The 52,322-nt window shown below is 70.9% G+C and carries 61 protein-coding genes (1 of these 61 only partly in view); 28 read left to right on the top strand and 33 right to left on the bottom strand.

The window, feature by feature from the left end; genetic code table 11:
- Both HCN51_RS32190 and HCN51_RS32195 read right to left on the bottom strand, forming a co-directional pair.
- Positions 1-188, bottom strand: the 5' portion of a protein-coding gene (locus tag HCN51_RS32190) for a rhomboid family intramembrane serine protease (protein ID WP_168014614.1). The gene continues 679 nt to the left of window position 1, outside the view; 188 of the gene's 867 nt are visible here — the first part of the coding sequence; its start codon is at positions 186-188; its stop codon lies off the left edge, out of view.
- A 128-nt stretch (positions 189-316) separates the two neighbouring features.
- The gene (locus HCN51_RS32195) at positions 317-853 is read right to left on the bottom strand and encodes a peptidylprolyl isomerase (protein ID WP_168014616.1); all 537 of its coding nucleotides are present in this window, start codon (positions 851-853) and stop codon (positions 317-319) included.
- Between the two features lie 186 nt (positions 854-1,039).
- Between HCN51_RS32195 and HCN51_RS32200 the strand changes: the two genes are divergently transcribed.
- Positions 1,040-1,513 carry a YtxH domain-containing protein gene (locus HCN51_RS32200; protein WP_080044015.1) on the top strand — a complete coding sequence of 158 codons (474 nt, stop codon included), beginning with the start codon at positions 1,040-1,042 and terminating at the stop codon, positions 1,511-1,513.
- 226 nt (positions 1,514-1,739) lie between these two features.
- The gene (locus HCN51_RS32205; protein WP_168014618.1) at positions 1,740-2,816 is read left to right on the top strand and encodes an Rv3169 family protein; all 1,077 of its coding nucleotides are present in this window, start codon (positions 1,740-1,742) and stop codon (positions 2,814-2,816) included.
- Positions 2,817-2,820: 4 nt separating this feature from the next.
- Here the strand turns inward: HCN51_RS32205 and HCN51_RS32210 are convergent, their stop codons facing one another.
- Positions 2,821-3,315 carry a hypothetical protein gene (locus HCN51_RS32210; protein WP_168014620.1) on the bottom strand — a complete coding sequence of 165 codons (495 nt, stop codon included), beginning with the start codon at positions 3,313-3,315 and terminating at the stop codon, positions 2,821-2,823.
- Positions 3,316-3,439: 124 nt separating this feature from the next.
- Here HCN51_RS32210 and HCN51_RS32215 point away from each other — a divergent pair, with 124 nt between their 5' ends.
- Together HCN51_RS32215 and HCN51_RS32220 are read left to right on the top strand one after the other, a co-directional pair.
- A complete protein-coding gene (locus tag HCN51_RS32215) occupies positions 3,440-4,111 on the top strand; it encodes a response regulator transcription factor (protein ID WP_080047364.1) in 672 nt (223 codons plus the stop codon).
- On the top strand, positions 4,108-5,511 hold the full coding sequence (locus HCN51_RS32220) for a sensor histidine kinase (protein WP_346433871.1): 1,404 nt from the start codon (positions 4,108-4,110) through the stop codon (positions 5,509-5,511). Before HCN51_RS32215 ends, HCN51_RS32220 begins: the two co-directional genes overlap by 4 nt.
- Here the strand turns inward: HCN51_RS32220 and HCN51_RS32225 are convergent.
- Positions 5,451-6,245, bottom strand: coding sequence for an MBL fold metallo-hydrolase (locus HCN51_RS32225; protein ID WP_080044018.1), 795 nt, complete (start codon positions 6,243-6,245; stop codon positions 5,451-5,453). The two genes, HCN51_RS32220 and HCN51_RS32225, sit on opposite strands and share 61 nt — an antisense overlap.
- A 43-nt stretch (positions 6,246-6,288) precedes the next feature.
- Between HCN51_RS32225 and HCN51_RS32230 the strand changes: the two genes are divergently transcribed.
- Positions 6,289-6,720, top strand: coding sequence for a VOC family protein (locus HCN51_RS32230; RefSeq protein WP_080044019.1), 432 nt, complete (start codon positions 6,289-6,291; stop codon positions 6,718-6,720).
- Positions 6,721-6,723: 3 nt separating this feature from the next.
- On the opposite strand, the gene HCN51_RS32235 is transcribed toward HCN51_RS32230, so the two are convergent.
- From HCN51_RS32235 to HCN51_RS32255, 5 genes are all read right to left on the bottom strand, one after another.
- Positions 6,724-7,365 carry a response regulator gene (locus HCN51_RS32235; RefSeq protein WP_168014622.1) on the bottom strand — a complete coding sequence of 214 codons (642 nt, stop codon included), beginning with the start codon at positions 7,363-7,365 and terminating at the stop codon, positions 6,724-6,726.
- Between the two features lie 16 nt (positions 7,366-7,381).
- Positions 7,382-8,545, bottom strand: coding sequence for a histidine kinase (locus HCN51_RS32240; RefSeq protein ID WP_168014624.1), 1,164 nt, complete (start codon positions 8,543-8,545; stop codon positions 7,382-7,384).
- A 23-nt stretch (positions 8,546-8,568) separates the two neighbouring features.
- Positions 8,569-9,024 (bottom strand): hypothetical protein, encoded by a 456-nt coding sequence (locus tag HCN51_RS32245; protein ID WP_168014626.1) that lies wholly within the window; start codon positions 9,022-9,024, stop codon positions 8,569-8,571.
- A gap of 76 nt (positions 9,025-9,100) precedes the next feature.
- Positions 9,101-9,544, bottom strand: coding sequence for a hypothetical protein (locus HCN51_RS32250; protein WP_080044023.1), 444 nt, complete (start codon positions 9,542-9,544; stop codon positions 9,101-9,103).
- Positions 9,545-9,559: 15 nt separating this feature from the next.
- Positions 9,560-11,362, bottom strand: coding sequence for a flavin-containing monooxygenase (locus tag HCN51_RS32255; protein ID WP_168014627.1), 1,803 nt, complete (start codon positions 11,360-11,362; stop codon positions 9,560-9,562).
- A gap of 148 nt (positions 11,363-11,510) precedes the next feature.
- Here HCN51_RS32255 and HCN51_RS32260 point away from each other — a divergent pair, with 148 nt between their 5' ends.
- Genes HCN51_RS32260 through HCN51_RS32270 form a run of 3 tightly spaced genes read left to right on the top strand, consistent with a single transcriptional unit; the run spans position 11,511 to position 13,489 of the window.
- Positions 11,511-12,839, top strand: coding sequence for a hypothetical protein (locus HCN51_RS32260; RefSeq protein ID WP_168014629.1), 1,329 nt, complete (start codon positions 11,511-11,513; stop codon positions 12,837-12,839).
- 48 nt (positions 12,840-12,887) lie between these two features.
- Positions 12,888-13,223 (top strand): ArsR/SmtB family transcription factor, encoded by a 336-nt coding sequence (locus HCN51_RS32265; RefSeq protein ID WP_080044026.1) that lies wholly within the window; start codon positions 12,888-12,890, stop codon positions 13,221-13,223.
- On the top strand, positions 13,223-13,489 hold the full coding sequence (locus HCN51_RS32270) for a hypothetical protein (protein WP_168014631.1): 267 nt from the start codon (positions 13,223-13,225) through the stop codon (positions 13,487-13,489). The genes HCN51_RS32265 and HCN51_RS32270 overlap by 1 nt, the downstream gene beginning before the upstream one ends.
- Positions 13,490-13,549: 60 nt before the next feature.
- Here the strand turns inward: HCN51_RS32270 and HCN51_RS32275 are convergent, their stop codons facing one another.
- On the bottom strand, positions 13,550-13,987 hold the full coding sequence (locus HCN51_RS32275; RefSeq protein ID WP_168014633.1) for a protein-tyrosine phosphatase family protein: 438 nt from the start codon (positions 13,985-13,987) through the stop codon (positions 13,550-13,552).
- An 86-nt stretch (positions 13,988-14,073) separates the two neighbouring features.
- Positions 14,074-14,862, bottom strand: coding sequence for an SGNH/GDSL hydrolase family protein (locus HCN51_RS32280; protein WP_168014635.1), 789 nt, complete (start codon positions 14,860-14,862; stop codon positions 14,074-14,076).
- A 94-nt stretch (positions 14,863-14,956) separates the two neighbouring features.
- Here HCN51_RS32280 and HCN51_RS32285 point away from each other — a divergent pair, with 94 nt between their 5' ends.
- The gene (locus HCN51_RS32285) at positions 14,957-15,562 is read left to right on the top strand and encodes a TetR/AcrR family transcriptional regulator (protein WP_168014637.1); all 606 of its coding nucleotides are present in this window, start codon (positions 14,957-14,959) and stop codon (positions 15,560-15,562) included.
- On the opposite strand, the gene HCN51_RS32290 is transcribed toward HCN51_RS32285, so the two are convergent.
- The 3 genes from HCN51_RS32290 to HCN51_RS32300 all read right to left on the bottom strand — a co-directional run bounded on the left by HCN51_RS32290 (position 15,522) and on the right by HCN51_RS32300 (position 16,737).
- Positions 15,522-15,974, bottom strand: coding sequence for a DUF5946 family protein (locus tag HCN51_RS32290; protein WP_168014639.1), 453 nt, complete (start codon positions 15,972-15,974; stop codon positions 15,522-15,524). The genes HCN51_RS32285 and HCN51_RS32290 overlap by 41 nt on opposite strands.
- A 32-nt stretch (positions 15,975-16,006) precedes the next feature.
- Positions 16,007-16,210 (bottom strand): hypothetical protein, encoded by a 204-nt coding sequence (locus HCN51_RS32295; protein ID WP_168014641.1) that lies wholly within the window; start codon positions 16,208-16,210, stop codon positions 16,007-16,009.
- Between the two features lie 74 nt (positions 16,211-16,284).
- Positions 16,285-16,737 carry an Lrp/AsnC family transcriptional regulator gene (locus HCN51_RS32300; RefSeq protein ID WP_080044033.1) on the bottom strand — a complete coding sequence of 151 codons (453 nt, stop codon included), beginning with the start codon at positions 16,735-16,737 and terminating at the stop codon, positions 16,285-16,287.
- A 63-nt stretch (positions 16,738-16,800) separates the two neighbouring features.
- Here HCN51_RS32300 and HCN51_RS32305 point away from each other — a divergent pair, with 63 nt between their 5' ends.
- From HCN51_RS32305 to HCN51_RS32325, 5 genes are all read left to right on the top strand, one after another.
- Positions 16,801-17,535 carry an AzlC family ABC transporter permease gene (locus HCN51_RS32305; protein ID WP_168014643.1) on the top strand — a complete coding sequence of 245 codons (735 nt, stop codon included), beginning with the start codon at positions 16,801-16,803 and terminating at the stop codon, positions 17,533-17,535.
- A gap of 6 nt (positions 17,536-17,541) precedes the next feature.
- On the top strand, positions 17,542-17,874 hold the full coding sequence (locus HCN51_RS32310; RefSeq protein WP_168014645.1) for an AzlD domain-containing protein: 333 nt from the start codon (positions 17,542-17,544) through the stop codon (positions 17,872-17,874).
- Between the two features lie 145 nt (positions 17,875-18,019).
- Entirely contained in the window at positions 18,020-18,457 is a 438-nt protein-coding gene (locus HCN51_RS32315; protein ID WP_080044035.1) for a Fur family transcriptional regulator, read from the top strand.
- A 33-nt stretch (positions 18,458-18,490) separates the two neighbouring features.
- A complete protein-coding gene (katG, locus tag HCN51_RS32320) occupies positions 18,491-20,725 on the top strand; it encodes a catalase/peroxidase HPI (RefSeq protein ID WP_168014647.1) in 2,235 nt (744 codons plus the stop codon).
- Between the two features lie 130 nt (positions 20,726-20,855).
- Positions 20,856-21,977, top strand: coding sequence for an AAA family ATPase (locus HCN51_RS32325; RefSeq protein WP_168014649.1), 1,122 nt, complete (start codon positions 20,856-20,858; stop codon positions 21,975-21,977).
- 7 nt (positions 21,978-21,984) lie between these two features.
- On the opposite strand, the gene HCN51_RS32330 is transcribed toward HCN51_RS32325, so the two are convergent.
- From HCN51_RS32330 to HCN51_RS32350, 5 genes are read right to left on the bottom strand one after another with little or no spacing between them, the layout of a single operon-like run.
- Positions 21,985-22,401, bottom strand: coding sequence for a PIN domain-containing protein (locus tag HCN51_RS32330; RefSeq protein WP_168014651.1), 417 nt, complete (start codon positions 22,399-22,401; stop codon positions 21,985-21,987).
- Complete coding sequence (locus HCN51_RS32335) at positions 22,377-22,688, bottom strand: hypothetical protein (RefSeq protein WP_206068132.1); 312 nt, start codon at positions 22,686-22,688, stop codon at positions 22,377-22,379. Before HCN51_RS32335 ends, HCN51_RS32330 begins: the two co-directional genes overlap by 25 nt.
- A 45-nt stretch (positions 22,689-22,733) precedes the next feature.
- On the bottom strand, positions 22,734-24,239 hold the full coding sequence (locus HCN51_RS32340) for a tripartite tricarboxylate transporter permease (protein WP_168014653.1): 1,506 nt from the start codon (positions 24,237-24,239) through the stop codon (positions 22,734-22,736).
- Between the two features lie 24 nt (positions 24,240-24,263).
- The gene (locus HCN51_RS32345; RefSeq protein WP_168014655.1) at positions 24,264-24,725 is read right to left on the bottom strand and encodes a tripartite tricarboxylate transporter TctB family protein; all 462 of its coding nucleotides are present in this window, start codon (positions 24,723-24,725) and stop codon (positions 24,264-24,266) included.
- Positions 24,722-25,747: a tripartite tricarboxylate transporter substrate-binding protein gene (locus HCN51_RS32350; RefSeq protein ID WP_168014657.1), complete on the bottom strand. Its 1,026-nt coding sequence runs from the start codon at positions 25,745-25,747 to the stop codon at positions 24,722-24,724. Before HCN51_RS32350 ends, HCN51_RS32345 begins: the two co-directional genes overlap by 4 nt.
- 179 nt (positions 25,748-25,926) lie before the next feature.
- On the opposite strand from HCN51_RS32350, the gene HCN51_RS32355 reads away from it, so the two are divergent.
- Both HCN51_RS32355 and HCN51_RS32360 read left to right on the top strand, forming a co-directional pair.
- The gene (locus HCN51_RS32355) at positions 25,927-26,649 is read left to right on the top strand and encodes a response regulator transcription factor (RefSeq protein ID WP_168014659.1); all 723 of its coding nucleotides are present in this window, start codon (positions 25,927-25,929) and stop codon (positions 26,647-26,649) included.
- A gap of 7 nt (positions 26,650-26,656) precedes the next feature.
- Complete coding sequence (locus tag HCN51_RS32360; RefSeq protein ID WP_168014661.1) at positions 26,657-28,057, top strand: ATP-binding protein; 1,401 nt, start codon at positions 26,657-26,659, stop codon at positions 28,055-28,057.
- 44 nt (positions 28,058-28,101) lie between these two features.
- Here HCN51_RS32360 and HCN51_RS32365 read toward each other — a convergent pair whose 3' ends face one another.
- Positions 28,102-29,082, bottom strand: a complete 981-nt coding sequence (locus tag HCN51_RS32365; RefSeq protein ID WP_168014663.1) for a TAXI family TRAP transporter solute-binding subunit — start codon at positions 29,080-29,082, stop codon at positions 28,102-28,104.
- A 152-nt stretch (positions 29,083-29,234) separates the two neighbouring features.
- Positions 29,235-29,843, bottom strand: coding sequence for an NAD(P)H:quinone oxidoreductase (gene wrbA, locus HCN51_RS32370; protein WP_206068133.1), 609 nt, complete (start codon positions 29,841-29,843; stop codon positions 29,235-29,237).
- Between the two features lie 144 nt (positions 29,844-29,987).
- Here wrbA and sigJ point away from each other — a divergent pair, with 144 nt between their 5' ends.
- Positions 29,988-30,887: an RNA polymerase sigma factor SigJ gene (sigJ, locus tag HCN51_RS32375; protein WP_168014665.1), complete on the top strand. Its 900-nt coding sequence runs from the start codon at positions 29,988-29,990 to the stop codon at positions 30,885-30,887.
- Positions 30,888-30,916: 29 nt separating this feature from the next.
- Here the strand turns inward: sigJ and HCN51_RS32380 are convergent, their stop codons facing one another.
- Positions 30,917-31,321 carry a GNAT family N-acetyltransferase gene (locus HCN51_RS32380; protein ID WP_206068134.1) on the bottom strand — a complete coding sequence of 135 codons (405 nt, stop codon included), beginning with the start codon at positions 31,319-31,321 and terminating at the stop codon, positions 30,917-30,919.
- 119 nt (positions 31,322-31,440) lie between these two features.
- Positions 31,441-32,091 (bottom strand): hypothetical protein, encoded by a 651-nt coding sequence (locus HCN51_RS32385; protein WP_168014669.1) that lies wholly within the window; start codon positions 32,089-32,091, stop codon positions 31,441-31,443.
- A 183-nt stretch (positions 32,092-32,274) separates the two neighbouring features.
- On the opposite strand from HCN51_RS32385, the gene HCN51_RS32390 reads away from it, so the two are divergent.
- Positions 32,275-33,819: a type 1 periplasmic-binding domain-containing protein gene (locus HCN51_RS32390; RefSeq protein WP_168014671.1), complete on the top strand. Its 1,545-nt coding sequence runs from the start codon at positions 32,275-32,277 to the stop codon at positions 33,817-33,819.
- 31 nt (positions 33,820-33,850) lie between these two features.
- Here HCN51_RS32390 and HCN51_RS32395 read toward each other — a convergent pair whose 3' ends face one another.
- Genes HCN51_RS32395 through HCN51_RS32410 form a run of 4 tightly spaced genes read right to left on the bottom strand, consistent with a single transcriptional unit; the run spans position 33,851 to position 37,818 of the window.
- Entirely contained in the window at positions 33,851-35,047 is a 1,197-nt protein-coding gene (locus HCN51_RS32395) for an FHA domain-containing serine/threonine-protein kinase (RefSeq protein ID WP_168014673.1), read from the bottom strand.
- On the bottom strand, positions 35,048-36,118 hold the full coding sequence (locus HCN51_RS32400; protein ID WP_168014675.1) for a protein kinase family protein: 1,071 nt from the start codon (positions 36,116-36,118) through the stop codon (positions 35,048-35,050).
- Between the two features lie 21 nt (positions 36,119-36,139).
- Positions 36,140-37,120 (bottom strand): protein phosphatase 2C domain-containing protein, encoded by a 981-nt coding sequence (locus HCN51_RS32405; protein ID WP_168014676.1) that lies wholly within the window; start codon positions 37,118-37,120, stop codon positions 36,140-36,142.
- Positions 37,117-37,818 (bottom strand): vWA domain-containing protein, encoded by a 702-nt coding sequence (locus tag HCN51_RS32410; RefSeq protein WP_168014678.1) that lies wholly within the window; start codon positions 37,816-37,818, stop codon positions 37,117-37,119. The genes HCN51_RS32405 and HCN51_RS32410 overlap by 4 nt, the downstream gene beginning before the upstream one ends.
- Before the next feature lie 138 nt (positions 37,819-37,956).
- On the opposite strand from HCN51_RS32410, the gene HCN51_RS32415 reads away from it, so the two are divergent.
- Positions 37,957-38,769, top strand: a complete 813-nt coding sequence (locus tag HCN51_RS32415; RefSeq protein WP_168014680.1) for a hypothetical protein — start codon at positions 37,957-37,959, stop codon at positions 38,767-38,769.
- Here HCN51_RS32415 and HCN51_RS32420 read toward each other — a convergent pair.
- Positions 38,745-39,650, bottom strand: a complete 906-nt coding sequence (locus tag HCN51_RS32420; RefSeq protein WP_168014682.1) for a hypothetical protein — start codon at positions 39,648-39,650, stop codon at positions 38,745-38,747. The genes HCN51_RS32415 and HCN51_RS32420 overlap by 25 nt on opposite strands.
- A 203-nt stretch (positions 39,651-39,853) precedes the next feature.
- On the opposite strand from HCN51_RS32420, the gene HCN51_RS32425 reads away from it, so the two are divergent.
- Positions 39,854-40,264 (top strand): hypothetical protein, encoded by a 411-nt coding sequence (locus HCN51_RS32425; RefSeq protein WP_168014684.1) that lies wholly within the window; start codon positions 39,854-39,856, stop codon positions 40,262-40,264.
- Positions 40,265-40,379: 115 nt separating this feature from the next.
- Here HCN51_RS32425 and HCN51_RS32430 read toward each other — a convergent pair whose 3' ends face one another.
- A complete protein-coding gene (locus HCN51_RS32430) occupies positions 40,380-40,790 on the bottom strand; it encodes a hypothetical protein (RefSeq protein WP_168014686.1) in 411 nt (136 codons plus the stop codon).
- A 231-nt stretch (positions 40,791-41,021) separates the two neighbouring features.
- On the opposite strand from HCN51_RS32430, the gene HCN51_RS32435 reads away from it, so the two are divergent.
- Complete coding sequence (locus HCN51_RS32435) at positions 41,022-41,189, top strand: hypothetical protein (RefSeq protein ID WP_168014688.1); 168 nt, start codon at positions 41,022-41,024, stop codon at positions 41,187-41,189.
- Between the two features lie 113 nt (positions 41,190-41,302).
- Here the strand turns inward: HCN51_RS32435 and HCN51_RS32440 are convergent, their stop codons facing one another.
- Positions 41,303-41,716 carry a hypothetical protein gene (locus tag HCN51_RS32440; RefSeq protein ID WP_168014690.1) on the bottom strand — a complete coding sequence of 138 codons (414 nt, stop codon included), beginning with the start codon at positions 41,714-41,716 and terminating at the stop codon, positions 41,303-41,305.
- Positions 41,717-42,021: 305 nt separating this feature from the next.
- Here HCN51_RS32440 and HCN51_RS32445 point away from each other — a divergent pair, with 305 nt between their 5' ends.
- The gene (locus HCN51_RS32445; RefSeq protein WP_168014692.1) at positions 42,022-42,660 is read left to right on the top strand and encodes an HD domain-containing protein; all 639 of its coding nucleotides are present in this window, start codon (positions 42,022-42,024) and stop codon (positions 42,658-42,660) included.
- 33 nt (positions 42,661-42,693) lie between these two features.
- A complete protein-coding gene (locus HCN51_RS32450) occupies positions 42,694-43,614 on the top strand; it encodes an NADP-dependent oxidoreductase (protein WP_168014694.1) in 921 nt (306 codons plus the stop codon).
- A gap of 548 nt (positions 43,615-44,162) precedes the next feature.
- On the opposite strand, the gene HCN51_RS32455 is transcribed toward HCN51_RS32450, so the two are convergent.
- Positions 44,163-44,906 carry an SDR family oxidoreductase gene (locus tag HCN51_RS32455; protein WP_168014696.1) on the bottom strand — a complete coding sequence of 248 codons (744 nt, stop codon included), beginning with the start codon at positions 44,904-44,906 and terminating at the stop codon, positions 44,163-44,165.
- Between the two features lie 162 nt (positions 44,907-45,068).
- Between HCN51_RS32455 and HCN51_RS32460 the strand changes: the two genes are divergently transcribed.
- From HCN51_RS32460 to HCN51_RS32480, 5 genes are all read left to right on the top strand, one after another.
- Positions 45,069-46,109 (top strand): AraC family transcriptional regulator, encoded by a 1,041-nt coding sequence (locus tag HCN51_RS32460; protein ID WP_168014698.1) that lies wholly within the window; start codon positions 45,069-45,071, stop codon positions 46,107-46,109.
- Positions 46,110-46,344: 235 nt separating this feature from the next.
- Complete coding sequence (locus HCN51_RS32465; protein WP_168014700.1) at positions 46,345-46,815, top strand: hypothetical protein; 471 nt, start codon at positions 46,345-46,347, stop codon at positions 46,813-46,815.
- 475 nt (positions 46,816-47,290) lie between these two features.
- On the top strand, positions 47,291-48,310 hold the full coding sequence (locus HCN51_RS32470; RefSeq protein WP_168014702.1) for a hypothetical protein: 1,020 nt from the start codon (positions 47,291-47,293) through the stop codon (positions 48,308-48,310).
- A 258-nt stretch (positions 48,311-48,568) separates the two neighbouring features.
- Complete coding sequence (locus HCN51_RS32475) at positions 48,569-49,117, top strand: EF-hand domain-containing protein (RefSeq protein ID WP_168014704.1); 549 nt, start codon at positions 48,569-48,571, stop codon at positions 49,115-49,117.
- 282 nt (positions 49,118-49,399) lie between these two features.
- A complete protein-coding gene (locus HCN51_RS32480; protein ID WP_240973482.1) occupies positions 49,400-49,903 on the top strand; it encodes a Type 1 glutamine amidotransferase-like domain-containing protein in 504 nt (167 codons plus the stop codon).
- Positions 49,904-50,766: 863 nt separating this feature from the next.
- On the opposite strand, the gene HCN51_RS32485 is transcribed toward HCN51_RS32480, so the two are convergent.
- Positions 50,767-51,348, bottom strand: coding sequence for a hypothetical protein (locus HCN51_RS32485; RefSeq protein ID WP_168014706.1), 582 nt, complete (start codon positions 51,346-51,348; stop codon positions 50,767-50,769).
- A gap of 62 nt (positions 51,349-51,410) precedes the next feature.
- Positions 51,411-52,190, bottom strand: coding sequence for a NucA/NucB deoxyribonuclease domain-containing protein (locus HCN51_RS32490; protein ID WP_168014708.1), 780 nt, complete (start codon positions 52,188-52,190; stop codon positions 51,411-51,413).
- Between the last annotated feature and the right edge of the window lie 132 nt (positions 52,191-52,322).

The raw sequence follows: 52,322 nt of genomic DNA on the forward strand, positions 1-52,322 counted from the left end.
TTGCCCTCGGCGACGCACTCGGGGCACTGGAAGCCGACCGCCGCGTCACGCATGCAGTCGGGGCAGATGGGACGCTCGCACCGCTGGCAGCGTACCCAGGTCTCCTTGTCGGGGTGGCGGTAGCACGTGGGCACCGCCTCAGCGGGCTGCTCGGGCTGCGAGGGCGGGCTCGGCGGCTGGCTGGTCATGACCGAAGCCTAAGGCTTGCGCGAGCGTGCCGCGTCGGCGCAAAACGGGCAGCGCGGGAGGGGTGGGGCAGGCGGCACCCCGGCCGGCGCCCCCGGCGATGCGGGGGCGGGGCGGGGCGTGCGGGCCGTCAGTCCTTGATGTGGTCGATGGTGACCGACTCAAGGACGACGTCCTCCACCGGGCGGTCGCGGCGGTCGGTGCGGGTCTTGGCGATGGCGTCGACCACCTCCTGACCCTCGACGACCTCGCCGAAGATCGTGTGCTTGCCGTTGAGGTGCGGCGTCGGCACGACCGTGATGAAGAACTGCGAGCCGTTGGTGCCCTTGCCGAAGCGGATGCCGGCGTTGGCCATGGCGAGCAGGTAGGGGCGGTTGAAGTAGAGCTCGGGGTGGATCTCGTCGTCGAACTCGTAGCCGGGGCCGCCGATGCCCTGGCCGAGCGGGTCGCCGCCCTGGATCATGAAGCCGGAGATCACCCGGTGGAAGATGGTGCCGTCGTAGTAGCGGCCGGTGCTCTTCTCGCCGGTGCCCGGGTGCGTCCATTCGCGGGAGCCTTCGGCCAGCTCCACGAAGTTACGGACCGTTTTCGGGGCCTTGGTCGGGAAGAGTTCTACCTTGATATTGCCGCGGTTGGTCTGCAGGTTTGCGATCAGCTTCTCAGCCACGAGACAGCTGCCCCCCTCTATGCACAGGGTTGGTTTTGTGGTGTTTTGAGGATTATGGCCGTACGGCCTCCCGAGCCATCCTCCCATGGACGGCGATGATTGAGCCGCCTTGTCCGGGGCAGGTCAGGCTGCGGGGCCCCAACGACAGGGGAGGTTGTCGTGTCCCTGAGAATGAGAAGACGCCGCGTGGTCATGGAAGTGCCAGCCACGTGGATGGGCCGCATGAAGGCCCAGGCCATGCGAACCGGCCAGCGCATGCAGCCCATGGCGGACCAGGCCAAGGTGGCCGCCGCCCATCGCATCGAAGACGCCCGCCACTGGGCGGCGCCGCGGCTGGAATCGGCGGCGCACGGGTTCGAGGAGCAGATCGCGCCCAAGGTCAGCACCATGCTGACCAACGCGGCCCGGCGAATCGACCCGACACCGTCGCGCTCGCGGCGGTGGCCGATGCTCGTTCTGCTGACCGGTGTCGCGGTGGGAACGATCGGTTACATGTTCTACCGCCGCAACGCGCAGCAGTGGACCGAGCACATGAAGGACTCCGCCTCCGATGCCTCACGCTGGGTCAATGAGAAGGCTGAGAAGGCATCCGAGTCCGCGGACCGCATGGCCGCCAACGTGTCGAACAAGGCGGATGAGGCGTCACGCAAGATGTCGTGACCGCTGCGGCACGCAGGAGGCGCGCCCCCGTGACGAGCTCTGTCACGGGGGCGCGCCTGTGCCCGGGATGCCCCGTTGAAGCGCGACCGCCTGGGACGGCCCCGTTGAAGCGTGACCGCTTGAGGCGGCCCCGTTGAAGCGTGACCGCTTGAGGCGGCCCCGTTGAAGCGTGACCGCTTGAGGCGGCCGGTTGACGTCCGACCAAGCGCTTGTTAGAACACCGGGCATGGCGCTGTCACCGCTCGACGACTACCCCGTCCACCAGGCCGCCCAGGTCATGCGGCACGTGACCACCAGCGACCGCAACTTCTACGACCGCTACTACTTCAACTGCCACGCCGCCTCCGACGAGCTCATGCTGATCGTCGGCCTCGGCCAGTACCCCAACCTGGGCGTCACCGACGCGTTCGCCTGCGTGCGCACCCCCAGCCTGCACCGCGTCGTCCGCGCCTCGCGCGAGCTGGGCGCCGACCGGATGGACACCCGGGTCGGGCCGTTCCGCGTCGAGGTCGTGGAAGGGCTCAAGCGGCTCAGGGTGGTCCTGGAGCCGAACGAGCACGGCCTGTCGTTCGACCTCCTGTGGGAGGGCACGATCCCGGCCGTGCTGGAGCCCCGGCACTTCCTGCGGTGGCAGGAGCGGGTGGTGTTCGACTCGGTACGGATGGCGCAGACCGGGCAGTGGTCCGGCCACATCAGGCTCGGCGAGAGCGACCTGCCCGTCACGCCCGACCGCTGGATGGGCACCAGGGACCGGTCGTGGGGCATCAGGCCCGTCGGCGAGCCGGAGCCGCCCGGGATCATGGCCAAGAACTCCGGGACGTTCTACTGGCTCTACGCGCCGATGCGCTTCGACGACCACGCCATCCTGTGCATCGTCCAGGAGGACGAGCGGGGGCGGCGGCTGCTGGAGGAGGCCGTGCGCGTGTGGTGCGACGGCCGCGAGGAGGAGTACCTCGGCAGACCGGAGTACCGCCCGGTCTACGCCCCCGGCACCCGCGACGTCGTCGAGGCCACCATCGCGTTCGCGCCGCCCGGCGGCAAGCCGTTCGACGTGCGCTGCACGCCGCTCCTGCCGGTCCATCTCATGGTCGGCACCGGCTACGGGCTGGAGCAGGAGTGGCGCCACGGGATGTACCAGGGGGCGGGGCCGGTCGTGCAGGGCGTGACGTACCGGCTGCCCGACGACGCCGCCAGGATGTGGGGGCTGGTGGACGCCGTCGGGCGTTTCGAGTACGACGGGCTCGTGGGCCACGGGCTCTTCGAGTACTGGGCGCTGGGGCCGCACCCGTCGTTCCCCGGCTGAGCCGCTACTCGGGCTTCTTGCAGATGATCTTGACGGTCTTGGCCGGGCCGTCCTCGCCCGGAGCCGTGGCCACGACGGGCGCGCCGCCCTCAGCGGCGGGCTCGGCGGGCTTCGCCTTGACGATGTCACCGGCCGCGACCAGCTTCTCGATCTCCTCCGGCGAGAGCTTCTTCACCTTGGAGAACTTCTCGGCCTCCTCGGGCGAGAGCGGCTCGGCCCTCTTGACCGCCACGCCCCCGTCGGGAAGCTTCTCGACCTGCACGGTGTCGCTGTCGGCCAGGTGCGCCACCTTGCCGTCGGGCCCGACCACGACGCCCCCCTTGCCGCCCTCCTTGGCCGGCAGCGCCGGGGTCATCTCGATGGTCTTGCCGTCCTCGGTCGTGCAGGTCACCTTCGTGCCCGCGGTCGGGGACGGCTCGTCGGCCATGGCGGAGCCCGCCAGGCCGGTGATCGCGAGCACCGCGACCGCACCGAGCACCGCGAGACGACGCTTGAACATGGATTCTCCTCACTCGGGACTGACGTTCGCCCCCGAGGATGGCCGCCCGTACCTGAAGTGATCCTGAAGAGCACCGAAATGATCTTCAGGTTGGCTTTAGGTGCGCTACGGCACCCTGGAGCGCGTGCGAGTGTTACTGGTGGAGGACGAGGAGCGCCTGGCCGACCTGGTCAAGGGCGGCCTGGCGGGCGAGGGCTTCGCGGTGGACGTGGCCCACGACGGGCGCGACGGGCTGTGGATGGCCACCGAGAACACCTACGACGTGATCGTCCTGGACGTGATGCTGCCCCGGCTCAACGGGTACGCGGTCTGCGCCAAGCTGCGCGAGGCCGGCGACTGGACGCCGATCATGATGCTCACGGCCAAGGACGGCATCTACGACGAGGCCGAGGCCCTGGACAACGGGGCCGACGACTACCTGGCCAAGCCCTTCTCGTACGTGGTGCTGCTGGCCAGGCTGCGCGCGCTGGTGCGGCGCGGCGGGCGCGAGCGGCCCGTGTCGATCAGCGTCGGCGACCTCGTGATCGACCCGGCGGGGCTGCGCTGCCGCAGGGGCGAGGCGGACATCCAGCTCACGCCGAAGGAGTTCGCGGTGCTGCACGCGCTGGCCCGCCGGGCCGGCGAGGTGGTCTCCAAACAGGACCTGCTGGCGCAGGCGTGGGACTTCTCCTACGACGGCGATCCGAACATCGTCGAGGTCTACATCAGCGCGTTGCGCCGCAAGATCGACGTGCCGTTCGGCAGGACGACGCTCATGACGGTGCGCGGCGCCGGCTACCGGCTGGAGGCGGCGTGAGGCGCTGGGAGTGGCTGGTGGCCGGGGTGTCGTCGGTGCGGGTGCGGGCGACGGCGGCGGCGACGCTGGTGGTGGCGCTGGCCCTGGGGCTGGCGGCGCTGATCCTGGTGCTGGCGCTGCGCGGCTCCCTGGTGAGCAGCGCCGACGCCGAGGCGGCCAAGAAGGCCATGGCGGCGGCCCCGTACGCGCAGACGATCGAGATCAAGAAGGCCGACGACGAGGGGGTGCGGCCGGTGACGCCGGCCTCGCCGGCGCAGACCGCCCCGCTCGTCTCCGGCAAGGACGGCGAGATCTACACCAGCGACGGCAGGGTGGTGCGGCTGGCCGACCCCGACCTCCTGGTCACCAAGAAGAAGGCCGTGGAGACGCAGGCGTGGGCGGCCCCCGGCGAGTACGCGGTCGCCGGCGTCGAGGTGGCCACCGCGAACGGCCCCGCCACGCTGCTGGCCAGGGTCTCCCTGGACAGCGTGCAGCAGGCGTTGCAGACGCTGTACCAGACGCTGCTGCCCGGCGTGCCGGCGCTGCTGGTCGTGGTGGCCGCGATGACGTGGCTCTCCGTGGGCCGCGCGCTCGGCCCCGTGGCGGCGATCAGGGCCAAGGTGGCCGACATCACCGCCCGCGACCTGAACCAGCGGGTGCCCGTCCCGCGCTCCAGGGACGAGATCGCCGCGCTCGCGACGACCGTGAACGGCACCCTCGACCGGCTGGAGACGGCCGTGGAGCGGCACAAGCGGTTCGTCGCCGACGCCGCGCACGAGCTGCGCAGCCCCATCGCGACGCTGCGGGCCCGGCTGGAGCTGGCCGAGCCGAGCGAGCTGACCAAGGAGGCGCTGGCCGACGTGGAGCGGCTGCAGTCGCTGGCGGCCGACCTGCTCATGCTGGCCAAGCTGGACGCCGGCGAGCCGCTGCGCGCGACCGAGCTGGACCTGGGCCAGGTGGCCGCCGAGGCGGCGCTGCGGGCCAGGCGGCGGCCGGAGGTGCGGGTGGAGCTGGACGTCGAGCCCGACGTGGTGATGCGCGGGTCGAGCGCGCACCTCGACCGCCTGGTGACGAACCTGGCCGACAACGCCGTCCGGCACGCCGCCGCCACCGTACGGGTACGCGTGGCCGCCGAGGACGGGCAGGCGGTGCTGGAGGTGTCGGACGACGGGCCGGGCATCCCGCCCGAGAAGCGGGAGGCGGTGTTCGGCCGGTTCACCCGGCTCGACGAGGCGCGGGCCAGGGACGCGGGTGGCGCCGGGCTGGGGCTGCCGATCGCGCGGGACATCGCGCACCTGCACGGGGGCTCGCTGGTGTACGGCGACTCGGGGTTCGTCGCCCGCTTCCCCCTCGGCGCGACTCAGGCGTCGAGCTGCAGGAAGGCGCGGGCGATCGCCTGCCGGGAGACGTCCTCCGGGTAGGGGAAGGAGGTGATCACGTCGCGCAGCCCCTCCACGTGGGCCCGCTTGGCCAGGTCGGCGACCAGGGCCAGCTCGTCGTGCTGCCGGGCCACGTACGACCGGTCGACCACGGCGCCGTGCCCCGGCACGATCACCTGCTCGGGCATCTCGGCGAGCATCGCGGCCAGCGTGCCCGGCCAGTCGAGCGGATAGGAGTCGCCGAACGCGGGCGGCGCCCCCTCCTCCACCAGGTCACCGGCGAACACCACGCCCGCGTCGGGCACCTGCGCCACCACGTCGTTGCTGCTGTGCCCGAGCCCGAAGTGCCGCAGGTTGACGATGCGCCCGCCGATGTCGAGCCCGGCCGCCACGGTGAAGGTGTGGTCGGGCGGCACGATCGCCACCTCCTCCATCTCCTGGCGCCGCTCGGGGCGGTACTCGATGATGCCGGCGCGGTGCTGCTCGCCGTACTGCTCGATCTCCTCGGCGCACCTGGCGTGGCCCCAGATCTCGGCGCCGCCGAAGAGCGCGTTGCCGAAGTAGTGGTCGAAGTGGGAGTGGGTGTTGACGACCGTCCAGGGGAAGGCGGTGATCGTCCTGATGGCCTCGATCAGGTCGGCGGCCTCCTGGTGCGAGCCGCGGGTGTCCAGCACCAGGCAGTGCCCGTCGCCCACGATGAGCCCGGTGTTCACGCCGAACGACCGATGACGCCGGACGTACACCCGGTCGCCTACCTCCTGCCACTGCTCGTTCATGGCACCCGACTCTAACTTTTGCTCCTACTTTTAGGATCGTCGCATGGCATATGACTTCCAGGTCGTCATCGACTCGGGCGACCCGCACCCCCTTGCCGACTGGTGGGCCGACGCGCTCGGCTGGCAGGTCGAGGCGCAGGACGAGGCGTTCATCAGGGAGTTGATCGACAAGGGGCACGCCTCCGCCGACGACACGACCACGCACAACGGCGCGCTGGTGTGGAAGGCCGGCGCGGCCATCAGGCATCCCGACGGCCTCGAACGCGCGCCGCGCGTGCTGTTCCAGCTCGTGCCCGAGCCGAAGACGGTCAAGAACCGCGCGCACCTCGACATCCGGGTCGGAGCGGGCAACATCGAGGCGGAGGTCGCCCGGCTCACCGCCAAGGGCGCCAAGGAGCTGCACCGGGGCCGCCAGGGGCCCAACTGGTGGGTCACGCTCGCCGACCCCGAGGGCAACGAGTTCTGCGTGTCCTGAGGGTCAGCTCCGCAGGTACGCCAGCACCGCCAGCACCCTGCGGTGCCCGTCGGCGGTGGGCGGCAGGTCGAGCTTGGCGAAGATGTTGGCGATGTGCTTGGCGACGGCCGCCTCGGTGACGTGCAGGTGCCTGGCGATCGAGGCGTTGGCGCGGCCCTCGGCGATCAGGCCCAGCACCTCCAGCTCGCGGGGGGTGAGCCTGGCCAGGGGGTCGCGGCGCCGGCTGAGGAGCTGGCGCACCACCTCGGGGTCCACGACCGTGCCGCCGGCGGCCACGCGGCCGAGGGCGTCGACGAACTCGCGTACGTCACCGATGCGGTCCTTCAGCAGGTAGCCGACGCCGGCGCCGCCGCCCGACTCCAGCAGCTCGGCCGCGTAGGTCTGCTCGACGTACTGGCTGAGCACCAGCACGGCCAGCTCCGGGTGGCGGGCGCGCAGCTCCAGCGCGGCGCGCAGGCCCTCGTCGGAGTAGCCGGGCGGCATGCGCACGTCGGTCACCACCGCGTGGGGGCGGTGCTCGGTGACGGCCTCGACCAGGGCGGGCGCGTCGCCGACGGCGGCGGCGACCGTGTGGCCGAAGCGTTCGAGCAGGCCGGCCAGGCCCTCGCGGAGCAGGACGGCGTCCTCGGCGATCACCACACGCACGACGTCCCCCTGGTTGTCAGCACGGGATCTCCGCCCGCAGGCGGGTCGGGCCGCCGGGCGGGCTCGACAGGGACAGTCTGCCCTCCACCACGGCCAGCCGGTCCGCCAGGCCCGTCAGCCCCGTCCCCCTGGCCGGGTCGGCCCCTCCCTTGCCGTCGTCGCGCACCTCGACGACGAGCGTGCCGCGCTCGACCAGCCCGGTGACGGTCGCCCGGGTGGCGCCGCCGTGCTTGGCGAGGTTCGCCAGGGCCTCGCTGACCACGTAGTACGCGGTCACCTCGACCGGCGCGGGCAGCCGTCCCGGCAGGTCGACGCGCACGTCCACGGGCACGGGCGAGCGCCCCGCGACGTCGTGGACGGCGGCGGCCAGCCCCCGGTCGGTGAGCACCTGGGAGTGCACGCCCCTGATCAGCTCGCGCAGCTCGGCCAGGGCCCGCTTGGCCTCGTCGTGGGCCAGCGCGACCAGGCGGGCCGGCTCGGAGCCCTCGGGCAGGTCCAGGCCGGCCAGGCCGAGCGCCATGGACAGGGAGACGAGCCGCTGCTGGGCGCCGTCGTGCAGGTCCCGCTCGATCCTGCGGCGTTCCAGCTCGAACGCGTCCACCAGCCGCGCCCGCGACCTCAGCACCTCTTCGAGCTGCGAGCCCGCCGGCGCGAGGATCGCGCGCACCATCGCGCCGCGCGCGCCGGCCCAGGCCGTGATCGTGTACGCGGCGACGGGCAGCAGCAGGAGGCCTGCGACGGCGGCCAGGGCGCCGGTGAGCGGCGTCAGCTCCTCCTGCAGCACCGGCGACAGGGCCAGGACCACCGGGCCGCCGATCGTGAACGCCAGCATGACCAGGTCGATCCACCACAGCGCGAGCAACGTCATGATCACCAGCCCGGCCTCGCGCCCGCGCCGGTGGGGCGCCCCTGGCACGGGGACGGGGTCCACGAGACGCAGGCGCAGCCGCTCGAAAGGGGCGATCACCACGACGCTCAGTGCCAGCGCGGCCAGGCCGGCGACGACGGCCAGGGCCGGGCCGAGCAGCGCGCCGCTCGCCGCGGCCGCCACGACGAGCCCGGCGGCCACGCCCGGCACCGCGCCGGCCGCCAGGTACGCCGCGCTGCGCCACGGCCAGGAGGAGCCGAGGAACGGCAGCGGGCGCCTGGTGAGAGCTTCGAGCGCGGTCCGGTCGATCACGCTTGTGACCGTATCGGCCGAGCTCAGGGCCGGTCAGTAGTGCTGGGGCTAGCTTTCCTCACCTGGGCAGGCCGCCGGACGTAGGGCAGCACCCCGATCTGGAACTCGTCCTCGTAGATGATCGTGCCGGGATCGGGCGAGCGCACGACGTCGTACGGGACGGCGTACCGGCGCAGCAGGTCCTCCAGCGGCGCCAGCGCGGCGATGAGGGCGGCCGCGCCGGGCTTGAACCAGGGGACGGCGCGGACGGTGTTGCCGTCCGCGTAGAAGGGCGGGTACGGCAGCCGCGCGATGAACCAGCCGTCCACCTCGGTGAACAACCGGTCGTCGGCCGGGGTGAGCCGGCCGGCGCGGCGAAGGTGGTGACAGGCGGCGAAGATGCCCACGGGCACGCCGAGCCGTCCGTAATAGCGGACCTGGAACCGTACGTAGGGGCCGCCGTCGCCTTCGCGCAGGGGTTTCCGGCTTCCATGAGTCACATTGCAGGGTTTACCCCGTCCGATCGCGGCGCCCACGAAAGACCCACCCCGCGGACACGCTTGTCGAACGCCGGGGTCAGGCGTTCGCGGTGCCCCGCCGGCCGAACTGGTCCGCCACCGCGTCGAACACCGGCACCGCCGCGGCCAGGTCCGCGACCTGCGCCTTCGGCAGGCCGAGCTGCGGGTCGAAGCACTCGAACCCGGACTCGCGCTCCACCACGGACGCCACCTCGTACAGCAGCCCGACGACCCGCCTGGCCTCCGCGCCGTGCGTCCAGTAGGGGACGCTCATCTCCCAGCCGCCCTCCCAGTGGTTCACGGAGATGCCGGTGCCCTCGTGGTCGAGCTCCCAGTTGGGCGGGTACTCGACGATGCGGACCTCGCCGAGCAGGTCGCGGGTGCCGGTCACGATGTTGCCCCAGGCCGTCAGGTCGGGCTGCCGCGTGACGGGGACCGCATCCAGCGCGTCGTCCCAGGACTGGCCGGGGTCGCGGCGATAGAAGTACAGGTCGTAGCTCATGGTGGACGAAGGCTACTACCGATCTTGGCTGCCGGGGCGGAAGTCGAGGCCGTCGAACGTCCCCGAGCGGCGCCAGCCGTCGATGACGGCGAAGTAGGCCATAGCCCCGTGCGGGTGGCCGACGCCGAGCCAGCTCTTCCTGCCCGGGTCCTGGCCCTCGTTGTTGTAGTAGCCGGGCGTGCAGTCCTGGGAGCCCAGCAGGCGGCCGGTGCCCGACAGGAGGAGGTCCACCCAGGCGTCCTCGGCCTCCTTCGTGGGCTCGACCTCCGCGTACCCGTGGTCGAGCGCGTGCCGGACGGTCACGGCGATGGTCCGGCCCGCCTCCGTCAGGTTGTGCGGGATGTTCGAGATGAGGTTGGCGCCCTGCGTCGGCTGGACGAGGAAGGCGTTGGGGAAGCCGTGCACGTGGACGCCGTGCAGCGTGCGCATGCCGTCGGCCCAGTGCTCCGACAGCCGCAGCCCGCCGCGGCCGGTCAGGTCGTAGCCGGCGCGGCGGGTCCAGTCGGTGCCGACCTCGAAGCCCGAGGCGTAGATGACGCAGTCCACCTCGTACTCCCTGCCCGCCACCACCACGCCCCGCTCCGTGATGCGCTCGACGCCCTTGCCGCCGGTGTCGACCAGGTGGGTGTTGGGGCGGTTGTACGCCTGGAGGTACTCGTCGTGGAAGCAGGGGCGCTTGCAGAGCTGGCGGTACCACGCCTTCAGGGCGCGCGCCGTCTCCGGGTCCTCGACGACGGCGTCCACGCGGGCGCGGATCTCCTCCATCTTCTCGAAGTCGGCGTCCTCGAAGGCGGCCAGCATGCTCTCCTGCGTCAGCTCCTCCGGCCGCAGCTGCTTGATCTTGGCGCGGAAGCGGCGGGAGATGTCCGTCCAGCCGTCCATGACCAGGTCCTCCTCGACCTCGGCGCCGGTCTGGTTGGCCGTGAAGTTCTCCAGCCAGCGCTGCTGCCAGCCGGGCGTCGCGATCGAGGCGAACCACTCGGGGTCGGTGGGCCGGTTGTCGCGCACGTCCACCGACGAAGGCGTGCGCTGGAAGACGTACAGCTCGCCGCAGGCCCTGGCCAGGTGCGGCACGCACTGCACGGCCGTCGCGCCGGTGCCGATCACGGCCACCCGTTTGTCGGCCAGCCGGTCCATGGGCGTGCCGGAGGGGTCGCCGCCCGTGTACGCGTAGTCCCAGCGGCTGGTGTGGAAGGCGTGCCCGCGGAAGTCGTCGATGCCCGGGATGCCGGGCAGCTTGGGCACGTGCAGCGGGCCGATGCCCATGGCGACGAACTGGGCGGTGAACGCGTCGCCGCGGTTCGTCCTGACCAGCCAGCGGGAGCGCGTTTCGTCCCAGGTGAGGTCGGTGACCTCGGTGTGGAAGAGGGCGTTGTCGTACAGGCCGTAGTGCTTGCCGATGCGGCGGCAGTGCTCCAGGATCTCGGGCGCGTGCGCGTACTTCTCGGTCGGCATGTGACCGGTCTCTTCCAGCAGCGGCAGGTAGATGTACGAGGCCGTGTCGCACTGCGCGCCCGGGTAGCGGTTCCAGTACCAGGTGCCGCCGAAGTCGCCGCCCTTCTCCACGATGCGCACGTCCTCGACCCCGGCCTCCTTCAGCCGGGCGCCGGTGACGAGCCCGGCGAAGCCGCCGCCGACGAACGCGACCGTCACGTGGTCGGTCCTCGGGGCGCGCTCGGTCAGCGGCGTGTACGGGTCGTCGAGGTAGTGGGCGAAGCGGCCGGTGAGGCGGAGGTACTGGTCGTTGCCGTCGGGGCGCAGCCGCTTGTCGCGTTCCTCGCGGTATCGGCGGCGCAGGGCTTCCTTGTCGATGGTCATGAAGGTCCTCCGCGAGCGGCGACGGCAGCAATTTCAGAATGTCATTCGGTAATGGCGCCGACAAGGGGACCCGCCCGCCGTCTCCCCGACCGCTGACCGGGATGTCCACTATTGTGGGGTGCCGGACACACGAGGAAGCGGATTTGCCTTGGCCCATCGCGCACTGGTCATCGCCATGTTGCCGGCGATCGGGCTGCGGGTGCTCGCGGTGCTCGGCTTCCCGCCCGCGATCCTCTTCTACGGCGACTCCTTCGCGTTCATGAAGGAGGAGCTGACCCCCGGCACCGCCCGCCCCTCCGGATACTCCCTGCTGCTCGCGCTCCTGCGGCCCGCCCACAGCCTCACGCTGGTCACGGTCCTGCAGCACCTGCTGGTGCTCGGGCTCGCCGTCGCCCTGTACGCGCTGCTGCGCCGCCGCGGCCTGCCCGGCTGGGGCGCCGCCCTGCTGGTCACGCCGCTGCTCTACGACGAGTTCATGATCCTGCTCGAGCACATGATCATGGCGGACGCCGTCTTCGTCGTGCTCGTCACCGCCGCCGTCGCCCTGATCGTCCGGCGCGTCACCCCCGCCACCGCCGCCGCCGGCGGGATGCTGCTCGGCCTGGCCGGCATCACCAGGACCGTCGGCCTGCCGCTGCTCATCCTGACCGCCGCCTACCTGCTCATCAGGCGCTACGGGTGGCGGCCCCTCGTGGCGCTGCTCGTCGCCGGGGCCATCCCGCTCGGCGCGTACGCGACCTGGATGAAGGTGGAGAAGGGCAAGTTCGGCCTCACCGAGGCCGACGGGAACTTCCTGTGGTCCAGGACCATGAGCTTCGCCGACTGCGCGATCATCAAGCCGCCGGAACGGCTGGCCGTGCTCTGCCCGACCATGCCCGTCGAGCAGCGGCCCTACCCGCCGCACTGGCTGTGGGAAAGCTTCTCGCCGCTGCTCAAGGTGCCCGGCACCGCCAACCGCAACCAGCTCGCCGGCGAGTTCGCCCGGCAGGCCATCCTCGCCCAGCCCGGCGCCTACCTGGGGGCGGTCGCGACCGACCTCAAACAGCTCCTGCGCTGGGAGCGCACGGCCGCCGACGAGAAGACGCCGTACAAGCTGCCCGCCGCCGAACGGCCCATCAGCGCGTCCGTACGCGGCGTGGCCGAGGCGTACGAGGGCGGCCCGGCGGCCACCAGGGTCGTCGAGCCGTTCGCCGGCTGGCTGCGCGCCTACCAGCGCTTCGGCTACGTGCCGTTCCCGCTGCTCACCCTCGCCCTCGTCGCGACCCTCGCGGCCGCCCTGCTCAGACGCCGCTGGGACGCCCTGCTGCCCGGCCTGGCCGCGCTCGCGCTGATCGCCTCCCCGCCCTTCCTCGCCGCCTTCGACGTCCGGTACGTCATCCCCGCGATCCCGCTGATCTGCCTGGCCGCCGGCCTCACCCTGACCCGTACCGACCGCACGGCGCCGGCCGAGCCACGGGAAGCGATCAAGGTGGCGTAGCGCTGTGTTACGGTGCCGCAAGGTAACGCATCCAGGTGACGGGAAACCATGACAGAGGCCGGGCAGCCGACCGGTGACGACCTGGTCGAAATGCTCGCCGCCCTGGCCAACCCGCTACGGCTGCGCATCATCGCCCAGCTCGCCACCGGGCGCGACTACGTCAGCCACCTGGCCCGCGTCATCGGCGTCAGCCGCCCCCTGCTGCACATGCACCTGCGCCGGCTGGAGGCCGCCGGGCTCATCGCCGGGAGCCTGGAGCTGTCGGACGACGGCAAGGCCATGAAGTACTACGAGGTCACGGACTTCAGCCTGCACCTCACCGCGTCGGCGCTCGCCGAGGCGGCCAAGACACTCACGAGGCCAGAACCCGAGGAGGGCTCCTGATGTCGTACACCTGGCCCGAGGTGATCTTCTTCCTCGGGGTGCTGATCCTGGTCACCTTCCTGATCAGCATCTTCACCGTGGGCATCTTCGAATCCCGCCGCTCCAAACGGCAGGCCGACGCCGCCGAGGAGCTGCGGGAGCTGGCCCGGCGGTACGAGGAGCTGGCCCGCAGCACGGCGGAGACCCAGGAACGCATGGCCGCCGACCTGGCGGAGCTGCGCAATCGTACGGCGTCGATCGAGCAGATCCTGCGGACGGTGGAGTAGCCGGTCTTATCGGGTTTCGGGGAAGCGGGCGGCTTGTGGAGCCGGCTGGAAGCCGGCGACTTACGGAGCCGCGGAGAAGCGGGCGACGAAACGCCGCTGCCACGGGGTCTCCACCGCACGCTTGTCGTAGTGCTCACGCACGTACGCCACCGCCTGCTCGGCGGGCACGCCGTCGAGCACGGCCAGGCACGCCAGCGCCGTCCCGGTGCGCCCCTTGCCGCCACCGCACGCGACCTCGACCCGCTCGGAGACGGCCCTCTCCCACGCCTCCCGCAACGCCTCGGCAGCGGCGGCGCGATCGGACGGCAGCCAGAAGTCGGGCCACCGCACCCAGAGATGCTCCCACTCGACCCGCGGCGGCTCCTTGCCCAGCAGGTAGAGCGCGAACGCGGGCCGCGCCCCGGCGGGCACCGGATAACGCAGACCCCGGCCACGAACGAGTCGGCCCGACGGCAGCCGCAGCACACCGGGCGCGGCAGGGTCCCAGGTCTCGGTCATGTAGCCGAGCGTAACCACCCCGACCAGGCCGGGCCCGATCTTCCGCTTTCGGCTGACCCCCTGCGCTCCTGGCGAAAGTTCCTCCGTCATGAGGCCATGATGCCCTTCAGCCAGTCGCCGGCCAGCTTCGCGACGAGGGCGCCGGCGCGGTCGGTCAGGTGGATGTGGTCCACGAGGAGTTCGCGGCCGCCCGAGCGGGCGATGTCGTCCCAGGTGCGGCGGAGCAGGTAGTGCTGGGCGGCGGCGGTGAAGGCGAGGGGGAAGCTGAAGGCGTACGAGGTGCGGGGGCCGTGGCGGAGGATGTCGGCCATGCGCTCGTGCACGGGCAGGTAGTCCGTCCCCATCTCGGTGGCGAGGCTCTTGATGGCGGCGTTGTAGCCGGTGAGGGTGCGGTTGACGGGGGTGTTCAGGTTCTCGCCGAGCGGGGGCAGGGACATGAGGGCGATGCGGGCGCCGGTGCCGGTCCTGACGCGTTCGACGATGGCGCGCAGGTTGGCGCGGTACTCGTCCAGGGGGACGCCGTTGCGGACGTCGTTGGTGCCGATCAGGAGCGTCACGGCGGCGGGGCGGCAGGCGAGGATGTCGGTGTCGACGCGCTGGAGCAGGTCGGCGGTGGTGTTGCCGTTGCTGCCGGCGTTGACCAGCTCGTACGCCGGATAGGCGGCCCGCAGCGCGGCGACCCAGTCGGCGCCGAGCGAGCCCTGGGTCATGCTGGCCCCGGCGGCGACGACGCGCGGGCGGGTGGGCGTGGTCGCGCAGGCGGCGGCGGGCGAGTGGTCGGCGGGGCGCAGGAACGTCAGGTAGGCGACGGTGCCGGCGGCGCAGAGCGCGGTGGCGAGTACGAGGCTGAGGGCGATGGTGATGGGTCGTTTCATGGTCGGTATCCTCGGTTGGTAAACGCTCACTAACCTACATTCGGGAGGCTAGTGAGTGTTTACTAACCATGTCAACGTGAGCGGAAGGGCACACATGGGCACCAGAGACGTGATCCTCGACGCGGCGGCCGAGGTCATGGCCGAGCAGGGCCTGGCCAACGTGACCACGCGGCAGATCGCGAAGGCCGCCGGGCTCACCGAGGCGGCGCTCTACAAGCACTTCGCGAGCAAGGCCGACCTCATGGTGGCGGTGATGCGGGAGCGTTCGCCCGGCTTCTCCCCCCTCGCCGAGGCGCTACGTGGCGGGAGTGACCTGGTGGGCGGCCTCACCGCCGTCGCCAGGGCGGCCATCGACCTTTACCGGGCCGGGTTCCCGATGTTCGCCTCCGTGTTCGCCGATCCGGCGACCCTGGCCGCGCACAAGGAGGAGCTGCGCCAGGAGGGCGCCGGGCCGCACAAAGCGAACGAGGCCCTGGCCGCCTACCTGCGCGCCGAGCAGGAGGCGGGCCGGGTGCGGGCGGGGGCGGACGTCCGGGCGGCGGCGGGGCTGCTGCTCGGGGCCTGCTTCCAGTACGCGTTCCTGGGTCACATGTCGCTGGCGGGCTTCGCGGACGACGAGGAGGCGGCGGCCTCGTTCGTACGGACACTGCTCGAAACCCTCACCCCCACGCCGCCACCGTGTCACGAGCCCAGCGCCTGACCCGCTCCTCGTGGCCGTCGGCGGGAAAGCCGCCGTCGAGGGCCACGTCGGCGATCGTCGTGGCGAACCCGGACGGCGGCGCGGCGTGCGCGGGGAAGGGCGGCACGCCCGGGAAGTCGGCCGCGCCGGGCGTGTGGCCGCCGCGGCGGTGGGAGTTGAGCCGGCGCAGGCGCCGCGCCATGGGGAGCAGGGCGTCGAGCCCGCCCTCCAGGTAGACGTGCAGCAGCGCCCACTGCCCGGGGGCGGCGGAGGGCGCGCGGGAGGGGTGCTGGAGGTGGAAGCAGGAGACCGAGACGGCGTGCACCGGCGCCCACGGCGGCCGCATCGAGTAGTCGAGCGTCAGCAGCTCCCCGAACAGCTCCGCGCAGGGCCTCGGGGCACTGGCCCCACCGCATTCCGGACATCGCGACATGCCGCCCGCCGCCCCTTTCCCGAGGTCGTGGCTCAGCGCCGCCGGAACACCCCGAACTCGACCAGCAGTCCCAGGATGCCACCTCCTCCGAAGGCGATGAGCTCGTCCGGCCCGAGGGCGGGGTCGCGGGTCATCACCAGCGTGAGCAGGACGTTCCCCAGCACCATCCCCGCGATGACGAGGATGACGAGCCGCACCGCCGGCCAGATGGTTCCTCCGGCCTGTTCCTCATCCATCAAGGAGTCCCTTCTCGCTCGTGTAGGCACCCTACATATAGGCAGCCTACTCATCGAGCGGCGGGACCGCGCGGCTAATCCTTGATGCGCTTCATCGTGAGGTGGGAGTCCACGCGGGACACCGCGGGCAGCGGCAGGATCTGCTGACTGAGGAACTTCTCGTACGCGAACTGGTCGGCCACCGCCACCCGCATGTAGTAGTCGGGCCGCCCGAACATCCGCCGGAACTCCAGCACCTCCTCCAGCGCCGCCACCCGCGACTCGAACTCCTCCACCGTCTGCAGGTCGTTGACCGCGATCTCCACCGACACGACCACCTCCAGCGAACGGCCGAGCGCCTCGGGCGAGATCTGTGCCCGATACCCGGCGATCACCCCGGCCTCCTCCAGGCGCTTGACCCGGCGCAGGCAGGGCGGCGGCGTCAGCCCCACCCGGCGGGCCAGCTCCACGTTCGACATCCGGCCGTCCTGGGCCAGTTGGAACAAAATTTCCCGATCAACCTCGTCCAGGACAATTGTGTTACGCATATGCCCGATTTCTCCTAACGCAGGAAACCATATTATGCGCTAAAAGCACTAAAATTGCTTTTCATGCGAACGCGGGACTTCACGGCGGCTGCGGCCGACACCGCCTCGGTGGGGCTGAGCCTGTTCCCCCTCGGGGTCAGCTTCGGCGTGCTCATGGTGCACGCCGGGCTCGACTGGTGGTGGGCGACGGTGTTCACCGCCGTGATCTACGCGGGGTCGCTGGAGTTCCTGCTGGTGGGGCTGGTCGCCGCCGTCACGCCGCTCGGGCAGATCGCGGCGACGGCGCTCCTGGTGAACCTGCGGCACGTCTTCTACGCCCTGTCGTTCCCGCTGCGCCAGGTCCGCCCCGCCGGCCGCGTCTACGCCACCTTCGCGCTCACCGACGAGGCGTACGCGCTGACCGCCGGCGGGCGCGCCCGCGACTGGAGCGGCGCGCGCATCCTGTGGATGCAGGTGCTGTGCCAGGCGTACTGGGTCGGCGGCGCCACCGCCGGCGCCCTCGCCGGCTCACTGGTGCCGGTCACGCTGCACGGCCTGGAGTTCGCGCTGACCGCCCTGTTCGTGGTGCTCACGATCGACGCCTGGCGCGACCTGCGCGACCTGCCGACACCGCTGCTGGCCGGCGGCAGCTTCGCCGCCGCCGCACTCCTGACGCCCGGCTCGCTCCTGCCGGTCGCGATGGGCCTGTTCACGGCAACCCTCCTCATCCGGTACGCCCTGCGCCACCGCCGCCCCGCACCGGCCGTCCCCCGGCGGGCGCCCGAGCCCGTCGCCTGCGGCTCAGGTCTGGAGAAGTAGAACCCCGTGCCCACCCCGCTCTACCTGGCCGCCGCCGTCGCCGTCAGCACCGCGATCACCTGGGGCCTGCGCGCCCTGCCGTTCGCCGTGCTCGGCCCGCTGCGCCGCTCGTCCGTCACCCGCTTCCTGGCCCTCCAGATGCCCACCGGGATCATGCTGATCCTGGCCCTCTACACCCTGCGCGACCTGCGCCCCACTCCCTGGACCGCCATGGTGCCCACGGTCGTGGCCCTGGCCGCCGCCGTCGGCCTGCACCTGAAGACCCGCAACGCGGTGATCAGCGTCCTGGGCGCGACCGCCCTGCACGTGCTGCTGTCGACGTTCTGGCACGCCGGCTGAGCGGTCCGGCCCGCTGTGGCAGGACCGGCCGGATGAACCCAGGTCAAAGTGCGATCATCCGGTCGGCAAAGACTCGGCACGGCATATAACTGGGACGGTTCGTTATCTTGTATCTCTCGTGTTTATGGCGGTATGTTGTGGCGCCATGACCGCACCCAGGACTCCGACCACCGCCGAGGAGCTGCGCGGCGCCGGCCTGCGGGTCACCGCCGCTCGCGTCGCGTTGCTCGAGACCGTCCGGCACGGCGACCACCTCGACGTCGAGGCGATCGCCTCCGGGGTGCGCGATCGGGTGGGTCACGTCTCCCTCCAAGCCGTGTACGAAGCCCTCCACGCGCTCACCGCGGCAGGACTGGTCCGCCGGATCGAACCGGCGGGAAGCCCGGCTCGTTTTGAGGGGCGTGTGGGGGACAACCACCACCACATCGTGTGCCGGTCGTGCGGCGCGGTCGCCGACGTCGACTGCGCGGTCGGTCATGCCCCGTGCCTTCATGCAGCCGACGACCACGGCTTCACCATCGACGAGGCCGAGGTCATCTACTGGGGCCGGTGCCCCGATTGCTCCACCAACCGCACTTCGTGAGCACGCTCATCGCCATGTCCTGGAAGGATTCCCATGACTGAGAACCATGACGCCATCGTCACAGACCCGAAGGTAGAAGGCGAAGCCGCCGGCTGCCCGGTGGCCCACACCCGCGCTCTGCACCCCACCCAGGGCGGCGGCAACCGTCAGTGGTGGCCCGAGCGGCTCAACCTGAGGATCCTCGCCAAGAACCCCGCCGTCGGCCGCCCCTACGGCGACGACTTCGACTACCGGCAGGCGTTCCTCAGCCTCGACCTCCCGGCCGTCAAGCGGGACATCGCCGAGGTGCTGACCACCTCGCAGGACTGGTGGCCGGCCGACTTCGGGCACTACGGCCCGCTCATCATCCGGATGGCCTGGCACAGCGCCGGCACGTACCGGATCAGCGACGGCCGCGGCGGCGCCGGCGCCGGCCAGCAGCGCTTCGCGCCGCTGAACAGCTGGCCCGACAACGCCAACCTCGACAAGGCGCGCCGCCTGCTGTGGCCGGTCAAGAAGAAGTACGGCCGCAACCTGTCCTGGGCCGACCTCATGATCCTCGCCGGCAACGTGGCGCTGGAGACGATGGGCTTCGAGACGTTCGGGTTCGCGGGTGGCCGCGAGGACGTCTGGGAGGCCGAGGAGGACGTCTACTGGGGCCCCGAGACCACGTGGCTCGGCGACGAGCGCTACACCGGCGACCGCGAGCTGGAGAACCCGCTCGGCGCCGTCCAGATGGGCCTCATCTACGTCAACCCGGAGGGCCCGAACGGCAACCCCGACCCGCTCGCCGCGGCCAGGGACATCCGTGAGACGTTCCGCCGGATGGCCATGAACGACGAGGAGACCGTCGCCCTCATCGCCGGCGGCCACACCTTCGGCAAGACCCACGGCGCCGGCCCCGCCGACCACGTCGGCGCCGACCCCGAGGCCGCCTCGATCGAGGAGCAGGGGCTCGGCTGGCGCAGCACGTACGGCAGCGGCAAGGGCGGCGACGCCATCACCAGCGGCCTCGAAGGCATCTGGACCAACACGCCGACCCAGTGGGACAACAGCTTCTTCGAGATCCTGTACGGCTACGAGTGGGAGCTGTTCAAGAGCCCCGCCGGCGCCCACCAGTGGCGGCCGAAGGACGGTGCCGGGGAGGGCACCGTCCCCGACGCCCACGACCCGGCCAAGCGGCACGCGCCGACGATGCTCACCACCGACCTCGCGCTGCGCGTCGACCCGATCTACGACCAGATCTCGCGCCGCTTCCGCGACAACCCGCAGGAGTTCGCGGACGCGTTCGCCAAGGCCTGGTACAAGCTGACGCACCGCGACATGGGCCCGATCGTGCGTTACCTCGGCCCGGAGGTGCCGTCGGAGGTGCTGCTCTGGCAGGACCCGCTGCCCGAGCGCACCTACGACCTCATCGACGAGGCCGACGTCGCCACGCTCAAGAGCCAGATCCTGGCCTCGGGCCTGTCGGTGTCGGAGCTCGTGTCCACCGCGTGGGCCTCCGCCTCGTCCTACCGCAACAGCGACAAGCGGGGCGGCGCCAACGGCGCCCGCGTCCGCCTGCAGCCGCAGATCGGCTGGGAGGTCAACGACCCCGACCGCCTCGCCACCGTGCTCGGCACCCTTGAGGGCATCCAGAAGGCCTTCAACGGCGCCCAGGCCGGCGGCAAGCAGGTCTCGCTCGCCGACGTGATCGTCCTCGCCGGCGGCGTCGGCGTGGAGAAGGCGGCCAAGGAGGCCGGCTTCGACGTCGTCGTGCCGTTCACGCCCGGCCGCGTCGACGCCACGCAGGAGCAGACGGACGTCGAGTCGTTCGCCGCTCTCGAGCCCACCGCCGACGGCTTCCGCAACTACCTCGGCAAGGGCAACCGCCTGCCCGCCGAGTACCTGCTGCTCGACAAGGCGAACCTGCTGAACCTGTCCGCGCCCGAGATGACCGTCCTCGTCGGCGGCCTGCGCGTGCTCGGCGCGAACCACCAGCAGTCGCAGCACGGCGTCTTCACCACCAACCCCGGCACGCTGACGAACGACTTCTTCGTCAACCTGCTCGACCTGGGCACGAGGTGGCAGGCGACCTCCGAGGACCAGACCACGTTCGAGGGCCGCGACGCCGAGACCGGCCAGGTCAAGTGGACCGGCACCCGCGCCGACCTGGTGTTCGGGTCCAACTCGGAGCTGCGGGCGCTGGCCGAGGTGTACGCCAGCGACGACGCGAAGGAGAAGTTCGTGAACGACTTCGTCGCGGCGTGGACCAAGGTCATGAACGCCGACCGGTTCGACCTCGTCTGATCCTCCCAGGCATTTCGCCGGGCCGGTCCCTCGTTGGGGGGCCGGCCCGGCTCATGAAAAATGCGTCGACACGGGAGAACCGGATGGCGACAATGCTCACCATGGCCTCCATCTCCGTGCCGGGAATGTCGTGATCCCTGTTCTGTGGCTGTGCGGCCCGCCGGGAGTCGGCAAGACCACGGTCGCCTGGGAGATCTACTCCCGTCTCAAGCGCGACGGCGTCGCGGCCGCCTACGTCGACATCGACCAGCTCGGCATCTGCTACCCGGAGCCCTCCGACGACCCCGGCCGGCACCGCATGAAGGCCCGCAACCTCGACGCGGTGGCCGCCGGCTTCCAGGCGGCCGGCGCCCGGTGCCTCATCGTCTCGGGCGTCCTCGACCCCGCTCATGGCGTCCGCCCAGGCCAGGTGCCGCGCACCGCCCTGACCGTCTGCCGGCTGCGAGCCGGCCGCGAGGAGCTGCGGCGGCGCTTCACCGGCCGCGGCGGCAGCGCCGATCAGATCGAGGACGTCCTGCGGGAGGCCGACGCGCTCGACGCGAGCGACTTCGCCGACGTGACCGTGGACACCGACGGCCTGGCGCCGGCCGAGGTGGCCCGGCTGGTCTCGGAACGCATCGGCACCTGGCCCGGCCCGAGCGAGGAACCGGTGCCCGAGCTCCCGCAGGTGACGTTCGACGGCGACCCGGTGATGTGGCTGTGCGGCACGACGGCCGTCGGCAAGTCGACGGCCGGCTTCGAGCTCTTCATGCGCGCCCTGCGCGCCGGCCGCACCGCCGCGTACGTCGACCTCGGCCAGATCGGCTTCCGCGCCCCCGTCCCTTCGGACGACCCCGACGACCACCAGCTCAGGGCCCGCAACCTGGCATCCCTGTGGCGCACCTACCGGGCCGCCGGGGCGCAGGTCCTGGTGGTGACCGGCCCCGTACGCGACGAGACCACGATCAAGACGTACGCCGAGGCCCTTCCCGGAGCCCGTCTCACGCTGTGCCGCCTGCACGCGGGCCGCGAGGAGCTGACGCGCCGCATCGTACGACGCGGCCAGGGCAGCGACTGGTCACAACCGGGCGACCCGCTGCGCGGTCAGCCCACGGCGCGGCTCCTCCAGCTCGCCGACGAGGCGGTGGCCACCGCCACCGCCCTGGAGCGGGCCGGCATCGGCGAGGTCCACATCCCGACCGACGGCCGCACGTCCGGCCAGGTGGTCGACGCCATCCTCGCCCGGACCGGCTGGCTCGGCCCGCGGCCCTAGCCGCTGCTCACACCGCCACCACTTGCACGGTCTTGCCGCACAGCTTGCTCATGTCGTCCTCGTCGGAGGTGAGCACGATGACAGGACGTACCGATCGCCGCGCGGTGACGGCCACGACGGCGTCGATGGCGTACTTGTGGCCGTGCAGACGGGCCTCGCGAAGCAGCTCGATCGCCCGCGACGAGATCTCCTCCGTCACGGGCTCGACCTTCAGCCGGGACAGGTGCCACCTGAGGCGATCGCTCTTCAGGCGGACGTCGTGGGCCTCGATCGGCGTCATGGCACTCACCACGACCCGGAAGTCGTTGTCCTGCGCCTCCCGGACGAGCGCGGTCACCCGCTGGTCGGCCTCGCACCACTTCACGAGCCCTTCGCAGTCGAGCACCACGGTGCCCGCGCTCAGCCTGCTTCGCGCCCGCGCCATCCGTCCTCCTCCTGGAGTTCGGGCGCCGACCTGACGTGCCGGAACAGCTCCGCCGCCTCGTCACGCACGGACTGCGGGATCGGCCCGGCGGCGGCCTCGTTCGCCTGAAGCGCCTCCTCCAGGAGGTCCCGCTCGATCTGCCGCTCGACAGCCGCATCGACGTAGGCGGAGAATCCACGGGCGCCGACCCGTTCGCGGACGGCGCGGATGTTGCCCGCCCTCAGGGACACGCTGACCTTCGCCGCGGGCCCGTCTCCTGGGGCGAACTCCTGCTCCGGCATCTTCATGGGCCCACTTTACTACTCGAAGTAGCAAAGCGCGGCCGGTGGGCGTCAGTCGTCCTCGGCGAAGACGACCTCGCGGCGTTTGCGGATCGCCGGCAGGACGGTGATCGCGAGAGCGGCCCCCGCCAGGAGCAGGAGAATGCCGGAGATGGGGCGGGTGACGAAGACGGTGGCGTCGCCGCGGGAGATGATGAGGGCGCGGCGCAGGTTCTCCTCCAGCAGCGGGCCCAGGACGAAGCCGAGCAACAGCGGGGCGGGTTCGCAGCCGCACTTGATGAGGACGTAGCCGAGCAGGCCGAAGAAGACGATGGCGTAGACGTCGAAGGCGTTGAACGACAGCGAGTACGTTCCGATGGCCGCGAACAGGATGATCATCGGGAAGAGCACCTGGTACGGGATGTGCAGCATGCGGACCCAGATGCCGATGAGCGGCAGGTTCAGCAGCACCAGGAGCACGTTGCCGATCCACATCGACGCGATCAGGCCCCAGAACAGCGCGGGTTCCTCGGTGATGACGTTCGGGCCGGGGGTGATGCCGTGGACGATGAACGCGCCGACCATGAGCGCCATGACGGGGTGAGCGGGCAGGCCGAGGGTGAGCAGGGGGATGAACGAGGTCTGCGCGGCGGCGTTGTTGGCGGACTCGGGGCCGGCGACGCCTTCGATGGCTCCGTGGCCGAACTCCGCGCGCCGTTTGGAGATGCGTTTCTCCACGGCGTACGAGGTGAAGGAGGCCAGCACGTGCCCGCCGCCGGGCAGGACACCGAGCGCGGCGCCGAGGCCGGTGCCGCGCAGGATGGGGCCGACGATCCTGCGCCGATCCTCGCGGGTGGGCCAGAGGTCGCGCACTTTGGAGACGAGCAGGGTGCGGGTGTGCTCGTTCTCCAGGTTGCGCAGGATCTCGGCGACGCCGAACATGCCGACGGCGACGGAGACGAAGTCGATGCCGCCGTACAGCTCGCGCTGCTCGAAGACGAATCGGGGGGTTCCGGTGTAGATGTCCTGGCCGATGGTGCCGAGCAGGACGCCGAGCGCGATCATGGCGAGGGCTTTGAGCGTGGTGCCGCGCGCCAGCGCGACCGAGACGATGAGGCCGAGCAGCACCAGCGAGAAGTATTCGGCGGGGCCGAACCGCAGGGCGACGCGGGCCAGGGGTGGGGCGGCGACGGCGAGGACGACGGTGGCGATGGTGCCCGCGACGAACGAGCCGACCGCGGCGGTGGCCAGCGCGGAGCCGGCGCGGCCCTGGCGGGCCATCTCGTGCCCGTCAAGTGCGGTGACCGCGGCCGACGACTCGCCAGGCAGGTTGATGAGGATGGCGGTGGTGGAGCCGCCGTACTGGGCGCCGTAGTAGATGCCGGCCAGCATGATCAACGCGGTGACGGGCTCGAAGCTGAACGTGATCGGCAGCAGCATCGCCACCGTCGCGGTCGGCCCGATGCCGGGCAGCACGCCGACGGCGGTGCCGAGGAGCACGCCGACGAAGCAGTAGAGGACGTTCTGGACGAGGAGGGCGGTCGAGAAGCCCAGTGCGAGGTTGTCGAGGAGTTCCATGCCCTCTCGATCCGAAAGGCCGTGTCAGGCCCCCAGCCACGGGCCGACGAGCGGGATCCGCAGCTGGAGTCCGACGACGAAGATGAGCGTGCCGGCCACGGTGAGCCCGGCCGCCACGGCCACGGCCATGAGCGGGCGGACGCGCGTGCTGGCCAGCGTCGTGAGCAGGGCCGTCACGGCCGACGCGGGGACGAACCCGAGCCCTCGTACGGTGAACCCGAAGAACAGCAGGGCGAGCACGATGACGGCGACGGCCCGCCACGGGATCGTCCCGAACGCGATCAGCTCGCCCGCGACGAGGCCCTTGACGACGATCGCCAGGCCGAGCGCGGCGACGATCGCGCCGACCAGCAGGGGGAAGGCGCCGGGGCCCATCCGCAGCGGGGTGCCCAGCTCGTAGCCGAGCGACCCCAGCGCGAACGCGCCGCCGATCAGGACGAAGACGGCTCCCGCGAGGACGTCGGGGAGGGAGCGGCGGCGCTTCACCCGGCCTTGACCCCGGCGTCGGCGATCACCTTGCCCCACGTGGTGATCTGCTCCTGGAGGCGGGCCCGGTGCGCCTCGGGGGTGGCGTCCGCGGCCTTGACGGGGGCGGTGCCGAGCTTGGCCATCTGGTCGATGACCTTCTGGTCGGCCAGCGCCACCTTCAGCGCCTCCGACAGCTTCTGGACGACGTCCTGGGGCGTGCCCTTCGGAACGTACAGGCCGTGCCAGACGCTGACCTTGAGCTGCGGCAGCCCGGCCTCGGTGGTGGTGGGCAGGTCGGGCAGGCTCTTGACGCGCTCGGGCGTGGTGACCGCGTACGCCTTGACCTCGCCCGCGGAGATCTGGCCGCTGGTGTTGGTCGTCTGGTCGCACATGAAGTCGACCTGGCCGCCGACGAGGTCGGTGAGGGCGGGCCCGGTGCCCTCGTACGGGACCTCCTGGAGCTTGACGCCGGCGGCGGTCTGGAACAGCAGGCCGCACAGGTGGGAGGCGGCGCCGATGCCGGCGTTGGCGAGGGTGACCTTGGAGGCGTTCGCCTTGACGTAGGTGACGAGCTCCTGGAGCGTCTTGGGCTCGAAGTCCTTGCGGGCGACGATCGTCATCGGCACCTCGGTGACGAGCCCGACCGTCTGGAAGTCCTCTAGGGGCTTGTAGCCGAGGTTCTGGTAGAGGGCGGGCGCGGTGGACATGCCGATGTGGTGCATGAGCACGGTGTAGCCGTCGGGCTGGGCCCGCGCGACCTCTCCCGCGCCGACGGTGCCGCCCGCTCCTTCCACGTTCTGTACGACGATCTTGCCGCCGAGCTTGGCGGCCATCGGCTCGGCGATCATGCGGGTGACGGTGTCGGTGGGGCCGCCGGCGCTGAACGGCACGACGAACGTGATGTTCTTGTCCGGGTAACCGCCGCCGGCGGGCGCGGTGCCGTTGCCCCCGTTTCCTCCGGAGCAGGCGGCGACGAGCGACAGGACGCCGATCGCGGTGATCATCCGGGTGATGCCCCGGTGTCTGCTGGTCGTTCTCATCTCGCGACCTCCTCGTCAGCGCATGCCCGTGTGTCGGTGAGTGCGCGGCTGCCTCAGTCTCGGCTGGCAGGGACGCGGATGGTGTCAGAGAAATCCCAAGGAATGCGCTGGATGTCAGAAGAATCCCAAGAAGTGAAGGGCTAACACAAGCGTTGATCCTCGCCGTACAATCCGCCGGTATGCGGATCACGATCATCGAGGATGACGACCGCGTGGCGCGGGGCCTGGTGACCGTCCTGGCCCAGGCGGGCTTCGAGGTGCACCGCCTCGCCACCGCCGCAGAGGCCGTGCGCGCCGCCCCCTCCGACGTGGTCCTCGTCGACCTGGGCCTGCCCGACGGCGACGGCCTCGACGTGATCCGCAAGCTGCGCGACCGTCCCGAGACGGCCGTCATCGCCGTGACCGCGCGCTCCGAGGAACATGAGCGGGTACGCGGCCTGCGCGCCGGCGCCGACGACTACATCGTCAAACCGTTCGGCGTCCCCGAGCTGCTCGCCCGCATCGACGCCGTCCTGCGGCGCACCCGCGTGGCGCGGGCCATGAGCGAGCCCGGCGAGCCGCTCACGCTCGGCCCGATGCGCATCGGCGTCGGCACCCGCGAGGTCACCGTCGGAGGCACGCCCGTGACGCTGACGCGCAAGGAGTTCGAGCTGCTCCTGCTGCTGGCCCGCCGCGCCCCGAACGTGGTCAGCCGCGACGTCATCCTCGACCAGATCTGGGGCGCGACCTGGGAGTCCTCCAGCCGCACCCTCGACACGCACATCGCCGCGCTGCGGCACAAGCTCGGGCCTTCCGTGCCCATCCGCACCCTTCACGGGGTCGGCTACCGGCTCCAGGCCGGCCCCCTCTCGGATCCGGCCCCCGGCCCCGGGCCGACCGGCCGGCCGGAGCCGACCGGCTGACGCGGCCGTGCGCCGTCGCCTGCTCGTCGTCCTGGTGCCGCTCGCGGTGCTGCTCGTCGCGGCGCTCGGCGTGCCGCACAGCGTCACCCTGGCCGAGCGCGAGATGCAGGAGACGTACGTGGACCGGCTCGGCGACGTCGGCCGGTTCGCGTCGCTGGCCGAGACGGCGCTGTCGACCGGGCGCACCGAGGCCCTGCAGCGGGAGCTGGAGCGCTACCACGAGCTGTACGGCATCCCCGCCGCCGTGATCGACACCTCCGGCACCGTGCTGCTCGGGCCCGCCCGCGCCTACCGGGAGGCGGCCGGGGCCGAGCCCGCGCTGCCCAGGATCGTGACCGCGGCACTGGCGGGCACCCGCTCGGAGCCGTCCGGCGCATGGGCGCCCTGGGACGGCTCCGCCCTCGTCGTCGCCGAGCCCGTCGGCCGGGACAGCGAGGTCGTCGGCGCCGTCGTCACCATCTCCGACCTGACCCGGACCCGCTCCCGCGTCCTGCTGCAATGGGCCCGCCTCGCCGGCCTCGGGCTGCTGCCGCTCATCGCGCTGGTCGCCGTCGCCTGGCCGGTGTCGGCATGGGTGCTGCGTCCGGTGCGCGAGCTGGACGCCGCCAGCTCGCGCATCTCCCAGGGCGACCTCACCATCCGCGCCGACGCCGAGGCCGGGCCCGTCGAGCTGCGGCGGCTCGCCGGCTCGTTCAACACCATGATGGACGCCGTGGAGAACGCCGTGCAGCGGCAGCGCGCGTTCGTCTCCGACGCCTCCCACCAGCTGCGCAACCCGCTGACCAGCCTGCGGCTCGCCGTCGAGAGCCTGGAGCCGCACCTGGCCGGAGACGGGCGGCCGGTGTACGAGGTGGCCGTGGACGAGGTGAAGGCCATGCAGCGGCTGCTGAACTCGTTGCAGGCCAGCGCGCGGATGGAGAGCATCAGGACGGCCTCGCCGGTGGAGCTCGACGCGGTGCTCGCGACCCGCGTGGATCGGTGGCGGGCCCTGACCGGGACGGCGGGGCAGACGCTCACCGTGGACGTGCCGGGCGGGCTGCGGCTGCTGGAGCCCACCGGAGGGTTGGGGAGCATTCTGGACGAGCTGGTCAGCAACGCGTTGCGGCTGTCGGAGGCGCGGGTGGTGGAGGTGAGCGCGCGCACCGGCCCCGGCGGGGTGGTGATCATCTCCGTGCGGGACGACGGGCAGGGCATCGACGTGGCAGAACGGGCACAGGCGTTGCGGCGGTTCTGGCGGTCACCCCGGCACCAGAACGTGCCGGGGACCGGGCTCGGGCTGGCCATCTGCGCCGACCTCGTGGGGGCGGCCGGGGGTGAGCTGCGGCTGGAGGACGGGCTGCCGCGGCCGGACGGGTCGGGGCACGGGTTCGCCGCCGTGATCACGTTGCCCGTCGCACCACCGGATTAGCGTTTGTGGTCGCGACCAGGTCAGCGTTTGTGGTCGCGGCCAGGTCAGCGTTTGTGGTCGCGGAACCAGGCCGCCGCTCCCGGGTGCAGCGGGACCGACGCGGTGGCGATCCCCGTCCGCACGTTGATCTGCCACGCCTCGGGCACCGCGTCGGGCACGGCCGCGCCGTCCTCGTCGCGGCTCGCCGAGGTGATCGTGCCGGTGTGGGTGAAGATCGTGTCGGTGATGGCGTACACCAGGTCGGCGGGCAGGTCGTCGCGGGCGAGCAGCACGTTCGGGACGGCGACCGTGCGGGTGGCCGGGACGCCCGCGTACGCGGTGGCGGGGATCGTGGCCGGGGCGTAGGGGCCGGGGAAGGCGGTGAAGAGCGCGTCCGCCTGCGCGTCCAGCGGGATGAGCCGGATCGGCCGCCGCTGCGCCAGCTCCGTGATCGCCGGCGTCGGGACGCCGGTCAGCGAGAACATCGCGTCGATCTCGCCGTCGCGCAGTGCCGCCGCCGACTCGGCCTGGCTGAGGTAACGGACGTCGGCGCGGACCGGCCCGAGCCCCAGCACCCGCAGCGAGATGAACTCGGTGCCGGAGTCGCGGGCGCCCAGCGACACGCGCCGCCCCTTGAGGTCGCCGAACGCGTCGATCGCCGAGCCGGCCAGGACCACCAGGTGCAGGTGGCTGTCGTACAACCGGCAGACCGCCGAGAGGCCGCCGGGCGCCCGGCCGTCCGTGCTGATCAGCGCGTCCAGGCTGGTCAGGCCCAGGTGCACCGCGCCGGCCCGTAACATCCGGATGTTGTCGGTGGACGCCCGGCTCGGCACGGTCGTCACCGTCGCGCCCGGCACCTGCTCGGAGATGTGCGCGGCCAGCGACCCGCCGATGCGCCGGTAGACCGCCCCGGCCGGGCCGGTCGCCAGCCGCAGCCGCACCTCGCCGGCCTCGCGCCGCCGGGAGCACCCGGCGACCAGCCCGCCGGCGCCCAGCAGCACCGCCCGCCGGCTGAGGCGTGGCCGTGGCTCGGGGTCGCGCACCATGCCGCGATGATACGGACGAACGCCGGGCGGCACGGCCGAGCATGGCGCCGGCTCACGACGCGACCGAGCCCGGCTCAGGCAGCACGACCGAGCCCGGCTCAGGCAGCACGACCGAACCCGGCTCAGGGGGCGCGACCGAGCGGGTGGCCGGCTCAGGCGGCGCGGCCCGTCTTGAAGGCGGCGGCGGTCTCGGTGACGCGGCGGGCCTGGTGGCGGGCCGACTGCAGGGCCACCTCGCTCACCGGCCCCTCGCCGGCCACGTGCGAGGCGCCGTACGGGTTGCCGGACTGGAACTGGATCGGGTCGGTGTAGCCGGGCGGGACGATGATGCCGCCCCAGTGGTAGAACGTGTTCGCCAGCGCCAGGATCGTGGACTCCTGCCCGCCGTGCGCGGTGTTGGAGGCGGTGAACGCCGAGTACACCTTGTCCGCCAGCTTGCCCTGGAACCAGAGCGGCCCGGCGGCCTCGATGAAGGCGCGCAGCGGGCTGGCCGGGTTGCCGAAGCGGGTCGGCGTCCCGAACAGCACGGCGTCGGCCCAGGCCAGGTCGTCCACCGTGGCCACGGGGACGTCGGCGGTGTCGCGGACATGCTCGGCCCACTCCGGTCTGGTGTCGATCACCTCCGGCGGCGCGGGCTCGGCGACCTTGCGCAGCCGCACGTCGGCGCCGGCCTTCTCCGCGCCCTCGGCGGCGGCCCGCGCCAGGGCGTGCACGGTGCCCGTGGCGCTGTAATAGACGATGGCCACGTTGACGGTTTCCATGATCGGGTCCCTTCTCGGGGGTTCTGTTCGCCGGTACGACGACGTAGCCGCGCGTGATGTGAGGCGGCCCCCGGCCTCACATTCCGGCCCCGCGTTTCGTCGTACCGGGGAGAAGGCAGAACGACCGAGGGAGCCGGCGCCGTCATGACCACCTCACCAGGGCAGGACCCGAGCCTGACCGCGATCATGAGCGAGCGCCGCCACCTGATCAACCTCGCCTACCGGCTGCTGGGCTCGCTCGCCGACGCCGAGGACGTCGTGCAGGAGACGTACGCCCGCTGGTACGCCATGTCGCGACAGCAGCAGGAGGCGATCGAGTCGCCGGCGGCCTGGCTGACGAAGGTCGCCGGCCGCATCTGCCTCGACCTGCTCGGCTCGGCCCGGGTCCGGCGCGAGCGTTACGTGGGCGAGTGGGTGCCGGAGCCGCTGCCCGACCTGCCCGAGGGGGATCCGGCCGACCGGATCACCCTCGACGAGTCGGTCAACATGGCCTTCCTCGTCGTCCTCGAGTCGATGACGCCGGCCGAGCGGGTCGCGTTCATCCTGCACGACGTCTTCCGCTACCCGTTCGCCGAGGTCGCGGAGATCGTCGGGCGCAGCCCGGCGGCCTGCCGGCAGCTCGCCACCTCGGCCCGCCGCCGCATCCGCGACTCCCGCGCCGCGCAGGCCCCCGCGACGCCGGCCGCCCAGCAGGCCGGCGTCGTCCGGGCCTTCAAGCGGGCCTGGGAGGGCAAGGACATCGGCGCCCTCATCGCCCTGCTCGACCCGGAGGCCACGGCGACGGGCGACGGCGGCGGCCTGGTCACGGCGGCTCCCCGCCCGGTGCAGGGGGCCGAGGAGATCGCGCGCTTCCTCGCCGGGCGGATGGACGCGGTGTCCGGCCTGCGGCTCGTGGAGCGCATGGTCAACGGCCGGCCCGGGCTCGTGGCCCAGCTCGGCGGCGTGACCGTGTCGGTGCTGGCGTTCGACGTGGCGGGCGACCGGATCCAGCACATCTGGGCGGTGCTCAACCCGGACAAGCTCCGCCCCTGGACTACGAGCTGACGCGCGCAGGACCGCACACCAGCTCCGAACTACGGGCTGGCCTGCGCCGGGGTGCGGACCATCCAGACGTCCACCTCGTCCTGCGACTCGACCGTGAACCCGTGCCGCTCGTACAGCCGCCGGGCCTGGCTGCCCCGCAACACGTTCAGCCGCACCGCGGCGCCCTCGCGGTCGCACCGCTCCAGCAGCCGGCCCAGCACGGCCGACCCGATGCCCCGGCCCTGCAGCCTGGGGTCCAGGAAGAAGTGCTCCAGCCAGTACTCGTCCGGCTCGCGCCGCAGGGCGACGCAGCCGGCGAAGGCGCCGTCCACCTCGATGATCCAGGCGTGGGCCGGCTCGTACGCGTCCCTGAACCGCTGCCGGACGCGGTGCTCGTCGTACCGTCCGAGCCGTTCGAGGTCCGGCCGCAGCACGACGGCCCGCAGCTCGGCCATCTTCTCCACATCCGACGCCAAAGCCGGACGAAGCCCCCAATTCTCCACGATCCGCGATCGTAGCCCTAGGAACCGGCCCCGCCCCCACCGCGGCGGAAGGGCACAGGAGGACCCCGGGCTCAGCTCGTGACGGCCGGCTCGCGGAAGAGGAAGTAGTTCAGGTGGTCCGCGTGCAGGTACTGGTGGAAGCGGGCGGCCTTGGCCTGGGCGGTCTTGTCGGCGGTGACGGCCGTGTAGACGACGTACCGTTTGCTCGCGCCCGACCGGATGCGCCCGTAGACGTACGTGCCGAGCACCTTGTCCCGCCGCCACTTCACGCCACGCGAGGACTTGGCGAGGCGTTCGGCGGTGGCGGCGGCGGCCTTCTCGGTGGGGAAGGCGAGGATGACCTGTACGGCCTTGAGGTGGCCCTTGTAGGCGGAGTAGGCGAGCTGGACGGCGCGGGCGCACCGGTACTCGGCCAGCAGCCCGTCCCTGTCGACGGGGGCGCAGGAGTCGTACGTCCAGCCGCCCACCCGCTCGGCCTGGAACGCGACGCCGTCCATCCGGAAGTTCCAGTCGCCGAACTCGGCGGCGTCGATCTGCCGGTCCTGGCTCTTGGGGGTGGGGCTCGGCGCCGGTTCGTGCAGGGCCACGGCCGGGGCGGGGCCTTTCAGGTACTTGTGGACGCTGAAGGCCAGGCCGCCCGGCAGGAGCACCACCAGGATCACGACCAGGGTGGCGGCCACGCCGGGGTAGTCCCGCGGATCGGGGTGCCGAGGGTTTCCCATGCCTCGATTGTGCTGTAGTACGTCCCCTTCTGCCCCATCTATCCCGGGGTCCCCTGACGGTGGTTGTCCGCCCGCCGTTGATCACGTTTTAATGACGATGAGTTTAGGCTCCCGCCGCCCCAGGGAGAGAAGCGTGCGAGAGCGCTGCACGGTCCTGGGATCAGTGACGGCTTGGAGTCCCCCATGTATGACGAACCGGCACCGGCACCCTCCCCGGCCGCGCGCGCCTTACGCCTGTTGAGGCAGGCCGGCATGCTCTTCCAGCGCCGCCTGGTGGTGATCGTCGTGGTGGTCGCCGTCCTGATCTCCACCGTCGTGCTCGTGAACTACACCCAGGGGTGGTGGCCGTTCGGCGGCTGCGAGACGAAGAGCGGCGACGTCGTGGCCGTCGACGACGAATGTGTCGGGCTGATGGACCCGGCCGACGGCACGATGGTGCTCGGCAAGCAGTACCAGCAGGTGCTGGAGGCCATCGCGGCGGAGAACCGTCAGGTCGCCCAGGGCAAGGACTACAGCACGATCGCGCTCATGGCCCCGATGGGCGCGGGGCCGCGGGGGCTGGTCGGGGAGCGGGCGCTGCACCAGCTCGAAGGGGCGTTCATCGGGCAGTACCGGGCCAACCGGTCGGAGACGTTCCCGAAGATCCGGCTCCTGCTCGCCAACACCGGCCACGACGGCTCGAAGTGGCGGACGACCGTGCAGGCGGTGCGGCGCAACGCCGCGACGGGCGCGACGGGCAGCCCGGGCCAGATCGTCGCGGTCACCGGGATGGGCCCGAGCCAGCAGGAGAGCATCGACGCCGCGCGGGCGCTGGCGAAGGATCCGGGGATTCCGATGGTGGCCGACTTCATCACGGCGGCCGGGTTCAACACCACGGGCGAGATCGACGGCGCGGGGCCCATCCCGGGGCTCACCCGCACCGCGGTCAGCACGTCGGCCCAGCTCGCCGCCATCGCCGAGGAGTTCAAGAAGAAGAAGGTCGGCGGGAACGCGGCCCTCATGTGGGCGGACGTGACCCCGCAGGGCACCAAGGACCTGTACGCCCGTTCGCTCAAGGACGCCTTCCTCGACCCGAAGCTGGGGCTGAAGCCGTACGTCGACAGGTCCGGGCTCAGCTTCCCCTTCGACCCGCGCGGCGGCCCGTCACTCCTGCGGACGATCAGCGACACGATCTGCGGGACGAAGACCGACATGATCTTCTACGCGGGCCGCCAGGCGTTCATGCCCACCTTCCTCAAGCTGCTGCGCAGCCGCCCCTGCCGCTCCACGCCCATCACGGTCGTGACCGGCGACGACGCCCAGGACCAGGACCCGAACGACCCGTCGCTGCACGACCCGGAGGCGCCGATCAAGGTGATGTTCGTGCCGCTCGCCGACCCGGTGCGGCTCGACCGCGAAGACAACCCGCACCATCAGCTCTACCGTGACTTCCGCGCCGAGTTCGTGGCGCCGCACCACGGGGTGACGTTCCCTGCGGGGCATCTGGGCAGCGGGCTGGCGATCCTTTCGTACGACGCGGTGACGGCGGCGGCCACGGCGGTGCAGAAGGCCGCGATCGGCGTGGACCCGTCGCAGCTCAGCCTGCCGTCCGCGGCGGCGGTGCGCGGGCAGCTCTACCTGTTCACCGGCACGAACGTGATCCGCGGCGCGAGCGGCGCGTTCACCCTCGACTCCAAGACGGGGGAGCGGGTGAACGTCACCACGCCCACCCCCGTCACGATCCCCTGAACCCGGTCACGATCTCCTGGCCCGCGCTCCGTCACGATCCCCTCACCACGGCGATCACCGTGACCGCGAGGAGCGCGGCGAGGAGGAGCAGCGGGAGCCACCGGCGCACGGCCGGCGCGCGCACGAGCCGTACGTGCTCCAGCTCCCCCTCCTCCCCGAGCCGCAGCACCGCCGTGCCGATCCTGAACCGGTCGCCGGGCCGCAGCGTCGCGTAGAGGACGGGCCGGCCGTCGATGAACGTCCCGAGCCCGCCGCTGTGATCGTGCAGCCGGTAGCCGGCGCTCACCCTGCGGACGGTGGCGTGCGCGGGCGCGATCCCCGCCCCGGGGACGACGATGTCGGCGGCGGGCCCGCTGCCCAGCGTGGTCGTCTCCTTCAGCGTCCCGAGCGCGGCCGGCAGGACCACGGTGCGCGGCATCGTCGCGCGCTCGCTCTCCGCCTGGTAGCCGACGAGGCGGCCGAGCAGCTGCATGGCGGTCGGCCGCCGCGACGGGTCCTTGTCGAGGCAGCCGGCGATCAGCGAGCGCAGCGGCTCGGCGATCATCCCCAGGTCGGGCGTCTCGTTCAGGACGCGGTTGATGATGAACGCCACGTTGCTCCCCGAGAACAGCGCCTTGCCGGTGGCGGCGAAGTACACCGTGGCCGCCCACGCGTGCACGTCCGCCGCGGGGCCGACCTCGGTCTCGGCCCCGCCGACCTGCTCGGGCGCGAGGTAGGCGGGTGTCCCCACGGGAGTGGTGATCGCGGCGGTCGCCTCCAGCGCCCGCGCGATGCCGAAGTCCACGACTCTGGGCCCGTCCGGGCCGATGATCACGTTCGCGGGCTTGAGGTCCCGGTGGACGACGCCCGCGCCGTGGATGGCCGCCAGGGCCGTGGCCGTGTACGTCGCCAGGCGTTCGAGCGCGGACCCCGACAGTGGCCCGTGCGTGTCGACGAGCTCCTGGAGGGACGGGCCCTCCACGTACTCGCTCACGATGTACGGCTGGTCCCCGTCGACGGCCGCGTCGATGATCATCGCCGTGTACGCCCTGGGCACCCGCGACGCGATCGCCACCTCGTCCGCGAACCACCTGCGCGCCCGCGGATCCGCCGCCCCCTGCGCGTGGATCACCTTGATCGCGACCCGGCCCATCTCGCCCCGCGCGAGGTAGACCGTCCCCTGGCCGCCGGCCCCCAGGCGGCCGAGCACCTCGTAGGGCCCGATGCGCCGCGGCTCGCCGGTGCTCATTCAGACTCCTAACGTGACCAGGGCGACGACGGCGATCGCCGCCAGGACGACGATCAGCACCACGACTCCCCCGCGCCGGGCGGCCGAGCCGTTGCCCACCGCAGACCTGCCCCGGCGCCACGCCTCGCGCAGGTTCGCGTCGGTCTCGACGTAGATGCGCCCGGGGGTGACGAGCCAGCGCCACGACTCGCCCGCCGCCCGCCAGCGCGCGGTGTCCACCGACTCCGGCGGGCCGTCCAGGCACTGCTTGATCAGGGTGATGTGGCGCGACGGCAGGACCCTGGCCAGCGCGGCCTCGTCCAGCGTCCACGTCTCGGCGCTCTCCTGGAGGCACCGCACGAGCGCCCAGGCGAGCTTGTAGTAGTCCGACTCCGGCGTGAACGCGCCCTCGCGGGGCAGCTTCCACTGCTCCGGGTCGGCCTCCGGCAGGGCGCCGCGCCCGCCGGCCGGCACGCACGAGTCGCAGTCGAGCAGGTACACCGCCGGTGCCGGGTCGATGGTGAAGACGGCGTTGCGCAGCTGCAGGTCGCCCACCACGTACCCGCGCTCGTGCAGCCACTGCACGGTCGAGAGCAGCCGGCCGAGGACGGCCAGCTTGTACGGCGGCTCGTAGTAACGCGTGCCGTACTGCTCGCGCAGGGCCTCGACCCGGTCGGGGGAGCGGGTGAGCTCGTCGAGGTGCCGCGGCACCATCCGGTCGCGCAGCCCGACGAACATCTGCTCCGGCGCGGGCCTGATCAGGATGCCGACGATCCGGCCGTCCCCATGCGGCGCCGCATCCGAGCCTGTGGACGAACGCACTGCCGCGACCGGCCACGCGCAGCGGCGGTCGAGGGCGGCGCGGTCCTGGCGGGGGAGCTCGCGGCGCCAGCGGACCATGGCGAGCAGGGCGTCCTCGTCGAGGCCCGCCAGCGTCTCCTCGTCGTACCGCTTGAACAGCAACCGCCCGGGGACGCCGGCGACCTCGCACGGCGTCAGGCTGCGCGCCTGGCCACCGGGGCGCAGCTGGTACGCCGCCGCGTCCGCGGCGGGCTTCAGGTCGGCTTCGTCGACCACATCTGGGGGGTTCATGCTCGGGCCGCCGCACTCCTGTCACAGGACGGCCGTGTCGTGGCGACCCGCCCACAACGCCAGCACGGTCCGGTCGTCGTCGTAGGTCGAGAGCTGGAAGTCCACGTCGCACAGGAAGCTGCGCAGCGCCGGCGGGGAGCGCCACGAGGTGACGAGCCGCTGGGCGAGCAGGCTGCCGCCGCCGCCCATCGCCGTTCCGAACCCGTCGCTGCACAGGACGAGCACATCGCCCGGCCCCCAATCGATCTGCCGTTCGCGCAGCTCACCGAGGTCGTCCGGCAGGGACGAGGTGACGTTGCCCGGCCGCCGGCCCTCCGGCGGGAACAGCTCGGTCCACATGCCGTCATGGAGCCACAGCGCCGGGGAGTCGCCGATGGCCGCGCACGCCGCGATGCCGCGCCGGCCGTCCGCGGGCACCACGCCGATCGTCAATGTCGTGGCGGGCGGGCCCGACGCTCTCCGTCCGCCGCCCTGGAGCCGGGCGGTGGCGCGCATGACCTCCCCCGCGACGGTCGCGAAGGCCGCGTGCCAGCCGAGGTCGGGGGTCAGGGAGAGGTTCGTCGCGGCGCGAACGGCCACGGCGGCGGCGTGCTCGGCGTGCGACGTGCTGCCGAGGCCGTCGGCCACGGCCGCGATCACCCAGCGGCCGTCCGCGCTCAGCCGCACGGCGTAGGCGTCCTGCAGCGGCTCGCCCCGATAGCGGTGGCGCCGGCCGCGCAGGCTCGCCGCCCGTACCGTGGTCTGCGCCAGCATGCCGGCGTCGAGCGCGACGCCCGGCGCGCGCGAGTCCGCGCCGCCCGCCAGCAGCACGGGCTGGGGCTGCGGCAGCGGGCCGAGCGGCGTCCTGCCGTCGGTCGTGGTACGGGTACGGCGCCTGAGCAGCAACTGCCCGGCCAGGACGGCCCCGCCACCCCCGACGGCCCCGGTCACCATCCACAACGCCGACCCCCAGCCCACCCATCCCCGGGCCAGGAGCAACCCCGCCAGTGCCGCCGCGATCATCGCAGTTGCCGCATCCCGTCGGGCCCGCGCAGCACGGCCGTGTTCCGGTTGACCGAGGCGCTGATGCTGTCGGAGACGGCCTGCGCGATGCCGTGCAGCACCGTGGCCGCCCCCGTCGCGACCTCGCCCGCGAACGCCAGCACCTCGCCCCTGAGCGTGGACGCGACCCGCAGTAAGGTCTCCTCCCGCACCGTCCCGAACCCGAGCGCCACGATGTACGGGGCCGGCTGCAGCGCCGCCAGCCGGTCGCGCGCCGGCCCCCAGACCTCGACGCCCTGGTGGGATTCGCCGACGTACGGCTCGCCGTCGGTGATGAAGAAGACGACCGGCGCCCGCACGTCGAACTGCCTGGACAGCTTCCGGTGATCCTTCTGCAGGATCTTCACCAGCTCGCTGAAGACCCCGAGATAGTCGGTCTGCCGGCCCGGCCGCAGCGCCGGCACCCTGATCGCATCGCACGGCCTGGTCAGCGGGAGCACCAGCTCGACCTTGTCGGAGAAGGACACCACGGCGACGTGCGCGGCCTCGCTGACGCCCGGATCGCCCGCCTCCAGCTCGAAAAGCAGCTCCCCGACGCAGTTGGAGAGAATCTCGAAGGGGGTGGGGCGTCCGTCGTCGCGGGCCGTGTGCATCGAGTGCGACACGTCGCAGACGATGTAGAAGGGGAAGGCGCGCGGGCGCCCGTTGGCCGATCTCATCGGCTTTTCATCCTGATGGCGATTGCCGGTCTTGGCAAGCATCGAGCTGCGCTCGATTGTTACGCGGCATCGCTTATCTCACCGGCACCATGCCTTTACTGTTTTCCCTGCCCTGTCTCTCCCCTTGTAAGGACGCTGATGAAAACCTTCCTCGCCGCAGCGGCCGTGACCTTGTGCGCGCTGGCCTTACCCGCCCAGACGGCCTCCGCCGCGACCGCGCAGGCGGCGAACCCGGTGAAAGCACTCAAGGCCCAACTGGCCCCCGGCAAGGGCGTGAAAATCGTCGAATCCAGCAGCATCACCGTCGATTTCAGCGTCGACGAGCAGGCGATGCAGGTGCAGGTGAACACCCGCTCCACCGGCACCCTCGCCTTCGGCAAGGGCACCGTACGCGGCGCCGACCTGCGCGTCAGCATGTCCTCCCGCCAGAAGGCGGCCAGCCCGCCCTACCGGGTCGTCGCCGAGGGCAAGAACGCCTACGTGACCAACCCCGGCATCGCCAAGGCACTGCCCGCCGGCCGTTCCTGGATCCAGGCGCGCACCAGCGAGCGCGAGAACAGCCTCCTCGACATGGGCGTCACACCGGCGGACCTGCAGTTCATGCTGGACAACTCCGCGGAAGTGACGACCGGCGAATATGCGGGCACCGCGAAACTCGCCGACTTCCGCCACGACAAGTCGGCCGGCGAGGGCGACGTCGAATTCCAGCTGTACTTCGACAAGAACAACCTGCTCACCCGCGCGATTGTCGACACCACGACCTATCCGGACGGCGACAGCACCTCATATGACAAGATGGCCTTCCACACCGACACCCGGTTTTCCGGCTGGGGCGCCACGGTGAAGATCAATCCGCCGGCTCCCGGCAAGGTCATCAGCGAGAAGAAACTCGACGCGAAGACCCGCAAGGCCGTCATCAAGGCCGGCTACCCGGACGTCGGCCCCTTCTGACCGCCACCCGTCCCTTCGGCCCAGGTCTCCTCGGCGCACAGCACCCGCGCCGCCTCGTGCGGCTCCGCGTCGCGGACGTAGTGACGGCCGTCCTCCTCCACGCCGAGTAACGTCACGATCCCCGAGGCCAGAACGCGACCACCCTGGACGTCACGCACGTGCACGATCCTGCCCGCCAGGAGGTTGCCGTCCTCAGGCCGGCCGTCGGCGGTGCGCCGCTCCCAGCGCCACGCCCGGTAGGCGCTGCCCGGCTCCTTGTCGCGCAGGTCGAGCTCCTCGTGGAGCGGGCGCGACGGGAGCAGGAAGGTGGGCATGCGGCCGGGGTTCAGAGCGCGGGCAAGCGGACTCTCCTCGAACGGGTGGAACCTGCGGCCGGCCAGCCACCACTGACCACTTCCGGAGCGGCCGGACCCGTCCGGCCGCATGGCCGCCCACTGCCCTGCCGTGGTCACCGGCACGGGCACCCGGCGGGACACGGCCTCGACCGGGCCCTTCGGTCTCGCGTGCACGAGCGGGTCGAACACATCGCGAACCGGCCAGAACCGCAACGACCACCGCAGGCAGTTGACGGCATGAACGTGCACCGTCAGGCCGTACTCGAACCAGGGCGGGCCGATCAGGAACGGGGTGCCGCTGTCGTCCAGCACACCCATCTCGATCACGCCCGTCACGGCCGTGAAGCTCCGCCGCCCGATCGGCCTCCAGCCGGGGCCCGGGCCGGGCGGCTCGGCGTCCCACGCCTCCAGGCGGACGTCCACGTTCGCGTGGTACATCTCCTCCTCCTCGTCGCAGAACTCCGGGCAGTCGGTGGCGCCGTAGAGGCAGAGCCGGCCGTACTGGGCGTAGAGCACTTCGTCGAGATGGCGGAGCAGGCGGGCCACGGGTGTCCTTCTCGGGTCGTCGTCGGTCAGGTGGCAGCCTGCCGTACGGGACCGACAGAACGGGCGCGGCGCCGCATGCCGTGTCAGCGGGCGCGTCAGTGCGGTGTCGGCCCCGCGTCAGGGCGGTCCGCGATCGTAGCGGCATGAACGGTGCGGCGCCTGTCCGTTCCACCACAGCCCGACCAGCCGAAGGAGCACCCGCCATGTCCGTCACCCTCGCCCTCACCGACCAGGACCAGCTCACCCTCCGGATCGCCGCCTGGGGCGCCGTCTCGCTGATGTCGGCCGCCGGCGCCGCCGGGTCGGCCCACAAGGTCGCCACGCACGGCTCCATCGCCCTGACCTCCGCGACCGGCCCGGTCGGGCACGTGCTGGCCAAGGCGCCCAAGGGCGTGACGTACGGCAAGACCGTCGCCGCCCTCGCCGACCAGGTGCTTCCGGCGCTGACCGCCTCCATGGCCCTGCTCAAGCAGCAGTCCCCCGCCGAGGCCGCGAACTTCCGCGGCACCGTCCTCGTCGCCGTCGAGGCGGCCATCCGGAGCGGTCAGGGCGACCCCAGCCCCACGCTGACCGACATGAGCCGCAAGATCGTCGAAGCGCTCGACGCCGCCTGACCTCAGCGGGCCGCGGGGCCCGATCGGGCCCCGCGACGCCGCCCGGATCAGCAGAACAGCGGCTTGCCGGCGTCCTCCGGGACCTTCGGCATGGAGTCCACCACCTTCACGGTGATCACCGCCGAGCCGGCCCCGGGAAGCTCCCTGACCCGGCCGCCCTCCCGCAGCCCGATCCAGCTCCGGTGAGCGGGTGCTGCGCCGCCCGCAGCAACACGTTCCCCATGACCTTCTGGACGCGCATGCCGAACTCGGTCTCGCTCAGGCTCGTCTCCCCGCGCCGGCGCTGGTCCGACCGCACGAACGCCTCCGCGTCCTGCCGGACCTTCGCCAGCACCCGGTCGGGATCGGCGGGAAGGTCGATGCCCAGCGTCGGCAGGCCGGAAGGGCCGTCGTGGCACTGGCCCGCCCGCCGGTACTCCACCGTCCCGGGGGCCTGCACGTGCTCGGGGCTCCCACCGCTGATGACGCTCGTGCGTCCGTACGTCGAGCGCGTCAACGCCCTGCCCGGCGAACCGATCAGGGTCACGTCAGGACGCCTCGATCACCTGGGCGTCGGTGGCCTCACTGGGAGGCGCCGAGTCCCTGGGGTGATCCTTGGGGGGAGCTGTCATGCACGCTGGGCCTTTCAGGCGGTTACCTCGGAACATCCGTACTTCGGCGAACCACCGATCCGTCTTCACGCTGACAGCCGGATTCCTGGGAAGAGTGAGTGATCGTACGTCGAAGGCCCCAGGAAGTCTGAGGCGAGGAGGAGCACGTGGAGCCCACGGAGAAGACCGACTACGAGAACGCCGCCCGGCAGGCGCTGCACCAGGGGGATGTGGGCGCGGCACAGGTGTGGGCGACCTTACATCAGGCGGAGGTTCTCAGGCAGGGGCTGGAGAAGCTGGAGGAGGCCGTCCACGCCCTCGCGATGAGACCGTGACCCTGGGGCGGGCTGTACGCCGGCGCTCGTCCCTCGGACCTGTCGGGATCAGTGCCGGCGTCACGGGGTCCGGGCGGGACCCCGTGACGGGCTGTGGCAGGCCGGCATCGTCGTCAGGCCGCGTCCAGAGCTCCGGTGATCTTGGTGATCATGTCCGTCAGGACGGGGCCGGGGCGGCCCTGGTGGACCTGGGTGGCCGCCTCGATGGCGGTGAGGACGATGCCGCGGAAGTTGCCGGCCTCCACCGGGTCCTGCCGCTTGAGCAGGGTCATGGACTCCGTCAGGGCGGGCAGGACGCGGTCGGCGAGCTCGGCCACGGACTTGCCGTACAGGTCGATGTCCCTGGTCTTGGTGGCGAGCACGTGCCCCGTGGCGCCGATGGCCGAGGACAGGGCGATGGAGCCGGTGGTGGCGATCTTGTGGGGCTTGCCGGTGGCGTCGGCGGCGGAGAGCAGGGCGACGGCGCCGTACGCGGCGGTGCGGAGGGTGGCCTTGTCCTGGTCGGTGAGGGCGAGGGTGATGGTCATGGTGGTGTGCTCCTGTGTCGTGTCCGGTTCGGTACGGTTCCGTGTGAGCCTTCGGGCCGTGGGCGCCGTGCCGTTCATGGGCTCAACCTTCGCCGACCGTCCTGATACGGGAGCGTCACCGTCCTGACGCGGCCACTGACATGACGACGGGAGCGTGACGCGGCCGCTGACATGACAGCGCCCGCCCTCGACGGCGCGGTCCGTCCGGATATGCGAGCTTTTTGCCGTGGCGAGGCGGTGCCGTGCCCCGAGGGGTAGGCAGCATGGAAGGCGGACGCACCTGCCTCACAGAGAGCCCGAAGATCATGTCAGAGGTCATCGCAGGGCTGGAGATCCCCGGGACGGCGGCGGCCACCGAAGCCACCACCCTCATGCGCGAGATGACCAGCCCGCTCATCTACCACCACTCCCGGCGGGTCTTCCTGTTCAGCCTGATGCACGCCCACCGGCTCGGCGTGGAGCCGGACCCGGAGCTGCTCTACCTGGCGGCCATGTTCCACGACACCGGCCTCACGAACCGCTTCTCCGACGTGGAGCAGCGTTTCGAGGTCGACGGCGCCGACCACGCCCGCGCGTTCCTCCTCGACCGGGGCTTCCCGCAGGACGCCGCCGAGAGCGTCTGGACCGCGATCGCGCTGCACACCACGCCCGGCATCCCCGAGCGGATGGCTCCGCTGATCGCCACCACGCACCTCGGCGTCCTGACGGACATCCTCGGCTTCGGCCTGGGCGAGCTGGAACAGGAGCAGCTGGACGAGATCGTCGCCGCCCATCCGAGGGGCGACTTCAAGAACGAGTTCCTGCGCGCCTACTTCGACGGGCAGAAGGACCGTCCGGAGACCACGAACGGCACCGTGAACTCCGACGTGATCGAGCACTTCATTCCCGGCTTCCGTCGTACGACGATGGTCGAGCGCGTCGTCGGCTCAGCGTGGCCGAGCTGACCGTGCCGGCGTCCCTGGTGAAAGGATCCGTGTATGCGAGCGATCATCGCGCAAGACCGTGACGCGGGGGTCGACGGTCTCACCCTCGCGGACCTGCCGTACCCGCATGCCGCCGAGAACGACGTCATCGTCCGCGTGCACGCCGCCGGCTTCACCCCTGGGGAGCTCGACTGGCCCGCGACGTGGACCGACCGCGCCGGCCGCGACCGGACGCCGACCGTTCCCGGGCACGAGGTGTCCGGGACGGTGGTCGAGCTCGGCTACGGCACCACCGGGCTGACCGTGGGCCAGCGGGTGTTCGGGCTGACCGACTGGGCCCGCAACGGCTCCCTGGCCGAGTACACGGCGGTGGAGGCCCGCAACCTCGCTCCGCTCGCCGCCGACCTCGATCACACCGTGGCCGCCGCGCTGCCGATCTCGGGGCTGACCGCGTGGCAGGGGCTGTTCGACCACGGCCGCCTCACGACCGGCCAGACCGTCCTCGTCCACGGTGCGGCGGGCGGCGTCGGCTCGATCGCCGTGCAGCTCGCCCGGGAGGCCGGCGCCGTCGTCATCGGCACCGGCCGGGCCGCCGACCATGACGTGGTGCTGGACCTCGGCGCGCGGGCGTTCCTCGACCTGGACGCAGACGAGCTGGGGCAGGTGGGGGAGGTGGACGTGGTGTTCGACGTCATCGGCGGGGACGTCCTGCGGCGCTCGGCCGAGCTGGTCCGCGCGGGCGGCACCCTCGTCACCATCGCCGCGCCGCCCACCGTGCGACCCAAGGACGGGCGAGCCGTCTTCTTCGTCGTCGAACCCGACCGGGCACGGCTGTCCGACCTCACCCAGCGCGTCCGGGACGGCCGGCTCAAGCCCATCGTCGGCGCCGTGAGACCGCTCTCCGAAACGGCCGCCGCCTTCGCCCGCCGCCACCGTACGCACGGCCGGACGATCATTCAGGTCGCGGACGAGTAAGGGACCCCGCGCACGCGTATGGGACTTCCCCAAACGTGGGTTGGATTGTCGTTGTGACGGTAATGGACGCAACCATCAGCACACTGTGATCACTCCATCAAGGGAGCTGAGATCTCGGGGGCGAAGATGTGCGATTGTCCACCGTCCGCGTTCATCCGCAGTGCACCCTCCACCCCTCGCCGTGAGCACAGGCCGCTCGGCATCATCCTGGCATTCGCCGTGGCCGTGGGAATCAGCGCCGGCTTCGGCTACTCCGCCGGCCGAGCCCAGCGGCCGGACCACCTCCCCACCGCGTTCTTCCCGCTCCTCCAGCCACCGACAATCATCACGACGACCGTCTCCCCGCCCAGGAAGAAGCACGTGCGGCACAAGCCGGCCGCCCCTCTCGCAAGGCGCACCCATGCCGCTCGTCCGCAGTACCGCGAGATAAGGCCACAGAACCGCAGCACCTCCGAGGCGCGGACGCCGAAACAAAAGACCACCGATCACGTCCCCCGCTGGCTGCGCGGATACCCGCATCTCGAGGGACGGCCACGGCCTCGTACCGCTTATCCGGCCGACACGGCATCCAAGACGAAAGGACTCGGATCGCCGGCGAGCGACGCCTTCGCCGCCACCCCATAACCATCGGCGAGAATCTCGACCTTCCCGGCTTCGATCCCGTCGAGCGCGGCACGGACGATGTCCACAGGGTCGTTCATCACGCCGTCCGGAAGCAAACCGCCTCCCAAGTTCTTTTCGGCGAAAGCCCGCATCGTCTCGGTCGCCGTCGGCCCGAACACCAGCCCGGCGACAAGGGTGCCCTGGCCGGCGAGCTCGATGCGAACACCATTGGTCAGGCTCCACTGCGCGGCTTTGGCGACGGCATAGGCGTTGTTGCCGAGAAAGCTCTGGAACGACAGGACCGACAGGACGTTGAGAATGGCGCCACCGCCATTGGCGGCGAGGATGGGGGCGAAGGCGCGGATCATGGCGAGGGTGCCGTAGAGGTGGGTGTCGAGGGTCAGCCGGATCCGGTCGAGGTCGCCGTGGATCAGATCCACGCCCAAGGAGACGCCGGCGTTGTTGACCAGCAGGTCGACATCGCCCGCCACCTCCGCCGCGGCGGCCACCGACTCCGGGTCGGTGACGTCGAGCCGCAGCGGCACGACTCCGGGAAGGTCGATGAGCTCCGGACGGCGCGCGGTCGCGTACACCTTCGCCGCACCCCGCTCCAGCAGTTGCTCGGCGAAGTCGCGGCCGAGGTCGCGCCCGGCGCCCGTGACGAGGGCGGTGGCTCCGTGCAGTCGCATGTTCTTCTCTCCTCAGAGGTCCTGGTACGTGCGTGCGTGCCCGGCGCGTCCGAGCCCGCACGAGAACCGTACGAAGCCCGCCCTGCGACAGTCGATGCTCCTCTGGCTCGAAGAATTGACCGTCTGCCTCATTCCTTCTGGCGTGAACGGTAAGATCGCCGCATGGACCTGCTCGCCGACGTGCTCTCGGTATCCGGTGTCCGAGGCACGCTGGGCACCCGCATCGAGGCGGGCGGCAACTGGACCCTCGAACTGGACGGCCGCCCCGGATCGGCCATGCACGCCGTCACCTCGGGCAGCGCCTGGCTCACCGTCCCGGACCGCGAGCCGCTGCAGCTGACCGCAGGTGACGTCGTCCTCCTGCCGCCCGGCACCCCGCACACGCTGGGCGACGCACCCGGTGCCGCCCAGGATGTGGCACGCACCCACGCGAACGGCGACGGGCCGGCCGGGCCCGGCACACCACCCCTGCACGAACGCGGCGGGCCAGCCAGGCTCGGCACACCACTCGCACATGGAGAGAGCAGGACGCTCCAGCTCGGCACCCCACCCGTCCGAACGCGGCTCGTCACCATCCACTACGTCTGCGACCCCGCCGTCCGCACCCAGGTCCTGACCAGGCTCCCCGACCTCGTGCACGTCGGCGCCGAGGTGGGTGCGGCCTGCTTCGACGACGCCGTCCGCATGCTCGGCCGCGAGCTGGCCAACCCGCAGATCGCGACGACGGCCGTACTCAACAGCCTGGTCGACATCATGCTGATCCAGCTCCTGCGCGCCTGGCTCGCCACCCGCCCGCCGGAGCAGCGCGGCACCTGGCTGGGCATGCTCGACGACCCGATCGTCCGCCAGGCCCTGGAGCTCATCCACCAGAACCCTGCCGAGCAGTGGACAACTGCCACGCTCGCGTCCGCGATCGCGGTCTCCCGCGCGACGCTCTCGCGCCGCTTCCCGGCGGCCATCGGCCAGAGCCCCGCCGCCTACCTGACGCAGTGGCGCATGGACCTGGCGGCCGTACGCCTCCGCGACACGCACGACTCCGTCGAGACCATCGCCGCCACCGTCGGTTACGGCTCCGTGCCGGCCTTCAGCCGCGCCTTCACTCGCGCGTACGGCATGTCGCCCGGCCGCTACCGCACGCGTGCCCTCCCTTCAGGCATGAGACAGCCGAACGACGTCTCACCGGAAGTCTCATCCGGAAGATGAAAATTTCACGACTGACGCCGACATTACGGCCCCACAGAACCACTCCCTGACCTGCGGGCACATCCGCCCACCCCTCCTCACGAGATCAACCAGGGAACGGGTTAGATCCGGCCCGAATCAGCGCCGCCCATCGCCTCCCTGGACGCCCGCAGCCCCCGCCCATACTCTCCGTGCGCGCCCCGCCGACATCCACACCGAGATGAGGTTGGAATTGACACGTTCCAAGCGCTCCACAGTGCGTCGCATCGCCGCCTCCGTCACCATCGTCTTCGCGACGCTCGCGGCCATGCTGTCCCCCGTCACCCCCGCCCACGCCGCCTACGGCCCCGACCAGCCCGTCTACATCGCCGTGACGTCGAACGCCGGCCCTCCGCTCCTGCTCGCCCAACTGACCGGCACCGTCGCGTTCGACGACGGCAACACGAAGTTCAAGTACTCGCTCCAGCTGTGCTGGGGCAGCGGCTCCTACCCCAAGCCGAACTTCTACGTCTCAGTGAACGGCAGCACCGTCATCTACCCGTCCCAGACAGGCACTGCGACGGCTCCCCCCGGATGCCAGCTGTACCTGTACCTCCACGACGGTGAGTACACCCACTACACCACGGTCACGAACATCACCGTGTACGTGACGGGCGGCTGGTTCTATCCCGGCCAGACGTACAACAGCCGCACCAAGTCCGTGACCTACGACAACCCGTACAACTGACCGAGCCGTCAGAAACTCTTGGCGCGAACCGGAAAGGCGCGGGTTTCACCTGCGCCTTTCCTGGAACGACGATCTCTACGACCGGCACGATCGCGCATATGGCACCCGCGATGCCGTCGAGGACGAAGATGCCCTTCGGCGAGGCCGGCCTCGACGCGCCGGCACTCCCATGAGGTAACCCTTCCTTCCTTCCTTCCGACATGACGAACTATTGCATTCGCGATCATCCAACGCAACGTTTCATTGCATTAAGCTCCAGCGCCAACGCACCAATATAACGCGCCCTACCTGCAGCAATACATATTCTCGCATTGACACAATTTCTGAAGGCAACGTAGCTTTCGATTGTGATGAACACGTACTATCGCGGCGATTCGGCATCTCCATCCCCCGACCGCGAACCCACCGGCCCCTCCAATCCCGCCCCATCGCGGACGGCCCTGCTCCCAGAGCTCCCCACCTGGTGAGCACAGACGTGTTCAAACGCACTCTTCCAGCACTGGGCCTGCTGATTCTCGCGCCGCTGGTCGGCGAGTACCTGCTGGGCAACATCGCCATCAACGCCCTACCGATGATCATCGGGCTGATCCCCCTCTACGGCGGCGGCGCGCTGCTGATCCGTGAGGTTGCCCGCCGGTGGCGGTTGGGGTGGCCGGGGATCATCCTGCTCGGGCTCGCTTATGCCGTGATCGAGGAGGGCCTGCTCACCCGGTCGCTGTTCGACCCCAATTATGTGGGTTTGCGGTTGCTCGACTACGGGTTCATCCCGGCGCTGGGCATCGGCGCCTACTGGACCGTGTTCGTGCTGGCCATCCATGGGGTGTGGAGCATCGCGGTGCCGATCTCGATGGTAGAGACGGCCTCACGCCGACCGGACACGCCCTGGCTCGGCAAGGTCGGCCTCACGGTGTCAGCCCTCCTGTTCCTGCTGGGCGGCGCGGTCCCCATCGCCTTCGCCGGCCCGACCATCTACCCATTGTCGGCCGCTCAGATCACCTGGACACTGATCACAGCCAGTGCCCTGATCACCGCCGCATTCCTGTCCGCCCGATTCCGCCGCCCCGTCCTCTCGACCGCATCACCCACCCCATGGACCGTCCTCGCAACCACCTCACCCGCCCCATGGACCGTCTTCACGATCACCATCGCGGCCGGGCTGGCGTTCTGGCTCCCCACTCTGCTCGCCCTGGCGGGCATCAAGCTGGAGTTCGTCGTGCCCGCATGGATCACGGTCGGCTTCTACCTGGCGCTCTACGCCACCATGACCCTGCTCATCCTGCGCTGGTCCCAGCGCAAGGGCTGGGGCCCCTGGCACCGGCTCGCCCTGAGCGCCGCCGGCCTGCTCACCTACGCCTGGCACAGCTTCCCTCAGCCGCCGAGCTTCCCCGCGCCTGCCCATGTGGACCTCATCGGCAACGCGATCTTCTCCCTGGCCGCCCTCGGACTGCTCGCCTTCGTGGCGGTACGACTCCGCCGCACCACTCCACCGCCTTGACCTCCACCCTCGGCCGCTTGGGAAATCCGGAACGACCACGGAGGGCGGACCCCCTTCCTCCAGGTCCGTCCACATTGCCTCAGTGCGTCGGCCAACCCCAGGCAGAGCGGCCAGCGCCCGGTCGACGTCAACGCCGGCGTGTCAAGCAACGCGAATGGCATGGGAGCGCGACCATACGTTTACCGTCGGTAATCATGCTGCTACGTTGAGCGAGATTCGAGGGAACAACGTTCCTTCCCCCTGATCCGGAGGCTTGCAATGTCCTCATCGCTCACCGCGTCCAACCTCGCCCTCATCTTCGCCGCCCTCGACACCAACGGTGACAACCGCCTGACCGCCGCCGACTTCACCCTGAGGGCCGACCAGTTCTGCGCCGCCCTCGCCCCCGACCCCGGCTCCCCCCACCACCAGGCCATCAGGCAGGGCTTCGCGGACTGGTGGGAGCACCTGCGCACCGTGGCCGACATCGACCACGACGACTCCGTGAGCTCCGCGGAATACCTGACCGCCGCAACCAACGGGGCGGGGCGATCGGCGGACGGGCACGCCGAGGTGGTCCTCCGCCTGGCCGCTCCCCTGTTCGACGCCACCGACACCGACGCCGACGGTGCCATCTCCCTCCAGGAGTACGTCCGCTTCTACACCGCCATGGACCTCGACGGAAAGATCGGCGAACTGGCCTTCACCCGCCTCGACAACGACGGCGACGGCCGGCTCAACCGCCAGGAGTTCCTTGAGGGCGTCCACGCCATCCTCACCAGCGAAAACCCCTCCGACCCCGGCACCTGGATGCTGGGCCGCACCTGACCCCGCATACTTCTGCGGCGGCACCATCGCACAGGCCACCAATCTCTCGAGCGGCGAGCCCGCCCCAGCCGACCACCAAGAGCTTTCCCACCGAAATGGTCACTTCGATGGGACAATCCGTCTGGGCGGGCATCAGCCGGTCACAAGCTTCCACCTCAACCAGCTACGAACCCCCTGCTCGTGCTCATCCCGAAGCCGAGGCCCCCCTCCGGGGGCATGAAACCGGTGAGGGCAGCGAAGGTTCATTGCGTGTACCCCGCCCCAGGTGGAAGATGCGTGTTCATGATCAGAGAGTCACAGATCCTGGCCTGTTCCGGGGTGCTGTATCCGCCTGAGGGGTTCAGGCATGTCGGCGTTCAGATATGGCAGGCGAGGCAGCTAGCTGGTGTGCGTAAGCCGCGGATGTGCCTCATCGCGACGGCGGTTGGTGACTCGCGAGAATTCATCGACGGCTGGTGCGCCCGGGCCGCGTCCTTCGGTGACACGGACTTGTCCTATCTCCAGTTGTTCACACAGCCGAACGTGCGCGATGTGCGGGCGCATCTCCTTGCCCAGGATGTGATCTTCGTGTCCGGGGGGAGCGTGGTGAATCTGTTGGCGGTCTGGCGTGCGCACCGCCTCGATGAGATCTTACGAGAGTGCTGGGAGAAGGGTGTTGTGCTGGCCGGCCAGAGCGCGGGCAGCCTGTGCTGGCACGTGGGCGGCGTGACCGACTCCTTCAGTGACGACCTCGATGCCCTCAATGACGGCTTGGGATTCCTGCCGTTCACCAAATGGCGTCCATGACGACTTGAGCGATCAGCCCCGGCGGACTCGGTTCCGGGAGTTCGTGGGAAACGGGACGCTGCCAGCCGGATACGCCACTGAAGACGGTGTTGCCCTCCACTATGTGGGCACCGAGCTGCACGAGGTCGTGAGCGTCCTTCCCGACCGGAACGCATGGTTCGTCGAAGATGACGGCGATGGCGGGTACAGAGAGAAGGCCCTTCCGGCTCGCTGCTGGGTTCCTTGAAAATTGCGCTGGAGCTTCCGCGCCGGGTACGAGTGCGCAGCCCCGACCGCCGGCGGCCGGGACCGGCCCCCAGGCCGCATGCCCGGCCGCCGAAGGCCCTGCTCAAGGCGACGTCGTTGGTAGAAGCCAGACGGCGGTGCGGTTGACGGGCGCAGGCGCAGGCGTAGCCTGCGCTCCCAGGTAAGAACGGCTGAGCGAAGCGAAGGCATGCAGGGGTCGAGGCTTGCTCGACTGGAAGAGAACGGCTGAGGCCCCCGTGCGCGAAGCGCCCAGTGCGAAGGCCTTTTGCGCGCCGGAGGCGCGCCCCAGGGAGGCAGCCCGAGCGGAGCGAGGACCGCTCGGGGCGGGTCACGACAGGCAACCACTCAGACGGGCAACGGGTGGGTGAGCTTGGGCCACCTACCCGATCCCGTCGATGGTGGAGCCTAGGAGATTCGAACTCCTGACTTCCTGCTTGCAAACGGGAGCCAGTCACACCGTCGAGCGGTCCCCATCCTGGTCAAACAGAAGATGAGGACTGGTGCACCTGCTCTGGTGCGTCGGCGTTGCTGTATCCCGCTGCTGTACGACGGCGTGGGGAACAGGTCAAGCTGGGTCACCAATCCTGTGGACGCACATCCTCAGGCGCTCCATCTAATCAGCGACTTGGGGAACGGTGGGTGCGGCCGGGACTGGCAGAGCGGAGCCGTTCCCTGTAAGCGTGAACATTCGCACTCGTCAAGTTGGGCAGGTCTTCTGCCGCATCGATGGCCGCATCGCGACCGAGCGCGAGTGGCCACGCGCAGACGAGGTATTCCTCGACTGGGTCGTCAGTTTCGGGGGTACCGATACGGGGGCGAGTCGAAGCATGCACCCGCAGCGTGTAGACCCCCGGCCCCTGCGGGGTAAGCGAAGGAAGATCTGGTGGAGGGGTATCGCCCATGAAGCCGAACAGGCGCATGTCCGCGATTGAGGTGGGGAACACCACTTCCTCCACGTCGGCCCACTTCCGCACCCCCTCTAGACGGGGTGCGGAAGTGGTGGTCTGTACTGTGACGGTCACATAGCCGGTATGCACCCCGGTGAAAATGGCAGCGGCGTCCAGGTGAGCAGCCACCAGTCCGTTAGGGGCATAACTGGGAGGATCGGTGTAGTCGACCTCGCCGAGGGCCTTGATGAGAATCTTGTTGTAGGAGACGAACACCTTGGCGGTGGCCGCCACCGATGCGTTGTCGCTCATGTGGGGAATCCTAGGCGAGGATGTGAAGGTCGGTGTCGGACGGGGAGTTGACGTGGGAAAGGCTATGCTTCGACGTCGACGAAGAACGGGTCCTTTTCAATGACCCGGTGATATCGATAGAACCAGGCCAACTGTTCTCCGCCGTCTTGGTTTTCAGTGGTCGGGATGAGATCCGAGAAGGTGAGATCGGGGTCGCCAGTGTGGGCACCTTGCCACGTTGAGCGGAAGGGGTATTCGTCACACTCTTCGCCGGGGGGACGCGGTGACGGCCACATTTTGCACGCCTCTGTGCCGTTCTTTCTCTTCAGCGTCTCGTCCATAAGCCGCGTGAGAGGGGCGTCGCCTGGTGCGCCTGGCGCCCCACCGTTCTGGCCGGCCGTGATGACCTCGGCATGCCCAGGGAGCTCTACCCACACGACGACGTGTTCGGGCCAGACATTCTGGAAAACGCACCCGTAGTATGGAGCATCTCCACCTGCGGCGAGGTAGTCACAGCGGATGTCCCACTCCTCCGGATCGAGCCACATCTGATCTTCTTCCGGATCGTGTGCCGCGGCGGGTGCAGCCATGGCGATGTCGATGAACGGGGAGATGCCGTCCTGGACAGTTCCGGCAGGGACCCCAGAGAGACCGGTGGCGTTGCCTTCGAATTGGACGGCGAGCCACTCGTCCTGCGAGGGGTCTACCGGGAGTTCCGTCGGCGGCAACGGGGCGGTGTACATGGTGCATGGGCCATCGCAGCCTGGTGTCATGGCAAGCCTAATGAACTCAGCTGCCCCTGTGACGTCGAAGGCGCCGGCCCACGACTGCCAGATGATCTTGTTCTGTCCACCAACGTTCATGATCGTCCACGACCGTTGTTAGCACCTCCGTTAGCAACATCGGGCATCAGCCCTCGTGCTCGATGGCAAGCCGACCCGGAGCGCAGGGCCGCCAGGCCCGAGCACCGGAAGCGGTGCGGCAGCCTGACCCAA

It is taken from the genome of Nonomuraea composti (genome assembly GCF_012034275.1).
Taxonomy (GTDB): domain Bacteria; phylum Actinomycetota; class Actinomycetes; order Streptosporangiales; family Streptosporangiaceae; genus Nonomuraea; species Nonomuraea composti.

Coding starts and splice junctions, on each gene's coding strand:
- HCN51_RS32205 (WP_168014618.1), top strand. CDS start 1,740: ATGGCGCTGTCACCGCTCGACGACTACCCCGTCCACCAGGCCGCCCAG.
- HCN51_RS32210 (WP_168014620.1), bottom strand. CDS start 3,315: ATGTTCAAGCGTCGTCTCGCGGTGCTCGGTGCGGTCGCGGTGCTCGCG.
- HCN51_RS32225 (WP_080044018.1), bottom strand. CDS start 6,245: ATGAACGAGCAGTGGCAGGAGGTAGGCGACCGGGTGTACGTCCGGCGT.
- HCN51_RS32230 (WP_080044019.1), top strand. CDS start 6,289: ATGGCATATGACTTCCAGGTCGTCATCGACTCGGGCGACCCGCACCCC.
- HCN51_RS32250 (WP_080044023.1), bottom strand. CDS start 9,544: ATGAGCTACGACCTGTACTTCTATCGCCGCGACCCCGGCCAGTCCTGG.
- HCN51_RS32255 (WP_168014627.1), bottom strand. CDS start 11,362: ATGACCATCGACAAGGAAGCCCTGCGCCGCCGATACCGCGAGGAACGC.
- HCN51_RS32265 (WP_080044026.1), top strand. CDS start 12,888: ATGACAGAGGCCGGGCAGCCGACCGGTGACGACCTGGTCGAAATGCTC.
- HCN51_RS32270 (WP_168014631.1), top strand. CDS start 13,223: ATGTCGTACACCTGGCCCGAGGTGATCTTCTTCCTCGGGGTGCTGATC.
- HCN51_RS32275 (WP_168014633.1), bottom strand. CDS start 13,987: ATGACCGAGACCTGGGACCCTGCCGCGCCCGGTGTGCTGCGGCTGCCG.
- HCN51_RS32280 (WP_168014635.1), bottom strand. CDS start 14,862: ATGAAACGACCCATCACCATCGCCCTCAGCCTCGTACTCGCCACCGCG.
- HCN51_RS32285 (WP_168014637.1), top strand. CDS start 14,957: ATGGGCACCAGAGACGTGATCCTCGACGCGGCGGCCGAGGTCATGGCC.
- HCN51_RS32290 (WP_168014639.1), bottom strand. CDS start 15,974: ATGTCGCGATGTCCGGAATGCGGTGGGGCCAGTGCCCCGAGGCCCTGC.
- HCN51_RS32295 (WP_168014641.1), bottom strand. CDS start 16,210: ATGGATGAGGAACAGGCCGGAGGAACCATCTGGCCGGCGGTGCGGCTC.
- HCN51_RS32300 (WP_080044033.1), bottom strand. CDS start 16,737: ATGCGTAACACAATTGTCCTGGACGAGGTTGATCGGGAAATTTTGTTC.
- HCN51_RS32305 (WP_168014643.1), top strand. CDS start 16,801: ATGCGAACGCGGGACTTCACGGCGGCTGCGGCCGACACCGCCTCGGTG.
- HCN51_RS32315 (WP_080044035.1), top strand. CDS start 18,020: ATGACCGCACCCAGGACTCCGACCACCGCCGAGGAGCTGCGCGGCGCC.
- katG (WP_168014647.1), top strand. CDS start 18,491: ATGACTGAGAACCATGACGCCATCGTCACAGACCCGAAGGTAGAAGGC.
- HCN51_RS32330 (WP_168014651.1), bottom strand. CDS start 22,401: ATGGCGCGGGCGCGAAGCAGGCTGAGCGCGGGCACCGTGGTGCTCGAC.
- HCN51_RS32335 (WP_206068132.1), bottom strand. CDS start 22,688: ATGAAGATGCCGGAGCAGGAGTTCGCCCCAGGAGACGGGCCCGCGGCG.
- HCN51_RS32340 (WP_168014653.1), bottom strand. CDS start 24,239: ATGGAACTCCTCGACAACCTCGCACTGGGCTTCTCGACCGCCCTCCTC.
- HCN51_RS32350 (WP_168014657.1), bottom strand. CDS start 25,747: ATGAGAACGACCAGCAGACACCGGGGCATCACCCGGATGATCACCGCG.
- HCN51_RS32355 (WP_168014659.1), top strand. CDS start 25,927: ATGCGGATCACGATCATCGAGGATGACGACCGCGTGGCGCGGGGCCTG.
- HCN51_RS32365 (WP_168014663.1), bottom strand. CDS start 29,082: ATGGTGCGCGACCCCGAGCCACGGCCACGCCTCAGCCGGCGGGCGGTG.
- wrbA (WP_206068133.1), bottom strand. CDS start 29,843: ATGGAAACCGTCAACGTGGCCATCGTCTATTACAGCGCCACGGGCACC.
- sigJ (WP_168014665.1), top strand. CDS start 29,988: ATGACCACCTCACCAGGGCAGGACCCGAGCCTGACCGCGATCATGAGC.
- HCN51_RS32380 (WP_206068134.1), bottom strand. CDS start 31,321: ATGGCCGAGCTGCGGGCCGTCGTGCTGCGGCCGGACCTCGAACGGCTC.
- HCN51_RS32385 (WP_168014669.1), bottom strand. CDS start 32,091: ATGGGAAACCCTCGGCACCCCGATCCGCGGGACTACCCCGGCGTGGCC.
- HCN51_RS32390 (WP_168014671.1), top strand. CDS start 32,275: ATGTATGACGAACCGGCACCGGCACCCTCCCCGGCCGCGCGCGCCTTA.
- HCN51_RS32395 (WP_168014673.1), bottom strand. CDS start 35,047: ATGAGCACCGGCGAGCCGCGGCGCATCGGGCCCTACGAGGTGCTCGGC.
- HCN51_RS32400 (WP_168014675.1), bottom strand. CDS start 36,118: ATGAACCCCCCAGATGTGGTCGACGAAGCCGACCTGAAGCCCGCCGCG.
- HCN51_RS32405 (WP_168014676.1), bottom strand. CDS start 37,120: ATGATCGCGGCGGCACTGGCGGGGTTGCTCCTGGCCCGGGGATGGGTG.
- HCN51_RS32410 (WP_168014678.1), bottom strand. CDS start 37,818: ATGAGATCGGCCAACGGGCGCCCGCGCGCCTTCCCCTTCTACATCGTC.
- HCN51_RS32415 (WP_168014680.1), top strand. CDS start 37,957: ATGAAAACCTTCCTCGCCGCAGCGGCCGTGACCTTGTGCGCGCTGGCC.
- HCN51_RS32425 (WP_168014684.1), top strand. CDS start 39,854: ATGTCCGTCACCCTCGCCCTCACCGACCAGGACCAGCTCACCCTCCGG.
- HCN51_RS32440 (WP_168014690.1), bottom strand. CDS start 41,716: ATGACCATCACCCTCGCCCTCACCGACCAGGACAAGGCCACCCTCCGC.
- HCN51_RS32445 (WP_168014692.1), top strand. CDS start 42,022: ATGTCAGAGGTCATCGCAGGGCTGGAGATCCCCGGGACGGCGGCGGCC.
- HCN51_RS32450 (WP_168014694.1), top strand. CDS start 42,694: ATGCGAGCGATCATCGCGCAAGACCGTGACGCGGGGGTCGACGGTCTC.
- HCN51_RS32455 (WP_168014696.1), bottom strand. CDS start 44,906: ATGCGACTGCACGGAGCCACCGCCCTCGTCACGGGCGCCGGGCGCGAC.
- HCN51_RS32460 (WP_168014698.1), top strand. CDS start 45,069: ATGGACCTGCTCGCCGACGTGCTCTCGGTATCCGGTGTCCGAGGCACG.
- HCN51_RS32475 (WP_168014704.1), top strand. CDS start 48,569: ATGTCCTCATCGCTCACCGCGTCCAACCTCGCCCTCATCTTCGCCGCC.
- HCN51_RS32480 (WP_240973482.1), top strand. CDS start 49,400: ATGATCAGAGAGTCACAGATCCTGGCCTGTTCCGGGGTGCTGTATCCG.
- HCN51_RS32485 (WP_168014706.1), bottom strand. CDS start 51,348: ATGAGCGACAACGCATCGGTGGCGGCCACCGCCAAGGTGTTCGTCTCC.
- HCN51_RS32490 (WP_168014708.1), bottom strand. CDS start 52,190: ATGAACGTTGGTGGACAGAACAAGATCATCTGGCAGTCGTGGGCCGGC.